The sequence below is a fragment of the Paenibacillus cookii genome, from assembly GCF_018333375.1.
Taxonomy (GTDB): domain Bacteria; phylum Bacillota; class Bacilli; order Paenibacillales; family Paenibacillaceae; genus Paenibacillus_AQ; species Paenibacillus_AQ cookii.
Genome location: NZ_BORW01000015.1, coordinates 1 through 57,671 on the forward strand (window position 1 = coordinate 1; position 57,671 = coordinate 57,671).

Genomic DNA, 57,671 nt, shown 5'->3' on the forward strand with positions numbered 1-57,671 from the left:
AATTGAGCCTGAACATCTCAATTTTATCGGGATGGTCTTGTTGGTCAAACCCTCGTTCCCTCCACCCGCATAGCGGGTGGTTTTTTGTTTCGCACGCTTCGCGAGCTCAACTGGCTAAAGCCTAAAAAAAAAGAACGGGCTTCCTCGCCCGCTCTCCCAAGCTCCTCACTCCCAATAAAATGGCCCCTTATTCCGAAGCCGCGCCAAACCTTCCACGTAAAAATAGTCGCCGTAGATCAGCGGCACGCCGATGTTTTGCCCCTGCGGCAGGTTGCCCGTGCCATGCAGAATCAGCCCTTCTTCCTCCGGATCGTCCCATGTGCCGTAATTCCGGTAGAGCGACTCCAGCATCCGGATCGCCGGCTTCCGGTAGACGGGCGCCTCCGTCTCCCCCGACAGCCCGGCGAGCAGCAGCATCCCGCTGGCCGCGCAGGCACCGGCGGAAGAATCCCTTGGCGCCTCTTCTTCAGCAGGCGCGCGGAAATCCCAGTGCGGCACGTGGTCCTCCGGCAGCCTGGCCAGGAAAAACTGCGCCGCCTTCTGGGCCGCGTGCAGGTAAGCGGTCTTGCCGGTATGATGATAAGCTAACGCCAAACCGTAAATCGCCCAGGCGTTGCCGCGGGACCAGGCGGAATCGGCGTCGTACCCCTGCCCGCCGACGCCTTCGACGAATGCCCCCGTATCCGGGTCGAACCGCACGATGTGATAGATGGAGCCGTCCGGCCGGATAAAATGCTCCAGCACCGTATCCATGTGCGCCTCGGCAATATGCTTGTAACGCGGATCTCCCGTCACATGGGAAGCCCAGAACAGCAGCGGCATATTCATCGCGCAGTCGATGATCGCCCATCCCCGGTTGTCCTCGCCCTCGAACCATGGATTCCATGCCCGGATAAACCGGCCTTTCAGGTTAAAGCGCGCCGCCAGGTAATTGGCCGCTTTCAGCGCGCGGATTTTGGAGATTTCCTTGCCTGTCAGCTTATGCGACGCTACGCTCGTCAGCGTCCACATAAAGCCGAGATCGTGGTCGAGCCTCGCAAATCCGTCCAGCACTTCGTCCAGCCGATCCTCGCACGTCTCGCAAATTTCCTTGAATTTGGCGTCTCCGCAGTCGTTATACATCAGCCATAGGAGGCCCGGCCAGAACCCGGCCGTCCACCAATAGGGCTGCTCCCGGGTGTATTTGCCCCCATGGCTTGCATGCGGAAATGCCGCCCCGATCCGGCTTGCGTTCAACCGCGTTTTGTCCAACGCTTTAGACCACGCTTCCTCCAGCCATTCCGGCCTACTCTCTGTCCCGACCATTCACTCATCTCCCATCTGTTGACTTGCAAATTGGTAAAAACCCATGCGGCTCATTCGAAACGAAAAGCGAATTCGAGCCGCTGGTTCATAGCCGGGCGCAGCACATGAAAATCGATGCCGTACCACCCCTCGTCCACCCCGAAATGGTTCGTAAAGCTGTGCTCCGTCATTTCCACCCGGTACAAATCCTGATCAAAATCGATCCTCAAGGAACGTCTGCCCGCTCCTATCAAAATGATGCTGCCGTCATCCTGAAACTGCGGCTTGATCTGCGTGACGAACCGTTCCGCGATCGACTCCGGCGGAAGCGTAAAACGGAACTCATCCACCAACTTCAGGGAAGGTAGTTCCCCCTTCTCCCACTCCAAATCACGATCGAGCGCCTCAAGCCCCTGGTCCGGGTAAGCCCCGGAAATGTCCAGCTTCAACCGGTCCCGCCTCGGGCCTGCCGCCGCTTCGAGCACGTCCGCCCGCCTTTCCGCGCCCGGCGCTTGACAGCTGCCGTTAACGATCGGGACCGAGTGTCCCTGGGAGCCATTGCAATCGTAGACGTAACGCTCATCGCCGAAGTAACCCTTGCGGTATTCCCCGGCGCCGAGATCGCATAAAAAAACCGTTTCCTCCGCGACCAGCATGAAATGCCCGAGGTCGTTATGGTTATGCGGCTCGTCGTTGCAGCCGCCTTTGGCCGCAAAACCAAACACGCCTCCCCCGCTGCGATGCCTGGCCACGAGCCACTTCGCATCCGGCAAATAGGTGCTTCCGCTCTCCCAGTCATCCGCGTCCGTGCCGCCCCGCGTCCACAGCAGATTGCGCAGGGCCGGCGCCCAGCGGCTGCAATGGTCTTCCGTATACGGCGCCCGAAGCCGCGCCGGGGGCGGCGTCACGCCGGGAAACCGTTCCGCCAGCTTGTGGGACAGACCCAGATGTACATGGTTGCGCGGATGGGAATCGGAAAAGTTGGCGACTTGATCTCCGCACAGAAAGCATTTCTGCTGGAAGGCCGCGATTTGCGCCACTTTTTCGCGCCGGAACCAGTCCAGCCGGCCCTTGCTTCTTGTTAGCAGCAAATCCGAATAATACACGAAATAACCGAATCCGTAGCGCCAATACCCGATCCCTTCCAGACATGCTCCATCCTCGCCGAAGCCGGACAAATAATGCTCCATGCTTTGCTCCGTCCGGGCCAAAATATCCGCAAGCCTCCGGGCGTCTTCTTCCAGCAGCAGCGCCGCCGCCCCCACGGAACCCGCGCATACCGCCGACCAATTATGGGTCGCGGTTTCCCAGGCATAAGGGCCATGCGCAAGAAAAGGCGTCAGCACCCGCCGCTTGACCTCGCTCCGGATTCGATCCGACATGAGCGGCGGAAGCTGCGGCCTCAGCAGAACGGAAATTTCGGCAAGCGCAAACCCGGTTTCGGCCGCAAACAGGTCGATTTCGTTATCCGCGAGGCGGTCGGGCAGGTGGGCCGGAACACACCAGCTGTACTCATCGCATATCGCCCACAAAATATCCAGCAGCGGATCGAGATATTTCTCCGGCGACCGGAGCGACAGCAGCGCAAACGTGTTTAACCTCCGGCGCCGTTCGAAATAGGCCTGCTCGTACTCCCGTCTCGATCCCGTCTTGGCGTACACCTGGAACAGCGCGTACGTCAATTCCGGCGTCGGCACCTCCAGCAGCCGCTCCCCTTCCGCCGCGATTTCTCCCCATTCCTCCTGCAGCCAGCCGGCTTCGGAAAGGTATTGCTTTACGCCACCGGCGTTCCTATTCCCGGTGTACAGCCGTTCATCGACAGGCTCCATATTTTTCACGATTTCCAGCAAATGCGTCACTTTCGTCCCCTCCCTTTTCATCCCCGGTATCCCACCGGCGTCTGACCCGTGTGCAGTTTGAACGTTTTAATGAAATAACTTTGATTGTCATATCCGAGCTGCTCGCAAATGTCCCCGACGCTGAACCGGGTTCCGTCCAGCAGCTCCTTGGCCCGCTCCATTTTTTGCTTCGTCACGTATTCGATGAAGGTCAATCCGGTTTCCTTTTTGAATAACCGGCTGAAATAGCTCGGATTCAAATGCAAATGCGCGGCCACCTCCTCCAGCGTAATGCGGCTGCCAAGCCTCAGCGCCACGTAGTTGCACGCCTCGGTGACCTCCGGGCGGACGGAAGCGGCCTGAGCGCGGGCAAGGGACTCCAAATGCGCGATAACCCAGCCGCGAAGGTCGTGCAAGGAGTCGAGATCGGCGGCTTCCTTATGCAGCATGTCGGCCGAATTGGAGGGCGTCAGGCGGGGGAGCGCATGCAGCTTCAGCTTGACGTCCAGCAGCAGCTTCAGCGTCCAGTCCTTGACGGTTTCGGCAGGGTATTTGCCCCGTCGTATGAACTCCATCCACCCGTCTACCAGCTTCCGAAGCTGCGTTTCGTCCTTTCGCAAAAGCGCGTCCCTAAGCTCCGAGCAGGCCTGGTCATAATAATGGAACAAGTTGCTTTCATATGATTTCGGGGCAGGACGGGCCTTCGCCTTTTTCGCGATTTCACCCCGCTTCAGGTAAAAACGTTGTTCCCGGCCCTCAAGCAGCTCATTCAGTTCCTGTTTCAGTTCCGCCGGTCCCCGGCTGCCGCTGCCGCAAATAAAAGACATGGGAATCTTCAAAACGCGCATGGCCGTGTCCCGAATCATCCGCACGCAAGCCGCAGCTTCGTCATGGATGTTCACCTTCAGGCTGGCCCGGTAGGAAAACAGCAGCAGCGACGTACGCACATCGTAGCCGACATGCAGACCGGGAAGAGGGCTCTCGCGCAGCACTTCGTTCAAGACGTTGCCGACCGCAAAATGAAGGGTTTGATCCGAGGCAAACCGGTATTTCACCTGCCGGTAATCCTCCACGAAGCCGATGACGGGCAAACACCACGTACCCTCCTTCAACAGGCCGTACTCCTCCGCTTCTTTGCGCCACCGGTCCGGAGCCAGCAGCGGCTGGTGGATGAAGTTTTTGAACCACTGCTCCTTGCGGAGCTCCCGGGTTCCATCCATGAGGTGCTTCATCCGGGAATGTTCCCAGCCCGCCCGTCGTTCGCCATCCATCATCTGCTTGAACCGGGACAGCAGCCGCGCCAGCTCCTGCGGGTCCAAAGCATCTTTGATCAAATAATCCTGTACGTTAAGGCGCATCGCCTGCTGCGCATATTGAAACTCGCTGTGGCAGGAAAGAATCACGACCTTCACGTCCGGTTTGACCGCCTTGATCTTGCGATAAGCTCAATCCCGTTCATCCGGGGCATGCCGATATCGGTAATCAGCACGTCCGGCGGCTGCTTCCGCGCCTCTTCCCATGCATCTTCCCCGTTTTCATGGGTACCCGGCGGCTTAAAGCCGAGTCCGCCCCAGTCGATGATCTCCGACAGCAGCTCGATGACGGGATAATCGTCATCCACCAGCATCGCCTGATACATCCCGTAGTCCCTCCCTTAGCGGTATATGCATTTCAATCACGGTGCCTGCGCCGCGGCAGCTGAACACGTCCGCCCGGAAAGCTTCCCCGAATAGAAGCCGCATCCGCTCGGCCACGTTTTCAAGGCCGATGCCGGAAAAATTCCCGCCAGCGGTTTCCCGTCCGGCCGCCTCCCCGTTCCGCAGCTTGCCCAGGACGCGAAGCCGTTCTGCTTCCGCCATGCCCTGTCCGTTGTCCTCGATCGACAACCTGACGAATCCTGCTTCGACCTTGGCCCGGATCCGGATTTCCCCGTCCCTTTTCTTCAGACCGTGAATGATCGCATTTTCCACGATCGGCTGCAGCACGAATCGGGGAACCCCAATATAAAAAGCTTCGGGAGCGATGTCCGTCACCAGCGCCACTTCCGCCTTCTGCCTCATGTTCATGAGCCCCACGTAATGGGAGACCAGATCGATCTCCTCGTGCAGGGAAATTTCGTCCTCGTGGCGGCTGATCGTCATCCGGAGCAGGATGGACAACGACCCGATCATCTGCGCGCTATCCGGGTCGCCGCGGCGCATCACCTTCATTCGAATGGAATTAAGCACATTGAACAAAAAATGCGGATGGATCTGGGCCTGAAGCATGTTCAGCTCCGCCCGCCTTTTCCGCGCCTGCGTCTCCGATATTTCGCTGATCATGTCCTGCACGCGGTCCAGCATCTGGTCGAACAGGAGCCCAAGGCGCCCGATTTCATCGTTGCCGCGCACGCCGGAGCGCACGAGCAGGTTGCCCCGCTGAACCGCCGACGTGACCTTGCCCAGGCGAACGAGCGGTTTGGTAAACGCCCGGATGAGCGCAATGAACAGCAGCGCAAACAAAACAAACAAAATGAGCTGAAAGATAAATACGCGGTTAAAAATGGAGCTGATGTTGACGATCGCATCCTGGTAAGGCTGCACGAGCACCAGCCGCCAGCCCGTAAACAGCACGTCATGCTGGGAGACCAGATGCTTTTGGCCGCCGATCGTCCGGATCGACGTCGATGTCCGGGCGCCGTCCGCATCGGCGTACGGGAAAACGGTCCCCACTTGCTTCGGATCGGCGCTGGAGATGACGACGCCTTTTTCGTCCAGAAGCAGCACCTTCTGATCGGCGGACAAATCCCCGTAAATTTGATGCAGCTGATCCTCCATCATCGTCACTACGACATACCCGTAAATGCCCGTGCCGTCAAGCCGCAGCGTGCGGGCCACGGAAATCTGGTAGGGATGGTCGAACTTGTCGTAGTTATACGCGGTAGGCTCCGGCCCGATCCAGTAGGACTCTACGCCGTTCAGTTCTTTTAAATGCTCGAACCATGGCGTTTTTAGCAGGTTTAACGGATTGTAATCGCTTACCGAATAATTCATGAAATAAGACCCGTTCGACAGCAGGACGGTTACGTAGCTTTTTTCGCCGGCGGCCGTCAAACTGTCGAGCTGTTCGAGCACCCGGTTCCACTCCGTAAACTTGTCGTATTCGGACCCTTCGTCGTTCCCGGAAGCGACCAGCTTGAAATACGATCTTAAGCCGGAATTGATTTGAATGTAATTGGCGATGTTCAGCATGCTCTTCAGGCGGTTGCTCACGGAGCCGTGCACCAGCATCAGCGAATCCTCCACGTTGGCGATGGCCTGCTTCTTAACGGCTTGCTGCGTCAGCGAATTGTACACGATCAGCGTCAGCGACGCCGGGACGAGAACGCAAACCACCATGGCGAGCATCAGCTTGCGGCGGATCGACGTCGGCGCAAGCCCGCGGAAGCGTTTGATCATGGCACTCCCCCCAAATATGCAAAAAGCGGGGGCGGGAAACGCCCCCTTTTCGGGATATTATATCTTATTTTTTGTTGGCGTCGATGATTTTTTGAACCCGTTCCTGCGCGCTTTTGACGGTGGCATCGATGTCCTGTTTGCCGAGAATCAGCTTCTCGTATTCTTCGTTGATCGCCTTATACACCTCGCTCTGGTAGGTTGCCGGAGGGATGATGGCCGAAGCTTTGGACGCGATCAGCGTATCCACCAGCGCCTTTTTGTCCACCTTTTCCGGATTTTTCGTGCCGGACAGGATCGTGTCGATGATGCCCGCCACCTGGTCATTCGTCACCTTGCTCCATGCCGGAATGTTTTTCCCCTGCACGATTTGGCCTTCCGTCGTGTACCAGCGGACGAATTGGTAGGCCTCCTCTTTATGCTTCGATTTGGCCGCCACCGCGACATAGTCCGTCGTGACGGGGGTCAGCCCTTTTTCATCCCCGGGGTTGTTTTTCGGGAACGGCGCCACGGTGACGTTGAAGTTGAGAGGAACCTTTTCGGTGCCGCCAAGCTCCGTGTTCATCCAGCTTCCAATTAGCAGCATGCTGGCCGATTGGTTGAAAAACTGCGTCCGGTACGCCAGCTTCTGCGAGATCATGTCGGTGTAAGGCACCGAGGACTGATCTTCTTTTTCCATTTTGACGCGCAGCTCCAGCGTTGCCCGGAAATTCGGGTCATCCAGGTTCGAGGTGCCGTCGGCTTTCAGAAACTCGGAGTTTTGCGGCTGGTTTTCCATTTTGAGCTTCAAAAATTCCATCCAGCCCCCGCCCTGCGGACCGTGGAAATACGTGCCGTAGCGCTTTTGGGCGCCTTCGCCTTTGGTCAGCTTTTTGGCATAATCAGCAAAATCGTCCCAGGTCCAATCGGTCGGAACCGCAAGCCCGGCTTCCTCCAAATGGTCTTTGTTCAGGATCACGTACCATGGGTTGAATTTCCCCGGCAGCGCGTACACTTTATCGCCCAAATGGGTGTCGACCTTATAGTCTTCCTCCACCTTAAACCCGTCTTTGGCAATGTAGCCGTCCAGCGGTTCGGCCATGCCAAGCGCCACGCGCTGGGCGTAACCGGCAGCGTCGCTGAACATGAGGATGTCCATCCGGGCCGAAGAGGCGGCTTCCAGGTCCAGCTTTTTCATCGCTTCCTGCGTGTCGCCTTTTTCGCTCAGCTGCACCAGCTCGATGGTCACGCCCGGGTTCTTTTCTTCGTAGGCCTGCAGCGTCTTGTTCCAGTTGTAGGCTTCTTCAGTACCGTACGTATAAAGCCTCAGGTTCACTTTGTCGGTCCCTTCCGCTTCCTCCCCCGCCGCCTGCCCGTTCGGCTCGGCTCCGTTCTCCGCGGTTTTCGCGCCTCCTCCGCAGCCCGCAAGCAGTCCTAGCAGCAGCATGCCGGAAATGGCTCCAGCCCACACTTTTTTTCTCATTCCGGATAACCCTCCTTTATCAGTGCAACGCTTTCATATAACTTTATTATAGAATCCGGTCCGGGCAAGCGATGGAACTATATTGACCGGTTTTTCAACTATTTTGACTTTCCGTCCTTGCGCGGACTATCCCTTGACGCCGCCCATGGCGATGCCGGCAATGACGTTTTTCTGGCCGATGATAAATACGATGAGCAAAGGAAGGATGGCCGACACCGCCGCCGCCATGATCAGGGAATAAAATTCGCCGCTCAGGGACGTGAACTTCTGCATCGCCAGCGGCAGGGTGAACAGCTTGTCGGTCCGCAGGAAAATGAGCGGATTCTGGTAATCGTTCCAGGTCCAGATAAACCGCAAAATCGCGTAGGTGGCCACCGCCGGCTTCACGAGCGGAAGCGCGATCGACCGGAAAATGCGTCCGTGCCCGGCGCCGTCCATTTTGGCCGATTCGATGTAATCCTGATGAATTCCCATAAAAAACTGGCGCAGCATAAAGGTGCCCAGCACGCTGAAGCTGCCGAGGATGATCATGCCGAAATGGCTGTCGAACAGCCCGATGTTGCGGTATAAAATAAACTGCGGAATGAGGATTGCCTGCCCCGGAATCATGTAGGTGACCAGCACGATCATAAACAGCCACGAACTGGCCGCGAATTTGATCTTGGAAAAGCCGTAGGCGGCCAAGGCCGACACCGTGCATGAGGTTAACGTGGTAAGCACGCTGATTTTAATGGAATTCCAGTAATAGAGGTAAAACGGATAACCCCCGAACCAGACTTCCTTGTAATTGGCGACGGCGTTCCATTTTTTCGGAATCCATTGAATCGGATACGTAAAAACGTCGGTTTCCATTTTGAAGGAAGTGACAAGCATCCAGACGAACGGCAGCAGGAACAGGATGCTCCCCGCAAACATAAACAGGGTGACGACGGTTCGGCTCCACCGAAACTCGCGAGACGTTGGCATATGTCCACTCCTTTCCTAGTAGTTGACCCATTTTTTCTGGGCGGCCCATTGGCCGAGCGTAATCAGCATGACCAGGACAAACAACACGCCGGCGATGGACGATGCATAACCGACCTTAAGGTTCACGAAGGCGGTATCGTACAAATACCACACCAGCATCGAAGTCGACCCGATCGGCCCGCCTTGCGTCATGACCGCGATGATATCGAATACTTTGAAGGTCGAAATGATGCCCGTGACCAGCAGAAAAAACGAAGTCGGGGAAAGGAGCGGAAACGTGATTCTCCGGAATTTCGTCCAGCCGTTCGCGCCGTCGATGTCCGCGGCTTCGTACAAATCCTTCGGGATCGACTGCAGCCCGGCGATGTAGACGATCATATTGAACCCGATCGAGATCCACACCGAAATCATCATGATCGAGATGAGGGCGTAGTTCGGGTCGGCGATCCACTGCGGCGGATTGGCGATGCCGATCGATTTCAGCAGCTCGTTGATCGGTCCGTAGGAAGGCTGGAACAGCACCTGCCATACGACCGCGACCGCGACGGTCATTGAAATGTAGGGAACAAAATAAGCGACCTTAAAATATCCCTTAAAATACACATAGCGGTCGATGAGGATGGCCAGCACCATGGAAATCAGCATGTAAACGGGCACTGTCAGCAAAAAAACGATGTTGTTCAGCAGCGATTTGCGGAACATCTCGTCCTGCCATAACGTTCGGAAGTTATCCAGGCCGACCCACTTGATCCCGTCCCATCCCTGCACGAAGTTCCAATCGGCAAAGCCGAGCAGCAGCGTCGCGATAATCGGAATCAGCACCATGACGGTTACGCCGATCAGCATCGGGCTGACGAACAAAAACCCGGATATCGTTTCGCTCCGCCGCAGCGTCCGTAACCTGCGCTCCCGGACGGATAAAGGCTTGTTGGCCCCGGGCATCTCCCTCGTTGGTTCCAATGCGTAACACCTCGACTTCCTGATAGATTCAAGTTTTCCTGTAAATTAAGTATAAAAAAAACACCGCCAGCGCTTTGACGGTATTTTGATCAGATTCGCTCCGATTTTGACTTTTCGCATGGAACAGTGTCATGACCTCTGCAACGAAACGAAGGGAGGTTTGGTCTCCGCCGAGTATCCTGTTGCCGATCCGTCGGTCCAACGGCACGATATCCGCCATATTTCGCCATGCCTACCGGGAAAAAGGGTCTATCCGCTATCATGATCCATAGTTCTAGCGAATTAGACTTTTTTCTTGACTATTAAATCGAGCGGACTTAATATAATGGTAGATTATAGATTTATTTTCCATCCTAAAAATGATAAAGGCAAACCTATTGAAAAATGGGGACGCAAAGCTACAGGGGCTAACGCGATTTTTCGCCATGCCAGCCAGTTGCCGACATAAGACTGCGTTATTTATGATGCATAGCCCTTCTTATTTCGGTAAGAAGGGCTTTTTGGCGCTTGATGGCGCCCTGCGGTTACAAAGTTCGACTCCGTTATTGACAAAGGCAAACCCATTGAAAAATGGGGGCGCAAAGCTATAGGAGCTAACGCGATTGCATGATCGTCGCCACGCTAGCCAGCTACCAATTTGAAAGCCTCGCTCCTTTCCGGAAGCAGGCTTTGGAGGAATGATCGGGATGAAATGGACAAAGCAAATACTCGCTCTGCTTATTGTTTTCACGTTGGTCGGCGCGTTTCCGAAAACCGAGGCCCATGCGCGAGAATCGGTCATCCAGCAGTTAGTGGTCTTGCCGACGGGCAGTTATAACGCAAAAGAAGCCAAGGCCATGATGGGCCGCCTGGAGAGAATTCCCGCCCCCGTCCTTGAAGCTTTGCACGATAAAGGGGTCAAAGTCATTTTAACGAACGACGCCATCACAAACGTACCCGAGCTCAGCTATTTGAAAGGGAAAACCCCAAGAGGCTGGGAAGGAACGGGATTAACTTGGGATGACGTGCCCGGCGTCAGCGAGAAAAACGTCGTCGTCCGGATCGGCTACAGCAAAAAAGGCGAAGGCCATAATTCGTTTAATCTCGAAATCCATGAAACCATGCATGCCGTGGACCGTTTCGTGTTCGGCAATGCCAGCCAAAGCGCGGAATTCCAACGCATCTTTAACCAGGAAGCCGCTGCCGAATTCGGCAACGACGGCTACTTTTCGGCTTATACCGAAGAATACTTTGCGGAAGCGGCCAGCTTGTACGTATACAACGAAAACACGCGCAGCGAACTCAAAGCGAACGCCCCGTTAACGTATCAATATTTGGACAAATTGTTTAACCAATAAAAAGAAAGACCCCTCAGGCGAGGGGTCTTTCTCAGAGTGTCGAGAAAGTCCAACGGACTTTTCGACACTCTATTTTTTATATGGGGAATCATATCTTTTAAAATAAAAATCGATTTAAAGCGCTCTGAGAACCCTACTTCAGTGACCGACGAGGCAATTTTAAACCCCCTGCAAAAAAACAGGGGGTTTCTCGACAGCCTGAGAAAGACCCCTCAGGCGAGGGGTCTTTCTCGTTGGATCTAACTTAAGGATATACGCGATCCGGCTTAACTTGTTCCCAAGTTTCAGCTCCATCGGCATTTCTGCTGTAATCATGGTTGTTCGTCGCTTCGAGCACGTCGGCGTAATACCACTTGTTCAGCGTATTATCCGGCCATGCTTTTGCATCCTTATGAATGCCTTCTACTTTGACCTTGCGGTTCAATACGCTGTTGATGAACGCCATCGCTTCCGCACGGGTAATGTATTGATTCGGCTTAAACGTGCCGTCCGGATAACCCTTGATCCAACCTTTGTTGGCGGCAGATACGATATACTTTTCGGCCCAATGGCCTTTGATATCCGAGATCATCGTATTTTCCTGCTGATCCAAATCGTCGAATCTGGAGGCAATTGCCGCAAACTCGGCTCTCGTGATTGAACGGCCCGGTTTGAAGGTTCCGTCCGGATAGCCGGTAATGATGCCTGCATTTTCCATCGTAGCGATGTTTTTGCTGGACCAACGCGTAGCAGCCACGTCTTTGTAAGAGCTGGTGCTCTTCATGTAATCGCTGCGCGTTGCGTCATCCATCAGTCGGTAGAAAATGGCCGCAACCTCTTCGCGGCTGATGTTGTTTTCCGGTTTGACCATGCCGTCCGGATACCCGTTGATGTAGTTGAAATGGTTGGCCGTATCCAGCTTCGGAGGCGCAGGCGGCAACGGCGGCACAACAGGCGGTGCCGGTGGCAGCGGCGTTACGCTGCCGGAATTGCCCGAAGACGATCCCGGATTGCTTGGACTCGGATCGATAGGCGGCGTTACCGGAGGAGCATTTTTCGTGTAGTAGAAAATGTACTCCTGTCCGTTTTGATCCTCAAACTGATAGACGACGGAAGACTTCACAGGCGTATAGCCGGTTACAGGAACAGCCGTCAAGGTCACGGAGCTGCCGGCTTTGCCTTTCAGAACGGTCGAAGCTGCCAGTTCGGCGCCTGTTCCTTGTTCCAGATACTTCACGGTGACTTCTTGGTCTTTTTCAACCGGTGCCGTATCCGGGATAAAATAAACGATCAATTCCTGAAGCGCTTCTCCGGTGAACCGGTAAGGATACTCGGCTTGCTCCGGTTTGTAAACCGCTCCGCTGACCGTGATCGGATCCGGTTTGATCGTGATGGCTTCGTCAGGTTTTCCTGAATACGTCTTTTGCCCCAATTCCTCATTCGTTAACTTGTTCAGGAATCTGACCAGAAGCTGCACAATCGTCTCGTCTTGGCCCTTTTTGTAATATACGGTATATTCCTGCTCCGGAGCGTCGGTAATGAGATACTCATGGTTGATTTCCAAAGGCGAATATACGGCGTCTAGAACGGTGATCGGCTTTTCGCTCCACCGCAGCGTTTCTCCAACCTTGCCGGTCAGCGTCGTTGTTTCTGCGATCCGATCGTTCGTCTCTTGATCGACATGGTGGATAGATACGGTGCGTTCCTCAGGTTCAGAAACTTGTTTCTTGTAATAGAAAACATATTCCTGGTTGCTTTCAGGCGATACCGGATATGAAATCTCAGGTATTGCCGGGACATAACCTTCGATGTTCGGAGCTTTGAGCAGCACTTCCTTGCCTACTTCGCCTTGCAAGCTGGCAGGTTCCAGCAGCTGCTGATTCGTTCCTTCTTCAAGGTATTTCACAATAATCGTGCGCATTTCAGGTGCCGGTTTGTCGGCCGTGTAGTAGATCACGACTTCTTGTTTTTCGTCGGCAGTGAATTTGTACGCAACTTCCGATTTCACTGGCGTGTAGCCATCAATCGATGGTGCAGTCAGCTTGATCTCCTGATCCGTTACGCCGTCCTGCGTTGTTGCGTCTTTAATTTCCTGCTTCGAATCTTGGTCCACATAGCGGATCGTCACCGTTTGCTTATCGGCCGTGTAGTACACGGTATGCTTCTGGTCTTTTTCCCCTGTGAACGTATACGTCTCGGTGTCTGTTACCGGCGTGTAGCCCGGAATTTTTTCCGCTACGTTAACTTCCTCGCCTTTATGGCCTTTGTGGGTCGTCGGCTGAACCAGCTCTTTGTCCGTGCCTTCTACCCGATGTTGTACTGTGACTTGTTGTTCGTTTGCTTTATAGAAAATAACAACTTCTTGTTTTTCGTCGGCAGTGAATTTGTACGCAACTTCCGATTTCACTGGCGTGTAGCCATCAATCGATGGTGCAGTCAGCTTGATCTCCTGATCCGTTACGCCGTCCTGCGTTGTTGCGTCTTTAATTTCCTGCTTCGAATCTTGGTCCACATAACGGATCGTCACCGTTTGCTTATCGGCCGTGTAGTACACGGTATGCTTCTGGTCTTTTTCCCCTGTGAACGTATACGTCTCGGTGTCTGTTACCGGCGTGTAGCCCGGAATTTTTTCCGCTACGTTAACTTCCTCGCCTTTATGGCCTTTGTGGGTCGTCGGCTGAACCAGCTCTTTGTCCGTGCCTTCTACCCGATGTTGTACTGTGACTTGTTGTTCGTTTGCTTTATAGAAAATAACAACTTCTTGTTTTTCGTCGGCAGTGAATTTGTACGCGACTTCCGATTTCACTGGCGTGTAGCCATCAATCGATGGTGCAGTCAGCTTGATCTCCTGATCGGTTACGCCTTCCTGCGTTGTTGCGTCTTTAATTTCCTGCTTCGAATCTTGGTCCACATAGCGGATCGTCACCGTTTGCTTATCGGCCGTGTAGTGGAATGCGTACTCTTGGCCGTCTTTGCCCGTAAAGGTATACTTGTCGCTTGCCTTTTCAGGGGTATAGCCAGGGATTTTCTTCGCTTCAAGTTCAATCTGCTTGCCCTTGAGTCCTTTTACGACGGCCGGCTCAGCCAGCGCTTTATTCGTTCCTTTGTCCAAATACTTGACCGTTACGTGCTGCTCTACCGCTTCCATGAATCCGAACCACACCGTCGGAGTCGGCTCGCTCATGGTCAGTTTTACGTTGGTCGGGTCGATACCGACTTCAAGTTGATACCCATCAATGGTTGGGGCACTCACGGCATATGTTTGGTCGATGTCCAGCGAGTCTTTTCCATCCTGCTTGAACTTCTGATTGTACAGCTGCTCCGCAAGCTCGGGCTTATCGACAACAACGCCCTCCGCATTAACCGGCTGACCGTCCGCATTTACACGGTAGCCTTTGACGGTGATGGAGCCTTTGCCGAAGCTTACTTGGGGAACCTCGAAGTTTTTGGTTACGTCTTTCCCATGGATGTCGGTATAATCGATGGTTGTTGTTCCATTCGTTGGGTAAAGCTGATTTGGATCAGGATTTTTCGATTGATCCATTTCGACGATGTAAGTCAAGGTCGCCGGGGAACCTTCCATGATGTTGCCGACGTTCCATGTAAAGGTTTCGGTCTTTTTGTCCAAGGTAATGGTTCCTTGCGAAACGGTCGGTTCGCCGACCAGATTAAACATGTCGCCCATAGGGTCGGTCACAATAGCGTCCTGGGCAGCGTAAGCAATTTGGCTGGACAGTTCGGAGAAGACCTTGCCCAAATCCGCGCTGTTGGACGAATAATAGCCTTTGTTTTGAACATGATTCAGCACGTATTTGGCATCTTTATCATTCCCGACTTCAAGGCCGATCGAATACATGCCGATGCCGCCGTCCCAAGCGAGTTTTGCTTCGGACAATGCTGCAATGCCGTTGTCTTCTACATCTTTGCGGTCAACGGTATATGCCTGAGTCCATCCTAAGTAATAGCTCGATCCGCTTCCAAGCACCTTACCGTTATAGTTAAAATCATTCAAGGTATAGTCGTACTTGTTTTGCGGCCAATTGTAAGCTGCGGCATGCGACGCCTTGTAGCTGTATGTCGGGGCGCCGTCGCTCAACAACACGATGATCTTGTTTTGCGCCTGGCTTCCGGTCAGCATCGTGCGGGCTTTATTCAGCCCGGCTTGAATGTTGGTGCCTTCGTTGCTTACGGTAATGCCTTTGATCTTGTTTTTTAGGCTGTCCTTCTGGCTAAATCCCAGGAAGGAAGATTTTTCGTCAGCCGTCTTATCGAAAGTCACAACTGCGATTCTCGTCGTCGAATCTTTGATCAACAGGTTATCGACGAACTTAGTCGCTGCCTCTTTGGCGTTGACCATCCGGTTCGAATTTCTCATGCTTCCGGACCGGTCGATCACCAGCACGACATCCGATGACGATTGAATGTTTTTGCCTTCGACGGTCAACGTAACTTTCCATTGGCCTTTTCCCGCGGGTTCGGCTTTTTTGTTCAGATTGATCGCTCCCGGATTCGGCCAGATCAGCTCATTCGATGCTGCCGATGCCGAGTTTAGGAACAGGTTGCCCGGGATCAGTCCCGTCAACACCGACAAAACCAACAGCCATGATGCTACAAGTTTTAAACCTCGTTTCATCTCGTCCTCCTTATTCCTTTGAATTGTTCCCGAAAAGCAAAAAGCCCGGCTGCATTAACGAATTGTTAATTGCAGCCGGACGATCATAAGTCATAAGGACTCTTAGACTCCAAGGCTTTGCGACCTAATCTTTCGACTAGTGTGCCAAATATCAGATTGTCGTTATTGCAGCAATGCCTAACGCGAAAATCCATTGCATTGATCTTTCGAATGTTAGGCCGTGGGAACCATTGACAAATATAAACCAAAATAAAATTGGCTGTCAATAGCCATCATGTGAAATCTTTGGAATTTTCTTTAAACGTGATCCAGATCCCCGTCTTATCGTCCGATGATTTGAAACGCGGGTAGCGGATGCACTCCGGATCGTCTTGTTCCAGGGCCAGCAGCCACTTGGCGTAGCTTTCCAAGCCTTCCGCAGCGACCTGGCGCAGCAGCTTCTCTTCCGGATTTCCGGTTTCGTCATCCTGAAGCGGCCAAGGTTCCGGGTAAAAAAGCCCGTCCGTCACGAGCAGCAGTCCCGCCAAGCCGATCCGGTTAATTTTGCCGTATTCCAAAAAATTTTCCGCTTCCGGCAATCCGTTGATCACGGAGTAACCTTCAAAAGTGTTCATTTTCTCTTTATTTTGAAGCAGCCGGGGTTTGACCCTTTCCCACAATTCGGCTTTCGTATGTATGCCCTCTTCGATGCCCTGCTTCCAAACCGCCAGGGACGCTTCCCCGATCTGAGCGACCTGATCCCGCGTGAGTGTCCGAATCGAACCGTCCCGGTACAAGGCGATCACCATGCAATCCCCCGCCTGAACGTATTCGATGTGATGTTCATGAATGCGGATGGCAGCCATGGCGGCCGTCCACAGTTCGCTTTTGCGATCCGTCCGGATGCCGCTTGCCCGCATTTCCTCGCCCAACTTGAGGTTGGCTTCTTTGGCAAACGTCTCGAGATTGCGGGTTTCGTCTGCGGGGAGCTGCTCGAAATGCCGTTTGATCAGCTGCGAAGCCAGTCTGCCCCCGGTTTCGCCATGCGGTCCCCGGTAAGGGATCAGCGACGTCGCCCCGTCGATAACGCCAAAAATCCGTGCGTCCGGATGCCATATGACGGCGTCTTCATTCCACTCTCCTACGCCTTGAATCGAAATATGATGAATGTCCATGAGGTTTCCCCTCCGTAGTCGTTTGTTTATTGGCCGGCTTGCTGCAGCGACTCGAACAACTTTTTCGTTTGCTGCGAATCTTTTTCGTTATAGTAAATCGTAACACCTTCAAGCTTGATTCGGATATACGGCGGATTATTTTTGAAAACGTACAGCCGCGCTTTGCCCGCTTCCTTCAGCCGGAAGTGTCCCCTGGCATACTGATTCGTCGCTTCGCCATTCGTTTTGGTGGCGCCGGGAATCGCGTCTACCAGCGTTAACTCCTTAATATCCGCAAGGCTGAAATCAAAGGAGTACATCGGGTAATGAATTTCTACCTTGTCATCCTGCGTTACGGCTAGCGACGGGGAAGTGAGCTCGGACCGGATCAGCATAAACGAAACGCCGACGACCACCGCGGTGATAAGCCCAAAAGATCCCCACTTGATGATTTTGCCTGGCACAGTCGCCGTATTGACGGTTCCTCCCATTCCGATCCGTTTGGGAACAAAAACGCTTTTGTCATGGGGATTGTGGTACGTAAAGCCGTTCACCCAGTATTCGTCATCGTCGGTATATACCGTTTTGCCGTCATGTTCCAGCATGTCCCGCTCCAGCGCTTGGATTTTGCGGTATACGGCATAGATCGCGCCGACAGGAATCGCGGCAAAAAGCACGATGATCGCCAGCCATGCGCCTTCCATATTTCCGGTTTCGTTGTTCACCAGCATAAAAATCAGGAAAACATGGACATTCTCCGCAACCGCCATCCACAGCCACAGATAGGATAAAGCCCGGCGTTTGGCCTGATTGAGCACGAGATTAATCTCGGTATTCATGCTGTACACTTTCGCTCTCGTTTTGCGCATGTATAGCGACACCAAAAAGAACAGCGCAGTAAGAAATATGCCGCATGCCGTCACACCATACGATTGGTCATCTTGTCTAAAGGACCACCACAGCAAGCCGACCGACATGGCAAAAGGAAAGATAAAAAGCCATAACGGCGCCGAACGGGCGTTTTTGTGCTGAGCTACCCGCAGGTCGGTGAGAACGACTCGCTTATCTCCCACAAACCATTCGTGCTCCCGTTTTAAAGCTAGCGTACGGGCGAAGGCCTTCCGGAATGGCATGGCCATCACAACCGATAACACGGCCGACCATACGAAAAAATAAATAACCTGAAAAGCCGACAAGTCGTGCAGGAACAGCATCGGGACCAGAGCGCCGCCCATCCATAGGCTTGCATAAAGAAACTGCTTGTTAAAGCTGGCCTGAACTTGTTTCAGCTCCTCGTGCCCCGCGGCCGCTTCCGGCAGTTTGACGGCAAAGAGCATGCCGTTTTTGTAGGCGGCTTGCGGTTTGTACATGCCGAGGATGACGGAGTAGCAAATGACGGATATCAGCATTAGAATGATCGTTAACATGAGGACCTCCTCATTCTGCAGGGTGAGGTTTCAGCGGATTGTACGTCATTTTGGAAAAAATCTGCGAACACAAGGTTTGGAACCGGGATTCGTTGATACCCTGGATCGCTGCCTGCGCGATGATCAACTGCAGCTTTTCCTCCAGTTCCGGGGACGGCTCCGGATCGCCTGGCATTTGCGGATTAACTTTGGCGCCGTGACGCCGGTCAATCACGATATATCCCTCCTGCTTCAGCAGCGAATAGGTTTTATTGACCGTCATCGTGTTGATGCCGAGCTCTTCGGCGAGCTGCCGGACCGTCGGCAGTTTCTCCTGCGGTTCCAGTTCTCCGGTAGCAATGCCGATCACGATCTGATTGCGCAGCTGCTCATAAAGCGGGGTGTCGCTATCCAATTGCAAGGAAATGACCATACGTTCTTCACTCCTTCATTCGCTTTTATGTATTATCCATTGTAATACAAATAATACTTAAAATCGAGATTAATATGTCCCCTTTGCCAAAAAAAAGACACCGACATCAAGATGTCAGTGCCTTTTCAACGCTTCTCCCATCTCCCTCGGAATCATGTTTTGACGCCGGAAAATCGACAGCAGCAGCCCTGCAGCGGCAAAATCGAAGACTTGCATCATATTGCTGTACCCTATGAAAGGCAGCACCTCGCCGACAATCGGGACGATGCCGAAAGACATGAGAATCGGCCAGAACATCCGGATGGCGAAGAGGCTCATGAATCCGACGACGATTCTTCTTGCATATTCGTCATGGATGCGGTCCCTCATTTTCCAGACCCGGACCATAAACCAGAACGCCAGCCCAGCGATGAGGATGCCGAATCCCCAGCCGAAACAATAAATCAGATACGGAAACAAAGAGTCCGCGTACGCATAAGGAAGCGTATCCAACCGCGCGGCAAATCCATGCCCGAACCAGCCCGCCGAAAGAATCGCCGCCTTGGTTTGAAGCAACTGATGGCTGCCCTCCCCCGCCGGATATAAAAACGCATGAAGACGATGGTATAACTGGCTGGCTTGGGCAAGGGCGAAAATGTATAAAGACAGCAGCGGAAGGGCCAGCAACAAAAATTGGGCGCCGCTCTTTTTCGTTTTCCAAGTCAGCAAGAAGAAAGCAGCGAGATAGATTAGGCCGTAAAACCAGGAAGACCCTAAGGAAAACAATACAACGGGAAGCGCTCCCCTGCCGACCAGCTGAACAAGATGCTCCGCTCCGCGCCAATCCTTAGCCGGCTTCATGCCTGCCAGCCCCAAGACGAGGATCGGAAGCGAAACGGCCATGATATTGACGCCAAACGGTCCAAACGCGAGAAACACCTTCCTTCCGTTGAGGTCGATCCCTACAAAAAGGGTAAGCAACATCAGAAGTAACATGCCGTAAAACAGCACGGCCGAATGCTTTTGTATTTTGCGGTAATCGATAAAGTAGAACACCATCAGGAAGGCCATGCCCATAAGAGTAAACAGCACTTTATTTTCGACAAGCCTCGTGCCGAATTTCGGGTACATTCCCGATTGCTGGGCGGCAAACACTCCGAAAATGCCCAAAAGCGCCATCGCCGCTATAATAACAAACATCTTCCATTCCACGGCAGGCTTATGAGCCTGGTGTAGGTTGCGCCCAATCGCATCCGGGTCTCCCATCTGGCGGACCGCCTCCGCGGCAGCCTCTTCCTCGGGCATCCCTTCCTCAAGCAAAAGCTCCATTCGTTCTGCCACGTGGGATATAAGCTCCTCGCGGATATCCGCATGCAGCTCCCTGGCGCGAACGTGTCTGCATACCCGGTTCAAAAATGCGGCAACGGCCGCACATTGTTCAAGCTGGTTCACGATGTTCCCTCCCCAATAACCCGATCCACCGCGGTCCGGAATTGGACCCACTCTTGCGTCTTTTCTTTCAGTTGGCCTCTGCCCCGGTCGGTAATGCGGTAATACTTGCGTTTGCGCCCGTCGTGCGTGCTCCAATAGGCATCCAGCCAACCTTCGGCCTCCAGGGAATGCAGGATGGGGTATAACGTTCCTTCCTTCATTGAAAATACCCCCTCCGAGCTTCGCTCGATCTCTTTGATCAGTTCGTAACCGTACATCTCCTTCTTGTTCAACAACGTGAGCACTAAAATAGCGGTGCTGCCTTTCAGCAGCTCTTTATTGACTGCCATCCGACGATCTCCTTATACCTAGATTTACGATATATCGAATTACTATGTATATGAGTATATGTAAATAAACCATGAAATGCAAGAAGGATTCCTAAATAGACAACCTTTAATTACGCCCCCCCTTATATATATAAAGGAAGGTTTTCGAAAATTGTATAGGTTTTGTATAGGTCCGGTTGTTAACCTATTTTTGAGGCATATTGTAGAAATTTAAACGTGACATGATCGATAAATAACCAGCGCTGCAAAAAACAACCATTGACCGGATTTTCGGCAATGGTTGTTTTAATATCAGCATGTTTCAGAGCCGCCGATCCCGCCGATCAGACCAAGTTCAGAAAATATTCAGACGGTTCTTGTATAATTCATTTGTTTACTCACTCTTGCTTGAATATATGCTCGTACGATAATGGCAAACCCGATTGAAAAACGGGGACGCAAAGCTACAGGGGCTAACGGTTTTGCCATAGCAGCAAATGCCAATGCCAGCCAGCTGCCGAATACGACGGGAATCTCCGTCCTATTTAGCATGCCTGCTGCTTGACGGAGGTTTTTTCTTTTTCCTGCATAACCGCAAGGAAGGCAATACGAATAAAGGTGGAATCAATCAGGATGAGGGCTTTACTAGTCGACGATGAGCCATTAGCTCTGGAATATCTTAAAAAGAAACTTGAATACGATATCGGTGGCGTTAACGTCGTGGGCTTATGTTCGAATCCTTATCAGGTGGTTGGGGTTGCGGTCAAACAGCGGCCCGACGTCGTGTTTCTCGACATCCATATGCCTGAAATGAACGGACTTGAGCTCGGCGAACAATTGCAGGCTGCCGTTCCGCACACTGAAATCGTCTTCGTGACGGGCTACGACCAATATGCCGTACGCGCCTTTGAGCTTTATGCGCTGGACTATATTATGAAACCCGTGCGCTTGGACCGCTTGCGCCTGACGGTTCAGCGTTTGCGCGAAAGGCTTCAGGAAGACCCCGAAGCGTCCGGCAAAGCGAAAACGCCGCTTTTCCTGTGCTTCAATCAGCTTCGGGTCCAGCTTCCCGGAATGGAGCCGCAAACGTTGAAATGGCGCACGAACAAAGCGCAGGAGCTGTTCGCTTATTTGCTTCACCACCGCGAGCGTACGGTCGATCGCGGCACGTTAATCGAGCTTTTATGGCCCGATTTTGATGTGTCCCGGGCGACCCAGCAGCTGTACACGACCATCTATCATATCCGCCAAACCCTGTCCAAGGCCGGCCTGACGATGATCCGCATCATCAAAGGAGAACTTGAAGCCGGATACCGGCTCACCATCGGGGGAGCCCGGGTCGACGTCGAGGAATGGGAGCAGCGGCTTAAGCGGTTAGAAGCTATAGACCTCACGAACGCGGAGGAATACGAGCAGGTCCTCGATCAGTTCGAAGGGAATTATCTGGGGGAATACGAGTACCTGTGGGCCGAATACGAACGGGAACGAATCCGGCTCTTGTGGCTGCAGCACGCGGAAAACCTGGCCCGGTTTTATATGGACCGCGGGAAAAGGAAAGCAGCGATTGACGTGAATCTGCGCATTCAGCGGCAGCTGCCCGACCGGGAAGAAACGTATCTGACCCTAATGACGCTTTACGACAGCCTCGGCGACGCAAGCAGCGTCGAAGAGCAGTACTGGCTCCTTGCCACCAGAATGCGGGAGCTGGAGCTTGCTTTTCCCCCGAGAATCTTGGCGTGGTATGAGCAATGGAAACAGCAAACGCGCTGATTGCAGCAATCCCCCGAACGTAACGTTCGGGGGCGGATGTCAAGCTGTTCTTCGTTTACAGCCGCGGATCGATCTCCCGTTCCTGGCCGACTTCGAACAGCAGATTGGCGGCGATTTCCTGATAGGCCTGATGCTGAGGGGAAATCTCCCCGAATTTGACTTCAAGCATCCGCACGCCAAGCTGATGTTCGTTCAAGGATGTCCGCAGCTTGCGCATAATGCTTTTTTGCTTCATCAGCTTGCGGTATTTGTGCGGGAACCGGTAATCGTAGCCGTATACGATCGTCAAATAGTCGGGATTGCGCACCTTCATGTAGGGCACCGTCCGGCCATTCCACGTCTCCGGCTTGATGACGACTCCTTCCATATGCTTTTCCGTGGTCAGCTTGCCGAAAAAGCTTTCGGCCCGGGCGTCGCTATCCGGATCGGACAAATCCAGCGTGATCGCTTCATCCTCCGAAAGGAAACGGTACATCTCCGAGGTGCTCCATGCCGGAAATTGCTCCCGTCCATCGTCGTATACGATTTTCAGCACGGCAAACGGCTTATACTCCATTTCCGCATCTTCCGCATACAGCTCCAGCTGCTTCTTATAGACTTCGTACGCCCGGTCATGTTCGGCAAGCGGCACGCTGCTCTCCCGGACGTCATGCAGGTGCTTATAGGTTTGATACACGCTGGCGCCGTATTTTTCGCTTAAGACGCTTTTGGCGGTACGGTATTGGTCTTGCTCGAACCCGCTGGTGTCGTATTGTTCCATCAGCTGTTGCAAAGCAGGCTCGAATCCGTTATGCCGCAAAAACGCCAGCTCCGTTTCCAGCGCTTTTTCGATCGGCTTGAACTGGCGTTCGATCAGCCCTTCTCCGAGCGCCTTCCACGGCAGCAATTCCCCGTCGAGCAGCAGCATGGAGATCCCGTGTTGCTTCATGTATCCGCCGAACCGGTCCAGAAGTTTCCGATAAATCTCCGTCAAGTCCGCCTGCTTCACCTTATAGCCGTTCCGGCTGACGGCAAAACATTGCTCCGGTTCCTGATGCAAATAGACGTTGCAGCGGGAGCCCATATATTTCGGCTGCAAAACGACCTGCCGGACGCCGTGCCCGCGGAAATAATCCAGTCCTTTTTTCAGCGACTCCAGCTCGTTTCTTTCCGGGTCCTTGTCCGCGGGGGACATCGTGCCGGAAATATAATTGATGTGATGACGCGAGCAGTAATGCAGCCGGCGCATTTCGTCCTCTCCCAAATCCTGCACCGAAACCTTGCGCTCTTCCCGGAACAATACCGGCAGTTCTTCCGCCGTCGCGGCCGTGCGCGATGAATGCGACTTCATGAACGGCTTGAACGTGATCATGACAGACGTCAGTCCATTTCCATGGACGGCCCCGGTATCGATATGGATTTTGTTTCGGATGCGGAAAGCGCGCTTCGCGGCGATATGGCCGAAAATATGGTACGGATGGTTCCCGACCGCTTCCTCCTGCAAAAACGACAACTGCCCTTCCAGCGGCGCTTCGCGGTCGATCCGCAGGTTGCGCTGATGGCGGACGGCGTTTGCGTCCAGCTTGCCGATATATTTCTTTTTGCACGGGGCATGGGTCACGTAATAGGATGGGCCGTTCACGCCAAGATAACGGTAAAACGGCTTCGCCTTCGATACCAGGCACTCGAATTTGTCCCAAAGTTCCGGATCGGCCTGCAGCGTCCCGGCGGAATCGAAATACGTGCGAAGCAGCTCTGGATCCGCGCCGCTGATTTCGCCTTGCACATATTTGTGCACGAAATTTTCGTGATTCCCCATCACAAACAGGAAATGCTCGCGGTTAGCATGCAAAAACTCCACGATTTCTTTCGTTTTTGTCCCTTTGTCGATCCAGTCGCCGGCCAGGATGATTTTCGCGTCCCGCACCCGGTCTCCGGCGATCAGCTTGCCTGCCTCGATCCGGTACCCGTAGCTCAGCAGCAACCCTTGCAGTTCATCCACGCGTTCATGGACGTCGCCGACGATGATATACTGCCGGTTTTGCGGCAGCACCGTGTCCAGATAGGCGTCAAGATCCTCGATGACCACGCTGTACTCCGGATTCCGTACACCCGCCTCCGGCCGGTAAAAATCCTTCGCGCGCACTTTATGGATTTGGTCGTACCCCTCGCGGGCAAGCGCTCCGAGCACCTCCTTTTTCAGGCGGTTGATATGGTTCGTGATGAGCCGCTTCGAACGTTCCGAGGCGTAATAATCCTCCCGTTTCCGGTAATCGAACACGATGACTTCCAGATGGTAATGGTTGCGGCGGGCAATATCCTTGACCTTGGCGCGGAAATCCTCGGCCAGCCCGGTCGTATCGACGACGACGAACTCCGCGTTGACGGGAAACGTCGTCACCATGTTCAGAGTCTCGAACAACAGGTGGAATGCCTGCTCGCTAGCCTCCAGCATCACCTGGTCGTATTTATCGTAGTCATGCCCGAGCACCTCCTGACGGATTTGGTCGGAAGACAGGTATTGAATATTCGCTTTGATGTTTTTATCCGCGTCTTCAAACCGCAGTCCCGGCATGAGCACTTCCTTGGCAAAGGTCGTTTTGCCGCATTCCGTCGAACCGACGAGCATGAAGATCGTATGCATTTTCGTCCGGATTTCCATGATCGATTAAACCTCCTTTTTCTTCAGGATGGCCCCCTGCGTCGTGCGGATGCCGTCCACCTCGTCCCCGATGTCCACGAATTCGCATGAAAGGCCCGCGTCCCGGATCGCGTCCAGCAGCCATAGCCGGAACGCCTCCCGTCCCATCTCCCATTTGTGGTCGTCGTGGCGGAAACCCGCAAGTCCGTAAAACCGGTTAAAGTCCTTGTTCGGCGTCGTGATCACAAAATGGCCGAAATCGACCTCTCGCCCAATCTGGCGGATCAGCTCCGCGGCCTCCCCTTCGCTCATGTGCTCGATCACTTCGGTCAAAATGACGTCCACCCGCTCGCCGCTGTATTCCGCGAGGAAATGGCCGATCGATCCAAAAGCCGCAATGTTGGCGACCTGCTTCGATTCCGCTCTGCGCGTCATTTTGTAAAGCGCCTCTTCGTCGACGTCGACCGCATAATACGTGCCGTCGATTTTGCCGGCGAACGGAAGAGCGTAAAACCCTTCGCCACAGCCCACATCCAGAATGGATTTGTCGAAAGGCAGCACGCCCCCGATGAAATTCCGCCGCTGCAGCGCCGTCCCCCCGTACGCAAATTGAATGCTGTAGCGGTCCGTTTTTTCGAGCTCTGCTTTGTATCGGCCGAACCGTTCCTTGGACGACAAAAAGTTGCGAACGAACAGGCTCCGGATATAAAACGGCGCGTCGATGACGTGCATGCTCCGGATGTACTTCTCCAGCACCTTTTCCGAAATATCGATGTATTCGTTGCCGAACATGGACAGGAACAAACACAATACGCTGACCACATGCAGAAGCTGATACAGGCTTTTTTGCGTCGTGACGGTTAACGAATAGCTTTTATGCGCCAGATGGACGGTCGTAAACGTAAATTCCGGAAGATGTTTCGCAAAAAAATCGATATAGCGGGTCAACTCGATATGGATCATCGGAATGTAAAAGGTATGTTCATAGCCTTCCGCATCCCGTTCGTCTTGCGTTTTCAGCGGGGCCGAAAAAAATTCCCCGATCGCGTTCAGCGGAAATAAAGGCGTATGATATCGCGAAACGTTAAGATATTCGAAGGTTTCCTGCTGGTGCTGTTTATAGGAAATTTCATTGTCCGCGTCCTTGAAATAAACGTTATATGTGTTTTCGTCGGTATACCAGCCGTACGCGATTCCCTGACGGATGCTCCGCAGCATCATGCCGGAACCCGGATTTTTTTTGATGAGATACGAAAATTGCGGGTTGGTCGATTTCACTTGAACGATTGCCATCGGTAACTCCCTCCTGTGCTGTTATCATCGCGTATTTCCGGCCGCGCGAACATGGCGGAAGTATTACGACAGGAAAAAAGTTTGGCATTTTCCCCATCTCCATCCACTGATACAATGAAAGGAGCATTTTTTACGGAAGAAGGGAAAAACGGATGGCCAAAGAAAGCTTCGACAAAGAGATCCAGTTTCTGCGCATGCTCGTGCTGACGAGCGGGGCTTACAACAGGCAGCAGTTTGCCAAACGGCTCGGCATCTCCGTCAACACCTTCGACAAAACGCTCCGCCGATTAAAAGACATCGTGCACGCCACGTACCAACAGCTGCCGGAGGAGCAGGGCAAAGAATTCGCCGAAGCGATCCGGTACCGGTACGACGATTCGGCCGACCCGATGCTGCTGTTCCTGTTCCGGGCCAAGTCGCTTAAAGAGTCCGAAAGCCGGCGGTTGTCGCTCGTGCTCGCGGCGCTGAACGGCCGGTCGATGACTGCGTCGGAGCTGCTCGACTGCTGCATGGCCGATCTCCCCGCGGACCTCTCGTTGCCGGACGAAAAAACGTTACGCAAAGACTTGAAATACCTGGAGGAAGTCGGCGTCATTCGAAGGGAAAACGGGGCAAGGCCTTATATATACCGCATCCGGAACGAGCTGATCCATGAGCTGACGGATGAGGAGCTTCTCGATCTATACGATTTCGTGGACGTGATGGCCAATACCCAAATCCCATCCGTACAAGGATATCTGCTGCGCGACGGGCTCAAAAAACATCTCGTACGCAGCGGCGCGGAAAAAGAGGCGGTCGAACCCTTTTTGTACAAATACCACTACCATTCGCGAATCCTGGACGAAGCCCATTTGTTCGCCATTCTGGATGCGATCCGGGGCCGGCGCAAAATGAAGTTTTTGTACTTCTCGCCCAAATCGGACAAAAGCTACGCCTCGCAAAACACGAACCCGCTGTTCGAGCGCGAATCCCAGGGGAAACTTGAAACGACGCTGCCGCTGAAGGTGGTGTATGACCACCAATACGGAAGATGGTATGTGCTTGGTTACGGACGGGAAGGCATCCGGAAATACCGGATGGAGGGCATGACGCAGGTCGAAACCGGGGAGCCCGCGGCGCAGGCTTGGTTCGAGGAAAAGCAGGCGGAGCTGATGGACCGGATTCGTTACAGCTGGCTGATCGACACGGGGCGGCCGGTGACGGTGCGGGCCAGATTTTTTAGTCCCGGCGGGTCGGAGCCGAATTTCATTAAAGAACGCGTGCTCTTGCAGGGGCAGTGGGGAGAAATCGTCGAGGAAAGCGAAGACTCTTTCATCTATGAGATCACGGTGAACGGCACGCAGGAAATCAAACCTTGGCTGCGGAGCTTCGGGTCGAGCTGCGAGGTGCTGGAGCCTGTGCAGCTGCGCCGGGAGTTGATCGCGGAATGGAAGGAGATTCGGGCCTACTATGAATCCGTTTGAAAAAATTTTCAATTACCAGATCATTTCGCGCCTGGACGATGCCGGGACGTTCATGGCAACCGCCCACGAGCGGGCCTGGCTCAAAACGGCGCTGGCGCATCCCGCGGCAGCCCAAGCGTTTACGGCCGGAACGTTGGCCAAACTGGAATCAATGCTGGACCCGGATGATTCCTTCGATCCCCATCCTCATCTGATCGAAAAAGCCCGCAGCCGGGAAAAGCAGGTATACCATCCCCTGCTGGGAAAAATCCGCCGCCTGATCCTGAACCGCCATGGCATTCGGCTGTCGTACAGGGTCCGGGGCGACCGGATCTTTTCCGATCAATTGGGCGTGCCCTACAAGCTGGAGTATTCGATGGTCAAACGGGAATGGTATTTGCTGTGGCACCGCGTGCGGCATCACGCGCTCATGAAAACGAAACTGGACAAAATCCTGTTCATCGCCGAAGCGGACCTCTCGCACGAACGGGTCGATCGGATGCTGGAACGGACCCGCCTCACCCTTGAGTCGCGCAAAACGAAGGTCCTTATCGAAATCCTTCCTATGTATAACCGCGAACTGTCCCGCATTCTATACGCATTTTCCTGTTTCGAGAAGGAAGTCGCCTATGACGCGGACCGGAATCTATATACCGTCAAGGTATGCCTCCTGGGGGAAGAAATCGAATATCTGCTTTCCAAGCTGCGTTTTTTGGGAAAACGGGTCAGAGTTTTGGAAGGTGATTACGTCAAAAAGCGGATGGTGGAAGCTTCGACGAAGGCGCTGGAGCGGTACGGGGTGTTGGAGGCGGATGAGGAGGTTTGAAGAGAAGCGCCGGGAGCCTCAAGGAGAAGATGCAGGTTTATTCGCAGCAAAATGCGGATCGAACTTGCTTTTCTTTCGTGTTATATCCCCCTCACCTCAAATCGGTTGATCCAGCACCGGACAAATGATAGAATTGAAGTATAAAGAAACAAATTGCCGACATATAATAAAAAGAGCCTTTGCCGCGGGAACGGCAAAGGCTCGAAGGACAGAAAGGCTGTGGAACCCCACGGCGCGCTAAGTTAAATTAGCTTAACGAAGACCCACCGAAGGCGCTCAACCTTTAGCGGTGGGTTTTCGCTTGTTTAGCTTCCGTTTGATCCATCGATAGAGCTTCCGAATACTAAACACTAGGCTTAGTAGGGTAGCGATCCATTTTAGGATATCCAGCAGCGCCACAAGTGCGGCCATGGCAACACCTCCTTTCGGAGTGTGCTGCGCCGTGGCCGCTCCACCGCTTTAAGTCCTTGGTCTATTATATCATGAGAAACTTGGAAAATTGGGCGTAATTACGAGAATGCAGGCAAACTCATTCCTCCGATTTACCAGGACGAGAGCTCCGTCCTTTTCCAGCTGTCTTTGGCAACGCAAACGTACACATACTGCTCGTCCCAAGCCATTTGCCCCTGGCTGCAAGGCTCGCTGGACGATGCAGGCGTATACTTTTCGCGAATGCGGATCTTGTCCCCGTTCACATCGAGCTTTGTATCGGGGCTGTCCGTACCGATTCCGATGTTGCCGCTGCTGCGCTGCAAGGTGAGCGCGGCATCAAACGCTTCGCCGTCATCGCCGTAACGGACGAACTGCAGATCGGAGCCGGCGTTATCCCCCGCTTCCTGCGAAGCGTCCGCACGGACGGCCCATCTTGGCGTCGTCTCGTTATCGTTGCCGGCCACGCTGAACTGAAGGTCACGGTTCGACCCGGTTTCTCCTGCCACCCTCAAAATGCCGTTCATCACATTAAAGTTGGACGAATGGGTGCGGATTTCGCTGACGTCGGTGTCGTAAGGGATTTCCAATCGGGTGAACAGCTGATTCGCATAGGGTCCCGTTGGCGACATTGTCGTCTCAAACGACATATGCTTATGATCGTGCTGCTCCGGGTTGTTTGCTTTATCGTGGGAAATGATCGCCGTCTTGTCAATGCCGTTCTCATCGGCCCAGGCGATCGCCGGCTTAGCCCGGTCCGCCGTCCATTGCAGCCGGATCAGGTCGGACTGATGGCCCTCCTTTGCGATCCATCTCTCGTCGGTGGACAGAAGCAGCCGTTCATTGTGCGGGATACGAATTTCGCTGCCGTTCTGCCCGGATTGCCCAAGCGTCACTGCTTTGTCCGATTCCTGGTTCGAAAAACCGGTGCCCAACAAACAAATGCCTCCCAACATCACCGCTGCCATCATGGCCTTTGACAATTTCATGTTTTCCCTCCGTTTTCCGTCATGTTCTGATGCTTAGTCGTTTTAACGAAAAAAGACTTGGCCTGATCGTATATAAACATCGCCCGGCGCACAACCCATTTCGCGGAATGTCCCGGAAAAACGATTCTTTTCGCCTAGCGTTTTGCCGCAATGGCCGCCGCAGCGGTTCCTACCAAAGTTGTGCCGTACTTTTGGCCCCCTGCTATTCGAAAAGACGCCGAACATATATTTTCGAGCACCGATGCGCGATGCTTTCTTTTTTGGCGATTTTCAGATAACCTCTTATTATCGAGAAATGATATCGTCTTCCCCATAAGGAGGTCACCCGCCTTGAAAATCAGCGAACTTGCAAGCTTGAGCCAAGTCAGCATACGGTCGATTCGGCATTATGAAAATCAAGGCCTGCTAGAGGCCCGGAGGTTGGAGAACGGCTACAGGGACTTCAGCGAATCGGCCGTAGAACGGGTCAAGGCCATTCGGCTGTATTTGCGTTTAGGACTCACGACCGAAGAAATCGGGACATTGTTTAAGACGGAAGTAGCCGAGCCCGACGAATACGAATATTGCGAGGAAATGTTGGCGACCTATCACGAGAAGCTCCGCAACGTAAACGGTCAAATCGAAGCTCTGCAGCAATGGAAGGGGCTTTTGGAAAAACAAATCGCAAATACGGTGCGCCGAAAAAAATAACCTTTTCAGGACGTCCAAGGATCGTGATTTCGATTGCGCTCCGAAGGCGTCTTTTTGCTATTTTGGGCGTTGACTTTACCACTAGCGTCACCCTTTATGATGGATGTAATTTCATTCCGAAAGGGGTTTTGACGTTGGAAACTGGACATCACAAAGGGGTAACCGTCATCGGACTGGGGCCGATGGGTCAAGCGATGGCGGGGACGTTTCTAAAACAAGGCTACGAGGTAACCGTGTGGAACCGGACCTTAAGCAAAGCAGACGAATTAGCTGCTCAAGGCGCACTTAAGGCACTTACGGTCGAGGAGGCGCTGGCCGCGAACCCGCTGGCCATCCTCAGCCTGACCGATTATGACGCCATGTATGCCATCCTGGAGTCGGCGCAAGGGAGCTTGCACGGCAAAGTCATCGTAAACTTGAGCTCGGACACCCCGGCAAAAGCGAGACAAGCGGCAGCATGGCTGGCGGGTTATGGGGCCGTGCTCCTCGCCGGCGGCGTGCAGGTTCCGCCTTCCGGAATCGGCAACCCGGGCTCATCTGCCTTCTACAGCGGCCCAATAAGCGTTTTCGAGGCTCATAAAGAAACGTTAACCGTGCTGACAAGCACCGATTACCGCGGCGAAGATCCCGGACTTGCCATGCTGTATTACCAATTGCAGATGGTTATCTTTTGGACGTCGATGCTCAGCTACCTGCAGGCGGTTGCCCTCGCCAATGCGCATGGAATCACCGCGGAGCAGTACTTGGCTTACGCCAAAGAGAATATATTGTCTTTGCCTAACTTCATTGAATTCTACACGCCGCGGCTGAACGCCGGAGAACATCCCGGGGACGTGGACCGGCTGGCCATGGGGACGGCAAGCGTCGAACACGTCGTGCACACGTTCGAAGACGCGGGACTCGATCCTTCCTTGCCGGCGGCCGTACTGGGCCTCTTCCGTCGCGGCATGGAAAAAGGGCATGCTTCCGACAGCTTCACAAGTTTGATCGAAATCATGAAACAGCCGAATGCATAACATTCGGGGAAGCTCCTGACCTTGGGTCTGGGGCTTCTTTTGTGCTCAAGGATGTTCCCTTGTTTCTCCATATTGTTCTACAATTAAGCGTGCTGTTTCTTCAGCTTCATCTTCAAGAAACGGTTTATCATGAATCCATTGTTGGTAGTGGGTTAACTCATGGGCAAATGAATGAAGATAAGCAGCTAAGGCATCATCCCTACCGACTTCTGAATCTAATTCCTCAAAGTCTCCAGTTGCAATGCGTATATATGGTTCATCATTTTTATTATACGGCGCAAAGAATGATGCTGAAACTTTCTCTTTTAGCACAGTCATTATATAGTAGTCTTTTCTTAGATAGACAACAACTCTAATTGGAAATTCCATATTGCCCCTAATCCAGCTTGCAAACTCCAAGCATGCTCTTCTAACCTCAGGATGAACACCCGGAAGGCTTCTTACTCTTAATCCAGTTCTTGTTTGCGTAATTTTCATATAATTTCATACACTCACTTTTTAATATTATCGCTCTTCTCGAAAATATTGTTCCTTTTAGAAACGATTCTATAAGAACCTTACCTTATGAACCAAATGTTCTTTGCCATTCCACTCTACAATAAGTTGTTCAACGCCTGAAATGGAGGTATCCGGTTTGTTCATTTGTTCTTGAATCCACTGTTTGATATTAAGTAGTATTTGGCTGTTAACGATGCCGTCTAGTAGTAGCGTATCTCTCATTTTTATTTAGATTGCGATAATAGTGGAATTTCATCATAATCACTCCTGGGCATCAGTGACCGGCGTTTCCCTGCCGTTTGGTAGATATTGGGTTCGTTCGACGATAGCAGAATAAATATATACTAATTTTCACAAAAAACTAGTTGTAAAATATAACTGTAATCCTGCTCGAGGTACCATACGGAAGGCAAACGTGAAATAACGCCCTAAAGTCAAAAGAACCAGCCAACCGGGCCGGTTCTATCTATTCCTCTCTGAGTCATTCCGACAGCATGATGAGTTTTTTCTTACACTAAACGTCTCTCTTACGGCTCAGGGTTATCAAACCAGTGGTTCAAGATTCCGGCGGAAGGCTTTCAACGGCCGTAAAAAACACGTCCAGCAATTCTTTGCCGAACTCGGTTTTGACGTAAGCGGATATGCGGTCCAGCTCCTCTCTGCTGCCGTACTCCAAACATGGACGCCCTTCGCACCACAACACCCTGCACGCAAAAGCCTCGCTTACGCGCTCGATCATATAATCCTGCTCACATCCGGCTGACATCGGTTTTCCCCCTCTCCCGTAACTATACTCCATTTCTTCCGGACCAAGCTTCTCCCCTTATTATTCAAAATCTACTTTCCCGCCCCCTATGACATACTTCACAAGATGTTAGAGAAAACGCGCGCCTGATCAAGCTTTCACGCCCCAATCTATGAATTTGAATTCGGCTCCTGCGGTTGGTAGAATGTACCTTTAAAGACTAATTTCGATAAAGGAGCGGAAATAATGACGACCCAACGGCAAGCAGCCATGCAGTCCATGATCGACTGGTTGGCGGATGAACGCGAACTAGGACGGGAGCCTAGCAAAATCGAACTTGCGGGAGAATTTGATTTGCACGGTATGCGCTATTACATATTCAAGTATAAAAAGACCCTGCTCGGAAAATGGCTGCTCGGCGTGTGCGGCGGCTATGAACATGACTTGGATACCGAACATTGCGGCCATGTGTTCAGCGAAATGGAGCCCTATGATCCTGCCACGGCCCAACAGGAGGCCATCGTCATGGTAGAAATGATCCGCGAGTTCTGGATGAAGCAGGCGGCGGCGCTCGAGGCGGAGCAAAACGAAGAACCTCAGGGAGCAACTCAAAATGACAATGGGGGTCTGTTTAACGGGTTCGTGCTGCTGGATTCCCCGGAATGCGACATGGAGCAGATCAAAAGGAATCTATGGGAGGATTGGAATATCTCCTGCTCGCAAGAAAGCGAGGAACGCTCCAAGGAAGAAAAGGAAGGCATTCTCGTCTTCGAAACGGAAGGCTTCACCGTGGCGCTAAGCTTTGTCAATGCTCCCGTCCCGGATGAAGAAGCCGAACGCAACGCTGAGTGGAACTACCTCTGGAAAGACGCCGTGGAAAAAACGAAAACCCATGTGGCTCAAATCATCCTGGCCGTATTTACCCGCTCCGGTTCCCCGCTCGACAGCGGCAAGCTATACGCGAAGCTGGCTTCCAGCTGCCTGAAGCTCCCGAACGCGGTCGGGTTGTATTCCTCCGGCACCGTCTTTCACCCCGGGCTGTTCGTGGATTTTGCGGAATTGATGAAAACGGACGATGACATGTTCCCGCTGCTGAACCTGGTGCATTTTGGCCTTGTCCGTTCGGAGAATGGCATCAGCGGCTACACCTTGGGATTGAAATCCTTCGGCAAGGACGAAATCGAGGTGCTGGACACCCAAGCCTCCCCCTCCGACCTGCGCGATTTCCTGATCGACATCAGCGGTTATGTCATCGAACACAACGTGACTTTGAAAGACGGGGAAACGATCGGCTTCAGCGCCGAACAGAAGCTGCCGATCAACCGTTCGGAGGGCGTATACGTCGAAGGCGACAGCCTTAAAATCAAATTTTGAACGAACTCCGCTAAAACCAAGACAGCGCACCCTGCTTACAGGCTGCGCTGTTTGCGGTTTGCCGGGGCGGTATTAACGGCCTACCAACTTCCACCCCGCTTGATCTCTTCAATAATGGCGCGTATGCCTTCGTCGATCCGCTCCGGGAGGGCCCGGGAGATACTGATCCGGATAAATTTTTCGCGCTCCCGGAAATCCGACAGGTAATGCCTTTTGCCGGACACGACCCGAATGCCCCGCTCCTCAAGCCGCGCAATGAGGCGTTCCAAATTGACCGTAGGCTGCACCTTCAGCTGGATATAAATCCCTGAATTGACGTTGGAAGCTTCGACGAGCCCCTCCCGGTTATGCCTTCGAATGGCTTCGTTCACGGCCCGGATCCGCGCGGCGTACTGGCTGCAAATGTGACGCTTGTGGCGCTCATACATGCCGTTTTTGATATAAATTTCTAGCGCCGCTTGGGAAAGCAGCGAAGTGTCCGGATACCTTTTGTACCGGTGAAATGTTTCCACAAGATGCAGAGGCAAGACGGCAGCCCCCAAGCGAAGGCCGGGAAAAATGATTTTCGAAAAACTCTTCAAATAAATGGCATGCCCTCTCCGGCTGTAGGCAAAAATCGGATCAAAACAGCGCTCCTCCCCGAGGTCCGCCATATAATCGTCTTCCACGACGTAAACATCGTATTTGTCCGCCAGCCTGGCGATCGCTTCCCGCTCCCGAACCGTATACGACGTGCCCAACGGGTTGTGGTACCGGGACATGGTGTAAAAAAATTTGATCCCTCCGCTTTGAAACGTCTCCTCCAATTCCGCGAGATCGATGCCGTCTGCAGTACGAGCAATTCCCCGGACCGGCAGGCCTTCCGTTTCAAGAAAACGCAAATAGATGTCATAACTCGGCTGCTCCACCAAAATAACCTCTTTTCCGTTCGGAAACGGCATTCTCGCAAGCATTTCCAGCGTCTGCTGGACGCCGGAGGCAATAAAAATCTGTTCGGCTTTGGCAAACACCTGATCATCGGCCAAATGGTTCACCAGCGTACGGCGAAGACTCTCCATCCCTTGGTGGCTGCCATAGGTAAACAGATCATGTTTGTATGTATCAATCGCCTTGTTCAGGCAATGCTGGAAATCCAGGTACGGGAACAAGTCGATATCCGGCAATGCCGAGGCCAAATCCAGGACGCCGTCGTCCCGACCGTCCCCTTCTTTCGCCGGTTTGTCCACGACATAGAATCCGCTTTGCGGGGCGGCGTAAATGGCGTGGCGTTTTTCAAGCTCGGCGTAGGCGCGGGTCACCGTACTGACGCTGCACCCGTAATGCGCGGCCGCGGCACGGACGGAAGCGAGCTTTTGGCCGGGAGCAAACTGCCCCAGCTCGATTTTCTCTTCGATATCCGCCAAAATGGCAGCATATTTTTTCACGATCCATTCCTCCATTTCAGCATAGGGCATGCTGTGATACATAGTATACCTGAATTTTGAACTGTACCGATACAGTTGTTTTAAAACGGCATGGTGGGTTCGCCTGATTTATCGTACTTTTGAGATACCGGGTGTTGTATCAATGAATGGAACGATAAAAGGAGCTGACTCTATGAATATAAACGCATATTTGGAACGATTGGGCATCGACGGTCCCCGCCAGGCATCCTTGGATTTTCTCCGGCGGCTTCAGCACGGCCATGTCACGCGCATTCCGTTCGAGAATTTGGATATCGTCGGCGGGGTCCCGCTTTCCCTGGAAGCCGACAAGCAGTTCGACAAAATCGTGTCGCGCAAAAGGGGCGGCGTCTGTTACGAGTTAAACGGCTTGTTTCATTCGCTGCTCCGGGAGCTCGGTTTCAGCGTGTCGCTGACCGCCGCTACCGTCAAAACGGAGGAAGGATGGTTTGTGACAGGCTCCCATGCCATCAACATGGTACGGGTCGACGGCTCCGATTATTTGGTCGACGTCGGATTCGGCGGAAGAACTCCAAGACAGCCGGTGCCGCTGACCGGCGAGGAGGTGCATGATGCGGACGGAGGCTCCTACCGGCTTCGCCTCTGGAGCGACCGGGAGGGTACGGTTGTCCTTGAGAGACGTGAAGGATCGGAATGGGATACGTTATATCAATTCGATCCGGCCGCAGCGAAACAACTGACCGATTTTTACGATGTATTCATCATGACCCAATACGGCGAGGAGTCCAGGTTCAACAAAGTGCCGGTGGCGATGATCCTGACCGAGCAAGGGCGCGTCACGCTGCATGATCATTCGTTGACGGTCGTTCAAAACGAACTGAAAACCAAAGAATCGATCAGGCCCGGAGACTTCGAAAGGGTTCTGGCCGATACATTTAACATCCGTCTCCCGTCCGGCAAGTGAAGCCATCAATGAACCAAAAAACTTCGGCATATCCCGCTTTCGCGCATCATCCTCCCATTTCCAGCGAATACTAACGGCGAAATGACCAATTTTTCGTTAGGAGATCGGGAACGATGAACAGTCATGATAAGCCAAAGCATAAATGGCCGCTGATCGGCAAACGCTCGGGGCCCAAGCTGCACAAAGACGACATTACGATCGTCGATGCACAAATGGCGAAAAAGGCCGTGATTGCCACGGCTCTCGGGAACGCGATGGAGTGGTTCGATTTCGGGATCTATTCTTATCTTGCGGTCGTCATCGGGAAAGTGTTTTTTCCGGAAATGAGCGGTTCGGTGCAGCTCGTCTATACGTTCGCCACTTTTTCCATCGCGTTTATCGTGAGACCTTTCGGCGGATTGTTTTTCGGGCGTCTCGGGGACCGTTGGGGCCGTAAAAAAGTGCTTACCATCACGCTTTTGATGATGGCCATCTCGACGCTTTGCATCGGCCTCATCCCGAGTTATGCTTCCATCGGAACGACGGCTTCGGTGCTGCTTTTGCTTGCACGGCTGGTACAGGGATTCTCCACCGGAGGGGAATACTCGGGGGCAATGACCTTTATCGCCGAATCGACGCCCGACAAAAAAAGAGGCTTTTTATCCAGCGGACTGGAAGTGGGCACCTTGATCGGTTATATTGCCGGCTCGGGTTTGGTCACGCTGCTGACCTATCTCCTCGGTTCCGAGCAAATGCTTGCTTGGGGCTGGAGGATTCCGTTTTTCATCGCGGCGCCGATCGGCTTGGTCGGACTGTATCTCCGCGGCCATTTGGAGGAAACGCCGGCTTTTGAAGCAATGGAGCAGGCCAAGGATGAGGATAAACCGAAAACGCCGCTCAGGGAACTGTTCTCGAGGCATTGGAAAGTCATCCTGATTTGTACCGTGCTCGTCTTTTTCTTTAACGTCGTCGATTACATGGTGCTTTCTTATATGCCGTCACACCTGACCGCCGTACTGGGTTACGGGGAAGCGGAAGGGCTGCTCCTGATCCTGATCGTCATGTTCATCATGATTCCGATCGTGCTGGCCATGGGTTATTTCAGCGACCGGATCGGCAACAAAAGGATCATGCAGATCGGCCTGGCCGGCCTGCTCGTCCTGTCCCTCCCGGCTTTCATGTGGATCAGCAGCGGCAAGCTCGGGCTCGTATTCCTCGGATTGCTGATCCTAGCGGTATTCCTGACCTGCTTCGAAGGGACGATGCCTTCCGTGCTGCCCGCGCTGTTTTTTACCGATGTCCGGTACGGCCTGCTGGCGATCACGTACAATATCTCGGCGTCCCTGTTCGGCGGCACAACCCCCCTTGTGATGGCCTGGCTGATCAATTTGACCCAAAACAATCTCGTTCCGGCTTATTTTTTGATCGCCACATCGATCATCGGACTGGTCGTCGTCACGTTTTGGTTTACCGACACTTCGGGCAAATCGCTGCGCGGCTCCCCGCCGGCCGTCGAGGAGAAACATGAAATCAAGGAGCTGCTGAAGGAACCGGAAGAAGCGCTGTGGTGGCATGAAGAGCACGCGATGATCCATGAATCGGGGACGGATTCGGAGCAGAGGAGATAGACAACAGGAAACAGGAGAGTATTTTAAATCGTCGCCTGTAGGCTCATTGTTCAAATGGACATGGAAATAGGTTAGGAAGCACCCTCAAGCAGAGTGCCTGTCTGCGTGAGGGCTTTTTCATTGATCCGTGGGCAGCATTATCCTTGGGCTGCGGTGCCGCGGATCTGACTCCACATCGTAACCATATCGATACAGCCGCGATGTTCGGCAATCCGCCCATCCGACACGCGTCACATCGATCTGACGGCCTGTCGGCGCTGTGCCAAAAAACATATCCTCATCCGTGTCTTTTCGGTCATTCGAACGAGGACCTTGTCGCCTTGGGCGACCATTTCCTCCACCATGTAGCGTTTATCCGGGAAAGCACCAAGGATTTTCATCGCAAACTGCTTCAATCCCTCCCTGGATTGGTAGCTGAGTTCACGATAATCGTCCGACAAAAACCGGTCCACGCTTTCCATGTCGCTCCGATTCCAAAAGGATTCAATGAATTCGCTGACGAGAGCCGCATTTTTATGCTCTAGTGTTTGCATGTAAACATCTCCTCTATCCTGTTTTCACGAAAGACACAGGCTCGGCAAAATGGAGCAAGCACAAAAAAACCACAACCTTCGTGAACTGCATTCATATAGAAGAAAACACCTTTCGCGCAGAAAAGTGTTTTCTTCATATCAGATATAACGATTATACCTTACGTTTTATCCAAATGATCAATCCTGTGAACAGAATGATTATTCCGAGGAACCCTAGGTTGTAAACGTTTGTTGCCGTGTTAGGCAGCTTGTTGCCAAACTGTTCGCCAGTTTGGTCCGCTGGCGAAGGGGCCTTCATACGCCATCACCCCGGAAAAGACAACGCATTTTCGGCATACGGATCAAATTTGTTAATCGACATCGTCAATCCGTTATAAAAGGTATACACATCTCCCGTATACTTATCGACCCAAAAATCATACATCACAGGGATGACGTAATACCTGTCGTTCTCCGATTCGACTTTCAAATGTGTAATGACATCCCTCAAAATGGCCTTGTCATCTTCCCTACCCGGTTTCTCGTTCGCGGCAAGCGGAACCAATGGGCCGAATTTTGATTCATACGCGGTAACCAATTCCTTTTTGGCTTTGTCGATGGCAGCCTCTTTGGAAAGGATCTTGGCATCGCTTGGATACCGGCTGATCATTACATGCGGCAGTCTGGGAACCATATGCGGCTGCGAGAGGTCTTTTCCATTAAAATAATCCACTTTGGCGCGCAAAGCTTCGGCCACAAATCTCGCAGGCACGTAGGTGCTACGGTGTATGATTTTTGGCGCGACAGTCATTTCGACTTTTTTGCCGTTTACCTTGGCATGCGTGGAGTGCATGAATAATTCGACCGTTTGGCCGCCATCGGCAATCGTGACTTTTTGGGCTTTGGAATCCCACTTGATTTGGGCCCCCAAATGTTCGGCCACAATTCGAACCGGCAGCAGCGTTCTGTTATTTTCCGTCACCACATTCGCATTTTTGATAATGGAGCCGTTGATAAATAATCCTATAAAATCTTTGCCGATGGACTCTTGGCCCGAATCACCATAGCGGATATAAAATTCGGCATCGACTCCTTTTTCATACGGATAAATGGAGATTCCAGCGACATTCGCCCGAGGCACGGCCCCCTCAGCCGATGCATACGCAGAACAAGCCGACCATAACACGGACGATAACAGCATGGATAGAACCAAACGTTTGAGCACCACCATCGCACCTCTTTTTCCTATTTTTAGATGAAATGACTCCCCGCATCGTCATGACTAAAAATGAACTGCCCTGATTGATAAGCTCCTAATGGAAAGTCTTCATCTAAGAGACGGTTTAGCACCCGTTTGGGTTACGAATGGAAGTGCGTAGGACTGTACCAAATTTCATGGATCCGGTCGGATGGTCAGAGCCGCTGCTTGTGCGCCATACGCCAAGCGTCGAGCTGCTTTTGCACTTCGGCATGAACCTCGTCCAGACCCGCCTGCTTCAGTTCCTGGTTGAACTTCGGCAGTTCGGTATCGACATCCACGCTGCCTGTCATCAGGCTCGGGTAATATTTTTGCCATACCATCTCGATGTTCTGCATCTGGATCGGCATCATGGATAGATCGGGCGTAAAACCCAGCATGCTGGATTTTACGACTCTGGCGTTGGAGGAACGGAACTGATCCCATTTATTCAGAGGGTCCGGAAAGTCGCCGCCCATCGTCTTCAAAATGAACCAGTTGCCCTGGGTATACGTGACCCCCGTGTAACCGGGCGTTTCATCCGGAATGGGATTCCCGTTATCATCCTTCGGATGAATAGGCACGACTTGGCCGTTCTCGTCCAAGCTGTAATGCACGCCCTCTATCCCATAATTGAACAAATTGCGCACTTCCGGGTCGGTATTTAGTAAATTCAAAAATTTAATGGACTCTACGGGGTGCTTGGTTTCTGCGCTGACCGCCATAATGCCGCCCCGCAAAGATTCCGTCGTGACAAGCTCCGGCGTTACTGCGTTCGCCACCACTTTGTAGCCGCGGTCCTTGCTCCAGCTGTTTACCGCAAGAGGGCCGCCGTCGGAGGCTTTCCAGAACAACTTCGAACCTCTCTTCAGCTTTTGATTCTCCCGTAAAGCAGCGTCTTCGTTGATGTAGCCGGCCTTATAATAACGCCGCAGCGTATTCAGCACTTGCCGTGCTTCTTTCGTTTCGAATATATTCACCACGGGAGCGTTTGGATCTAAGGACTTCACCATCAAAGGGAGCTTCTTGTCTATGACGTATTCGTAACCGTCCAAGGCAAAGAAGTTCTGCGAGTCCTTGTCCAGCTCCATGGGCAAATAATCCGGTTCCTTTTGTTTGATCATCCGCAGCAAAGGTTCAAGCGATTCCAACGTGTTGTATTTTGTAATATCGATGTCGTACTTCTTCACCAGTTCATCCGGATACGTCCACTGTTGGCGCACCGCGAGCTCTTTATTGGTAGGGATGCCGTAAATGCCGCCGTCGTCCATGCGCACCCCCTGCCAAAAAACGGGATCGATGACCTCGTACATTTCCTTGCCTACGGTAGAGAGATAGTCATCCAGCCGCAGCCATGCGCCACGCTTGGCATAACCCGTGAAGTCCTGCGCAAAAGCGACATCGAAAGGAGTTCCCGCCGAAATCATCGTGTTCAACCGGTCTTCATACTCTTGCCAGCCTACCTTGACGTAGGTGATCGTAACGCCGATCTTTTTGGCCAGGATCTCATTGATTTTGTCGTTCACCAGCTTCAAATCCTTATCCGGCTCGCCGATCGTGTAGTAGATGAGATTCACCATGGCGCCGCCGGGCTTCCCCTCATCTTCGCTCGAAGAAGAGGAACACCCCGTCCCCGACAGCGCCAACATGACGGTTAAGGCAACATATAGGATGATACGACCCCAAAAAGTGGGTTGCTGCATACAAAGGCCTCCCTTTTCGCGTTAAACCTGGCTCTTTTTTCTCATTTCCGAAGGCGACTTGCCGAAATAACTTTGAAAATGGGTGTAAAAATAATTCAGATTCGGGTATCCCACGGAAAGCGCGATGCTGGAAATTTTCTCGCTGGTCGTTAAAATGAGTTCCCGCGCGTGAAGCATTCGATAGGCCATCAAATATTCCGAAAACTTCATATGCGCTTCCTTCAAAAACAGCTGTCCAAGGTACGTACTGTTCATCCGAAAACGCTCCGCCACCGATTTCAGGGTGATGTTCTGGGCATATTCGGCCTTCACCATCATCAAGATGCGGTTGGTCAGCTTCGATAATTGATCGTACGGAATTCCCAAAATCGGATCGGTGTTCGGATCTTCGCCGCTTGCGCCGTCCAGGGTGCCGTGCAAATCTTCCACGATGATTTTTTCGATCACCTGCTGCAGCTTGGAACGTTCGACGGGCTTGAGCAAATAATCCTTCACCCCGCAGCGGATCGCCTCCCGGGCGTATTCGAATTCGCTATAGCCGCTCATGATAATATATTGGGTGGGAAGGCGCATCTCTTTAAGCTTGCCGATGATTTCATAGCCGCGCTCCGTCCCTATGCACACATCAAAAATGGCGATATCCGGCAGCAGCTCTACCGCCTTGGACAATGCGCCCTCTCCGGTTTCGCTCGTCTCGATCCGGTGAAAACCGTAGCTTTCCCAATCCAGACTCCGCTTCATGCCCTCCAGAATCTGCGGTTCATCATCCACGATAAGAAGTTTGTACATGCCTGATCACTCCTTTGCGATCGTTACGGTAATCTTGACGCCTGCCTCCTCGTTGTTATCGACCTCCATGGAAAAGCCCTCTCCATAGAAAAAGTGCAGCCGGGTATACACGTTGCGCAGGCCAATGCTCTTGACAGGAGCATCATCACGGCTTGAAAGATTCCGCTTCACTTCGTCCAAACGTTCCCTGGAGATTCCTTTTCCGTTGTCGACAAATTCGAGCACGAAGCGCCGATCCGTTTCCCAGCCGTTGACGACCAGTAAATTAAATTCGTTGCCCGGATCGAAGCCATGAACGAAAAAATTCTCCGCCAGAGGCTGCATCCAAAATTTCACGGTAGACACGTTCCAAAGCGCCTCATCCACATTCAGCTGATAATAAAACCGCCCCGGGTACTTCAACTCCATGATTTTCAAATACTTTTGCAAAAGCTCCAGCTCGCTGCCGATGGATATGATATTTTCTTTCTTCACGATATCCCGGTATAAAGCGCCTAAGGTCGCGATGGCATCGGCGGTGTCGACGTCGCGGTTCACCAAAGCGGTAGAGCGAATGGCCTCTAACGTGTTGTACAGGAAGTGGGGATTAATCTGATGTTGAAGCGCCTTCATTTCGGTCTCCTGCTGTTTGAGCTTCAGCAAATATTCGGTGCGGATATGTTTATCAAGCTGAAGAACCATGTCATCCAGTTCCCGGGCAATCATGCCGTATTCGTTCCGCCTGTAACGGGCCGGAGAATTCGACGTAAAGTCCGCGGTTTTCACGCGTTTGATGGAATAGATGATGCGCTGAAGGAATCGCGCGTCGTCACGCAGATTGTAAACAATAATAAGCAATACGCTGATCATCGCCAGCAATATGATGAATAACACCGCCGCAATAATGCCGGTATTTTGACGCATAAGCATCGGCAGGTCGACAAGAACGACGAAGCGGAAATCAAATTTGGTGGAAGAAAAGGTCATAAAATACGTGCTATTCAACCCGCCTAATGAAAGATAGCCGCTGTTTCGTCCATCCTCCGCCGCTCGAAGGACCCGTTCCCCGGCATGGCGGTTCCCGCCTAAGATCATGTACACCTCGCCGGAAGCGCTTACGGCTGCAGCCGTGTCCAATTTGTAGCTGTTTATTTTTTTGAACAGCTGCTCGCTGCTGATCAAGAAACGGAACTCCCCGATCTGGCGGGAAATCTGGTTCGGGTCGGATAACTTTTTGCGGTATACGAATCCCTTTTGGATCGTCTCGCGAAAGGTTTCATCCGTGTTCGGCAGGCGGAATGCGAAGCTGTCATTGCCGCTGCTGTCAAAGCGAACCGCATTGCCCCGCGACGCGGTATGGAGGCTGATTTGCGTAATGTCTCCCTGCCCGGAGCTGTACAAAAAAGCTTTCATGTCGTCGGGAAAGGAGACGAGCGGTTCGTTAAAGTGGCTGTTTTTCAGCCTGTTCGTCAGATACCCCTCCGCGCTGTTGCCCAAAAAGTACCTGGCATCGGTCATCAGCCGATTGTTGGAGTATATTCGCTGCATGTATGCCTCGATGCGGTCCGCATCATACTGAAGCTCGTTTTCGATGCGGGCAAAGGCGCTGACAGCCTCGGTTCGGGCGTTTTCGATCCATTGATACAGCAGTATCGCACAAGTCAGAATGCCAAGCGCCAACCCTAAAGTCACCACAAATACCGTATACGCAATGAATTTGCCGCGGTATATCTTAATCTGCAGAAAAGAACCCATGCGACGCCTCCTTTGCATCAGGTTTTAACGGAGGATTTTGCAAAATCCTGAACGGTGAGCACTCCATTTCACGTAAAGCAATTTCATTATATCTTGTTTTCCTGGATCAGGAGGATGCAAAATTCGATCCGTTTCGACATTGGGATTCTGGCAAATAAGAAAGCCCGAACGGGCAAATGATCCTTCCGTTCGGGCTTCCAAGTCGGGCGTTGGCTTTGTATGACTCACTTAAAGAAAGCATCAATTTGCTCTTGGGCGGCTTTCATGAGGGTATCCATGCCTGCGGCTTTCAGTTCGGACACGATCTTCGGAACCATTTTCTCCGGATCGGATGCGCCCGTGAGCAATTCATAACGGTATTTGTCCCATACCGCCTTGGTATTCGCCACCTCTGTAGAGAGATTGGTAATATCCATGGAGAAACCCAGCAGCGAAGACGCAAACGCTTGTTCATTCAGCTTTTTAACCTGTTCCCATTGGTCTTTAGGCGCATCCTTCTGCGTTGCCATGTTGAAGAATGTACCTTGCGTGTAGGCAGCGAGCGGCCATGTATCTGTCGTGCGCTCGATAACTTTCTCGCCATCCACTTTCTTGTAATCCACGCCCTCTTCGCCAAAAGCGAGCATGTTGCGCAGCTTCGGATCGGTATTGACCAACTCCAAATATTTCAGAGCTTCTTTTTTATATTTCGAGTTGGCGGAAATAGCGTTCAAAGAACCTTGGATCGTCGTTGTCGTGTAGATCGGTCCGTAATTCTGTACCATATCGTACTTTTCAACGCCATTGTTCACTTGCCAGCTCACTTCTGCACCAGGGAAACCTTGAGCGCTCATGAATGGTTTGCCTTTATCCGGTTCAGGCTTGGTTGGCGCGTCCGGATTGATAATGCCGTCTTGATACCATTGATGCAGCATTTTCAAATTCTCCATCACGTCCGGCTGTTCGAGAACAGATACGACCTTACGCGAAGCATCGTCCGCCTTTACGCCGATCGGAGCGAGTCCAAGGGCCATATCGTCGTATTCGTTAAAGAATCCGTTTAAGCCTTCGCTTTGCGTCATCGGCAGCGGATAGAAGCTTTTGCCTTCTCCTGCTTTCATGTCATGGAACGGCTTGTCAAGGTCCTTCAGCGTTTTCATGTTTGGCACGTCAATGCCGTATTTCTCAACATACTTATGATCGAATACCCAATACTGGGTTAGGGACGAGTCCTTGTACGTCGGTACGGAGTAAATTTTGCCGCCGACTTTTGAGCCGTCCCATACCTTTTCGGGAATCAGCTTATACAGATCCGGCGTTTCGCTTTGCACGAGATCCGTGAGGTCGGCAAAGGCGCCCATCGCAACTTGCTGATTGTACTTGGAACCGTTCGTGAACATGATATCGAAAGGTTCGCCCGTATTTACGATCGTGTTGATCTTCGTATCCCATTCGCCCCAGCTGGCCACTTTGATATCCACTTTGACGCCGATTTTTTCGGCTGTGTATTCATTCATCGCTGCGACAGCCTTGTCAAAATTGTTCGGAACCTGGCCGCCGATCGTCCACCATACCAACGTAGGCACATCAGTGGAAGATGAAGAAGTTTTGGAAGCATCGGAAGCCTTCGGATCGGAAGCGGATGTATCCGACTTCGAGCCGCAAGCTGCGAGCGCCGACATCAGAAGCGTCAGAACGCAAGCGGTAGAAAGGAGCTTCAAAGGCTTTTTCATAGGTATTTCCCCCTTATAAATGTTGTTCTTGCGCCGTTTTGAAAATTTTTGTATACAAGTTGGTGATGATCAGAACGGCGATGTATAAAAGAAAACGTCTTTTCGACGGATTCTCTAAGCAGACGGACCGCTTTTAGCGGAACCTTTTCCCCAATGCTTAGCCTTCGGGCGACGTCTTATCCCTTGACGGCGCCGATCGTCAGGCCGGAAATGAAGTACCGCTGGAAGAACGGGTAAGCAAAAGCTACAGGGAGCACGATAATGATCGCCACCGCCATCCGCGCGGATTCTTTCGGCATCGTTGCCGCAAGCACCGCGTAGCTGACGCCCATACTGGCGGCATTTTTCGCGAGAGCATCCACGTTGCTCATCAAGTTGTTCAGCAGCGCCTGCAAGGAATACAGATCCTGGTTGTTGATGTACAGCATCGATTGGAACCAGTCATTCCAGTAAGCAAAGCACAGGAACAGTCCGATGGTCGCAATAACCGGCAAGGAAATCGGCAGAACGATCGAGAAGAAAATACGCAGCTGGCCCGCGCCGTCGATTTCCGCGGATTCGATCAGGCCGTCCGGAATCGTGCTCTTAAAGAACGTTTTGCAAATAATGACGTTGAAGGACGAAACCGCCAGCGGTAAAATCAGCGCCCAAACCGTATCCTTAAGTCCAAGCAAATTGGCGTTGATGTAATAGCTGGAAACCAAACCGCCATTGAAGATCATCGGAATAAATACGATCCAGGTCAGCAGCCCCTTGAGCTTATAATTCGGCCGGGAGATGACGTAGCCCATGGAGGCGGTCAGCAGCACGCCCAGTACCGTGCCCACAATCGTGACCAATACCGATATGCCGAGCGCACGCAGAATCATCGTCCCTTGCTGTGCTATATAACTGTAGGCATCGCCGGAAAACGCGGTTGGAATGATGTGATATCCCGTCTGACGGATGGAATCCTCGCTGGATAAGGATATGGAAAGCACAACCAGCATCGGCACCACGCACACTAACGCGAGCAAAATAAAGATGAGATTGAACACGATGTTGACGCCTTTGCTCGGGCGGTTGAATTTATCCAACCCGCTTTCATAAACCGTTCTTGCTGCCATAAAACGCACCCCCTACATCATCGCGCTATCCGGATCTATTCTGCGAACGATCCAGTTTGCCGTTAGAATCGTGATACAACCCAGCACGGATTGCACGAATGCGGCCGCGGAAGCCATGCCGACAGTGGCCGTTTTGAGTTGCTTATAAACCAATACATCAATGGTGGTGGTCACGTTAAACAAGGAATTCGAATCCCGCGGTACCTGGAAGAACAATCCGAAATCCGTGTAGAAGATGCGGCCCACGGCCAAGATAAACATCATGACGATCACCAGTTTCATCAACGGTAGGGTAATGAATCGCGTCTGCTGCCAGATGGAAGCGCCATCAATGACGGCCGCCTCATAGTAGGTTTTATCAATGCCGGTGATTGTCGCCAAGTAAACGACCAGGCCGTAACCTACGCTTTTCCAAACATGCATGAAGATCAAAAGGTAAGGCCAGTATTTCGACTCCATATACCAGTTGATCGGCTCGCCGCCCATACTAACCAGCATTTGATTGACAATCCCTTTGTCAAAGCTCAAAAATGCCCAGCCTACCGCCGAAACGACGACCCATGACAGAAAATAGGGCAAAAACATCATGGTTTGATACACTTTGCCCGCCCTCCGATTGTGCAGCATGCCGACCATCAGGGCTAAAGCAACGGGGATGACAATGCCAAGGACGATAAAAACGATGTTGTATCCCAGCGTATTTCGAATAATGATCCAGGCATCGTTGGATTTGAACAAAAATTCGAAGTTCTTGAACCCTGCCCATGGACTGTTAATGACGTTGCTTAGAAATCCGCCGCTTATTCTAAAGTTCTTAAAGGCGATGATGATGCCGAACATGGGTAAGAAGCAGAAAAGAATGTACCATATGGTCGTCGGCAGCGCCAAAAGCGTCAGCTCGGCATCTTGCTTGCGCCATCGCGTTCGTAAGCGCTTACCTTTCGTCTTAGTGCTCATGTCTGTCACCTCTTCCGTCATCCTATATTGCTTTGTTGTAAGTCAATTTTATAAGAAATAGAGCGCTTTCATCCAGATAACAAACATGATAAAGTAGTCAACAAACGTTAGGTTTTGCAAGGTTCATGGACAAAAAAAGACAACCACCATCGACCTGGAAATCGGTCGACAATGGTTGTCCCGCGGATATTGAATTATTTATCGATCAGGTCGGTCGCCTTCAGCATTCTTGCGATCAGCACCGTCACCTCTGCGCGCGTCATCGGTGCTTTCGGACTGAGAACCTCAGGTCCGTTCCATAATCGCCAGATCCGCCAAAGTGTTTAAGATCGTCTGGGTCCTACCTGTCCCAGGAGGGCCCTCGACAATACTGATGGCGCTTTTTAAAGCTTGGTCAAGCGCCGTTCTTTGACTCAAATTGTATCTGAATGAATAGGTTCGCTTGTAACAGGCATATCGCTCACTATAGGACGTTTCAAAAGATAGTGGCTTAAGTACACTGTCCGGATCTAATAGAAAAAAGGCTGCCCTCCGATTGATTCGGAAAGCGGCCTTTCTTAAAGACTACATATGATGTTAAAAAATCGTAGGCACCATGCCCCCGTCCATACGGATCGGAGAACCTTTGAATGCGGATGCATAGGGGCTGCAGACAAATGCAACGAGCCTGCCTATTTCAAAAGGCTTGATAAAACGCTGAATTTCGGATTGGGGCAGGTTTGCAGCCATAAATTTTTTCTCTTTTTCCGAAAATGACATATCATCAGGAAACATACTCTCAATGATCTGATATACGTTTTCAGAAAGCGTTGGTCCAGGCATAATCGTATTGGAGGTGACTTCCGTTCCTGCCGTAAGTTTAGATAAGCTTTTGGACAGCGATAGTAACATGGATTTGGTCACGGCATACTGAGGCATTTGCCCTGATGGCATCACGGCTTCTTCACTTGCAATAAAGATGATTCGTCCATCATTGTTATTCAACATTTTAGGCAAATAAAATTTAGATAATCCGTTCGCAGCCAGGACATTCGTTCGGAAGTATTTTTCCCATATTTCATCGTCAACGTCATCATAAGACATGATTTCATAAATCCCCATATTGTTCACCAGAATATCGACGTGGGGATATTTCTCGAGCAAAGCTTCTCTTTGCTGCAAATCCACAATATCGGCCGTTGCATTCTGAGGAAAGGTATCCGGGAACTCCGACTTCAATTCATTTACGGTTCGTTCTACCTCTTCATGCTTCCGTCCGTTAACGAGGACATTGACGCCTTCTCTTGCAAGTTCAATGGCAATGGCTTTCCCTATACCTTTCGTCGATCCGGTTACCAAAGCCGTTTTGTTCTTTAATCCCATATCCATAACTTAGGTGTCTCCTTTGTTGTCATTCGCAGCAAGCTGATTAGAAATTATTCTTGGAACATCCTTGTGCTCCGGATAGGGATTATGTTACTTTGTCTGGACCGCCTGGTAACTAGCGTGAAACGCCGAATTTCTTGTTTAACCCGCCAAATATAATGAAGCCCGGAAAATGCCAGCCATGTTAGGAGCGAGTTAGGCCGGGATTTTATGACGTTGGATTTGCCCTTAAATATTCGGAACGCCAATTGGAAGGAGTATCGCCTTCCCAAAGGCGAAAGGCGCGGTAAAACGAGTTCTGGTCTTCATATCCAATTAAATAAGCCACTTCTTTGATATTAAGCTTGGGTTCTGCCAAGTATTCCCGAGCCTGTTCATGCCGAACCTGTGTCAGCAACCGCTTGAAAGTTGTACCTTCGTCAGTAAGACGGCGCTGCAAGGTACGCTCGCTCATGCAAAGCTCGTTCGCCACAGCCCGAATGTCCAGGCCCCCTCCGATTAAACTGCGCTTCAGGATCCGTCTGACGATCTCAGCGATTGAACGGTTGCGATCTTCCTCCAATGATTGGTCCAATACAGGAGTCAAGATCTCCAGCAACTCTTTATTATGCGAAATAAAGGGGCGATCCAGGTCTCTTCGATGCAGCGTCAATCGGTTAGCGGTTGTTCCCGTTCGGACCGAGCACCCGAAGTATGACTCAAGGGCCGTTACATCCCCCATCGGGTGAGAAAATTCTATGGACCGTGCAGTCAAAGGCAAACCGGTGCCCCGTCGACCAAGCTCCAGAAGAAGGGCAAGTGTAGCTCCAACCAACATGGGCGGTCCGGGTTGCTGTTGCTCTCTGTGCGTCCATTCCAATTCGATCGTACAGGCCTCGCCCTCTTCGGTTATACGCAAGCTTTCCGGAGGGCACAGTTGTTTGTACCTGGCCATTCGGTAAAGAGCGTCGCGATAATCATGCGCATGATAGGTCGCCAAGACGGGCGGCGGGTACTGTGCCGTTTCAAACACGGTTGCAAGTTTGATGATTCCAACGGCAATGTCACCAACGAGATCGGCGTAAGCTTGCCAGATTTTAAAATATTGGGCCGCGGTGACGGCAGCCGATTCTGTCATCATGCTCAGCGGCAGTTGCGCTTTGCTCGCTACTTCATGCGGGGCAATTCCTAATTGTTGTAGTCCCGCCCAAAATCCCGACGGGAATTTTATACGGTCAGATTTCATAACCTATGACTCCTTTAGATGCGAACCTAAAAAAAATAAAAGGTCAGCCAAGATACATCCTGACTGCCCTTTTATATAGTTTTTGACGACCATTGTGGTGTCACCGGCCCTCGCTTGATTCAGTGCTTCGTCTGATTAGGACTTGTATTTTCTAAAACAGGCAGCATTTTCTCGCTTTTCTCCATGAAGGAATGGCATTGGACACAAATCGGTTGAATCAAAAAAACAAAGTTATCCCTCATCCATCCGTTGCACTTTTCATTCGTGCATGACCATATCGTTGTCATTTCCTCTGGAAGTAGTTCCATCATCAGTCTTTTCCGTGAATCGTACAAGCAGCATCCCTCTTTCTCTTCTGGAATCATGAGCGAAAAAAAGGCCCCGACACGAAGTGCGGGACCTTCCAAACTACAGTTTTACAGTTTAACGACATTCTCAGCCTGCGGGCCGCGATTGCCTTGAACGACATTAAATTCGACTCTTTGACCTTCGTCCAAAGATTTGAAGCCGTCGCCAACGATGGCACTGAAGTGCACAAATACGTCGTCTCCGCCTTCAACCTCGATAAAACCAAATCCTTTGTCTGCATTAAACCATTTTACTGTTCCTTGTGTCATGGTCAATTACCTCCATCATTTTATTTTTACATGATCTTTGAATTTAAAAAAAAATCACATATTGTACAAGGCTACATAATCAAAATCTAACCCTCTACAATATGTGATCTCAGGTTCAAATTCTAATAAATCAACTATAACACACCTGGAGTTGATTTACAAGTTTGTTTTGAATTTGTTTCGATTTTATTGCCTTCGCCTCATTCTGAAGTACGACACCGCATAAACTTTCCTGTGTGATGCTTAAAGGCGAAAAACAGCGGCTTGGTAAATCCACGGTTCGCCAAGTAGTGGTCATAAAAAAAAGAGAGCTTCTAAAGCTCTCTATGGGCTGGCTGCATCATCCCTTGAGAGGGGTGATCCTCTTGGTACTCATAATATCGCGACTGAACGGACGCATGTATTTGTTCTTCCATTGGCGGCACTGACGGCTGCTGATATGGCTCATCCACATACATGATTCTGCGCTGAATTTGCATGAGCCCATTCACGACGCGCAGCGCGACCCAGAACAGGACAAGGCCAACGCCCACGTACAGCAGATATTGCTGATTATAAGTCCAATCGATATGAAAATAACTAAACAAGCTATTCTCTAGAATATCAAGCTGGATTTCATTCATCAGTATGATATGCACGACCGGAAGAGCAATCAATCCGAGTCCCAGCGAAATCACGGTAACCATAATAACAAAGAATACGATGCCAGTAACAAGTCTTAAGAATACGAGCAGCAGATTTCGAATGAATAGTCCACCCTCGAAACCTCGCACCATTCGCATAAACCAGTTCTGCCCAGTTTCAGGCTGTTGATGGTAGGAATACGAAACGGAAGGAGCAGGCAAACCTAAAATTTGTCTAATCATGCTTTGTTCAAAAAGCACAATCCCGTTCAACAGCTTTGCTACGCCAAAGAACAGCGGTATTCCGATAAATATGGGAGTTAATCCGATCGATAATGCTAGTCCTGTTATCGCTACTGCAAAATAAATAATCCCTAACGGAAGGGATAGCAATAAATAGAGGATCGTTGCGTAGGTTTTTGGATTAAAAAGGACCCATTTCACCTTACCTGCCCGTGCCGTGTTCGTCACTTCTGCGTTCAAATTCAAACACCCCTTTTGGCTTCCTGTATCACGTATCAGCGAGTTATTTAAATTCATTATAACCGCCTTGTTGGGCTGACATAACCGTCTTAGGGGGGGTCTGAACCTAGACTTAAGACTAGGAATCGGCCTGGCTCAGATGAACTTATTCACTGGACTATACGGGGGACCTTCATTAATGCTGATCCTTGAGGACTAAAACCGGGTATGATAGGATAAAAGTAGAAATAAGGACGGATGGCAGTCCGTCCTCAGCACAACCTCTTGAGTGGGGATTCCCTCCAGGGTAATGCTAGTCCAGAGAAGTAACCCCCGGTTTGCCAACCTTAAAGAGTGGGTTACTTCTTATTTCGGTCGATATAGGTCAGTAACGCAACGATAAACCCTGCGAATACGATCACATCGGAAAAAGAGAAGTTCATATGGACTCAGTAAAATCCTATTAAAATTGACCCGCTTTTTCAGAATTTCTCAGAGTTCTCCCTAATTCTCCCTAATCCAACCATCCCTTACTGCTTGCGATGTCTATTGCCTCGATCCGTGTATTTGCCCCGAGCTTCCCAATCGCCTCTGACATATAGTTCCGCACCGTTCCATAGGATAGAAACAGCTGTGCTCCAATATCTTGAAGAACTAAGCCTTGAGCAGCCAACTTCATGACTTCCCGCTCCCTGGGTGATAATGGACATGGATCATCCCATACCGCGAGCGACAATTCTGCATTGATGACACGTTTCCCGTCATAGACCCGACGAATCGCATCAGCCAGTTCATCGCTGCCCGTATCTTTAAGAAGATATCCATAAACTCCTGCCTGCATCGCCCGCTGGAAATATCCGGGACGCGCGAATGTCGTCAAGATGATGATACGACACTCGGACTTATTTTTTTGAACCCATTCCGCAATATCTAACCCCGTTTTCAGCGGCATCTCAATATCCAGAACAGCTACATCGGGTTCATACTGCTGAATCATGGACATCACTTCTTCCCCATTTTCGGCTTGACCGACGACTTCGATATCATCTTCTAGCGAGAGTAACGTCGCCAGCGCTCCCCTTAATAACTTTTGATCTTCTGCCAAAACAATACGAATCATCTAAGCGCTACCTACCTTTTCATTTCGTATTACCCTAGGTATATGTAAGGTGACCTCCGTCCCCTTGCCTGAAGATGAGGACAGCGACATACGCCCGTCGATCATAACCAACCGCTGCCGCAATCCGGCGAGGCCATTACTGCTCGTATTAAGTTGCTCCGGATCTGCCCCAATACCGTCATCACGTACAGATACACGAACTTCCCCTTCCTGAATGTCTAGATGAACGATGCATTTTGTTGCCCGGCTATGCCGAACCACATTCGTAATCGTCTCGCGGAAACACATCGCCAAAATCGTCTCCTGCAAGGGTGTCAACGGAAGCGGATTGTTCGCTAAAGCATCTTCCGTTCCTACATTCGAAGGTCTGGGATCTGAAATCGATTGATATTGAAATATTAGCGGTATGCCCGCAGCGGAACATAACGATACCGCATGCTTATATTCATCAGCGAGATATGTAACTTTCATCTCCGTAACCAATTCTCGCATTTGTTTTAAGGCCGCGCGTGCCGTTTCCCGTATTTCACGAGCCTCTTCGATCGCTCTCTCGGGATTACGATGGACCAATTTCTCAACGACCTCCCCTTTTAGTGCGATTAATGACAGCGTATGTCCCAATGTATCATGGAGTTCACGTGCGATCCGCTGGCGCTCCTCCTGCTGTGCCATTCGTTCTGCCGTTTCTGCCCGCAGCCGCGCAGACTTCTGTTGAAACCTGGTCGAAGTTCGAATAATATACGGCAGAATACAGATGCCAAACATAGGCACCAGCCCTATCCATACTAGGCTGCCCATCCGGTCCAAGTAAGGAACGGCGATAAATCCCATAGCTACCGTAAAAACGACCGTTATAGAGAGTAATATCGGCAGCTTTTGTTTGCTCAGCGGAGCAGCGATCATAAAACCCATAAACGTATACATAGGGTGAAATACAGCTGCTAAAATTAAAAGTATACCCACCTGAACGATCAATATTGGCATGGCCCACTTTGCATAAAAGTAAGATTGTCGAAACGATAGAACGAATAGGCCTAACAGAACAAAGCCAAACCACTGTAGACTTGATGGCTCATAAAGCAAAAAGTACATGGGTATCATTATATTTGTTAACAAAATATAAGGAGCGACTCCTTCCGATTTTGGAAAGAGGCGCCACTTTTCTCTATTCAATTAGACCGCATCCCGTCGATTATAGATATAGATTGATACTAGCATAAAGAAGAGACCGCATCCTGTCAAAATTATGAAATCGATACTTGCTGGATTTTTTCCGGCGATCATATTCCAAGCCCCATTGGCGTAACGGTGAGATGGAAGCCATTCCCCGACCGAGCCCATCCAACTTGGCAAAGTACTCAGCGGCATCCAAAGCCCCCCCATAATGGCAAGCCCCATCTGTAATACATTTCCGATGGCAACCGAGGTATTCGCATTTTTAAGCGTTCCTAACAAGGCACCAAGCGCCAGAAAAGATATGCTTCCAATCCATAACCATAATCCGCATGCAATCCATTGCCCGGCTGTCAATTGTATATCATGAATGAGGCCGGCAGATAAAAAGATAACAACAATGACGATCAAGTGAACAGCCATTTGCGATACAATTTTGCTGGCGATCCAGACTGCGGGAGATAGCGGAGTCAGCTTCACCAGACGCACCCACCCGTCTTGATGCTCGAACGATAGACGGATACCGAATTGGGATACGGCCGTACCAATCAAACTGAATGCCGTCATCGACATCAATGAAAAGACGCCCCAAGTTGTCGATTGAATCGATTGATCTACCCCATTCATACTCGCAAATAAGAAGTAAAAAGCAAGCGGCATCGCAATGGAGAAGAGTAAGAAAAATGGACTGCGGACAATTCGAATACTTTCTGCTTTGGTCTGGGCAACGAACATATGTAACATAGCTGTTTTCCTCCTGAAAATGTTTTTATCGTATCATCGTTGGTTTATGTGTACCGGTAAGACTTAGGAACGTATCTTCTAAGCTGGCGGATTGTATGTCAATATCTGAAATTCCCCATTCAGACTGCATCAGGGTAAATAACAATGCATCGGTCTCCCGGGCATACAGACGAATTCGCTCGCCGTTGCATTCCGCCTTTTCTACACCAGGTAATGTGAGCCATTCCTGCTGGGCTGGCGGGTTCGCCGCCCGAAACGAAACGGTTCTAAGCGCGGTTTGAGCCTTTAAACATTCTGGAGTCCCTTCCGCAATAACCTGTCCTCTGGCAATGACCGCGATGTGATCGGCGACAGCATCAGCTTCCTCTAAATGATGCGTAGTCAAAAGCACCGTACGTCCGTCACTTGCCAGCGCTTGGATGGTGTCCCAAAAGCGGCCCCGAGCCTCGATATCCATTCCGACCGTTGGTTCATCCAGCAGGAGAAGTTCCGGATTTCCCGCCAAACTCTGGGCGAAAGCTAATCTGCGGCGTTGTCCTCCGGACAGCGTAGATGCGCGCCGTTTCTGATCCGCGTGGAGACCCGAAATGTCTAACAATCGCTCGAGCGACATCGGATTACGATAATAACTGCGGAACAATTGAAGCACTTCTTTGACCGTAAGTCCATCTGCTGCTTTAACATCCTGCAAAAGCGCTCCAACGCGTTGGCGTAATTCTTTTGTTCCAGACGGCATCCCCCAGACCCTGACCTCTCCTGATGTTGGCTTGACCATTCCGAGGATCATGGATATGGTTGTTGTCTTGCCTGCCCCATTCGGTCCGAGCAATGCTGATATCTTGCCTTTCTCAAATGATAGATTCATATGATCAACGGCGCAGTAATCGCCGAATTTCTTCACTAGATTTATACATTCAATCGCCTTTGTCATTTTGTCCTAACCTCCGCTAATTTTTTCTTTCGTTCCTTGATGTCCTCATTATATTGAAAAAGCGCGGGAACCAATTAGTGTGGGTTGTCACAAGCCGGTTATGACAAATGTCAGAAAAAAGGCCGAAAACAAAAAAAGAAGGACCTCTAAAGGCCCTTCTTCTGCATAACGTTACATTTGATTGGGGTGTCTTGCTTTGCAAACTTATAGCTAAGGATTCTGCAGTTTTTAATTGAACATAGAAAAAACCACAACCTCTACGGTTGTGGTTTTTATGTATGGAGGCGAGGGGAGTCGAACCCCTGTCCGAAGACAACGCCACATAAGCTTCTACGGGTGTAGTGACAGTTTTGATGTCACCCGAAAGCATTGCGAAGCAATGCTAGCATCGTAAGCGATACTCGGACTCCCCGTCACCGGATTCCCTTCGGGTCAGCCTGTTTGTCTTCTTCAGCTAGCCGCAGGCGGAGACTAGACAGCGTATCCCACTAAAAGTGAGCCCTCATCCCGGCACATGGGCGATGCAGAGCGAGAGCACGTCTGCAGGTTATTAAGCTGCGAGAGCGTAGTTGTTTTGTTGTTTGCCAGTTATTATTGGCTTTAGCGTTGATGAAGCGGACGCGTCCCCACTACCCGCTACTCATGCTCGAACTGTCCCCGTCGAATCCAAGAACGCCCCCTTGTTATAAAGGGCTTCTCCGGATTAGATGAGCTGCTCTGCAGCACAAGAAGCAATCTAATTCCGCATCCTTTCCCTCCATAAAGAAAGGACGATCAGAAGCAATTCGTTGATTCTGCAAAAGATCGCGGCCTGCGCGTCTCTTACATCATTTATTATATCACACCATCCGGCCAAAATGACACAGATGATGCAAGGAAACGCAGGTGAAACTTGCTAAGATTTCGCGTAACCGGTTGTTAACGCGCAATTTTCTGCTTTTCGCGCAACGCACGCTGGATATCGCGCTGTGCATCGCGTTTGGCGGCGGATTCGCGTTTGTCGTATTGCTTCTTACCGCGGCCGAGGCCTAACAGCAGCTTGGCGTAGCCATTGCGAATGTAAATTTTGAGCGGAACGATCGTGTAGCCTTCCTGTTTCGTCTGACCCAGCAGCTTGTGGATCTGTTCCTTATGCAGCAGCAGCTTGCGCGCCCGCGTCGGGTCGGTCGGATTGTACCGGTTGCCCTGCTCGAACGGGCTGACGTGCATATTGTGAATATGAATTTCCCCATTGCGGATCGTCGCAAACGCATCGCCGATGTTCGCTTTCCCGTTCCGGATCGATTTGATCTCGGTCCCGGTCAGCACGATGCCGGCTTCGTACGTATCCTCGATGAAATAATCATGGGAAGCTTTCTTGTTCTGGGCCAGTACCTTCCCGTCACTCTTCT

General features: G+C 51.5%; 49 protein-coding genes, 1 other RNA gene and 4 riboswitches (1 of these 54 running past the window's edge). Of the genes, 9 read left to right on the plus strand and 41 right to left on the minus strand.

Going from position 1 to position 57,671, the window contains the following annotated elements:
• Positions 1 to 165: 165 nt before the first annotated feature.
• The 8 genes from KI367_RS14690 to KI367_RS14720 all read right to left on the minus strand — a co-directional run bounded on the left by KI367_RS14690 (position 166) and on the right by KI367_RS14720 (position 9,926).
• Positions 166 to 1,305: a glycoside hydrolase family 88 protein gene (locus KI367_RS14690; protein ID WP_212950546.1), complete on the minus strand. Its 1,140-nt coding sequence runs from the start codon at positions 1,303 to 1,305 to the stop codon at positions 166 to 168.
• A 50-nt stretch (positions 1,306 to 1,355) separates the two neighbouring features.
• Positions 1,356 to 3,143 (minus strand): hypothetical protein, encoded by a 1,788-nt coding sequence (locus KI367_RS14695; RefSeq protein WP_246536950.1) that lies wholly within the window; start codon positions 3,141 to 3,143, stop codon positions 1,356 to 1,358.
• Between the two features lie 17 nt (positions 3,144 to 3,160).
• Positions 3,161 to 4,534 carry a response regulator transcription factor gene (locus KI367_RS14700; protein ID WP_306433238.1) on the minus strand — a complete coding sequence of 458 codons (1,374 nt, stop codon included), beginning with the start codon at positions 4,532 to 4,534 and terminating at the stop codon, positions 3,161 to 3,163.
• A complete protein-coding gene (locus KI367_RS27510; RefSeq protein ID WP_306433239.1) occupies positions 4,531 to 4,761 on the minus strand; it encodes a response regulator in 231 nt (76 codons plus the stop codon). The genes KI367_RS14700 and KI367_RS27510 overlap by 4 nt, the downstream gene beginning before the upstream one ends.
• A complete protein-coding gene (locus KI367_RS14705) occupies positions 4,736 to 6,559 on the minus strand; it encodes a cache domain-containing sensor histidine kinase (protein WP_212950550.1) in 1,824 nt (607 codons plus the stop codon). The genes KI367_RS27510 and KI367_RS14705 overlap by 26 nt, the downstream gene beginning before the upstream one ends.
• Before the next feature lie 64 nt (positions 6,560 to 6,623).
• Entirely contained in the window at positions 6,624 to 8,018 is a 1,395-nt protein-coding gene (locus KI367_RS14710) for an ABC transporter substrate-binding protein (RefSeq protein ID WP_212950552.1), read from the minus strand.
• Positions 8,019 to 8,144: 126 nt separating this feature from the next.
• Positions 8,145 to 8,984 carry a carbohydrate ABC transporter permease gene (locus KI367_RS14715; protein WP_036711138.1) on the minus strand — a complete coding sequence of 280 codons (840 nt, stop codon included), beginning with the start codon at positions 8,982 to 8,984 and terminating at the stop codon, positions 8,145 to 8,147.
• 15 nt (positions 8,985 to 8,999) lie between these two features.
• A complete protein-coding gene (locus KI367_RS14720; RefSeq protein ID WP_036711136.1) occupies positions 9,000 to 9,926 on the minus strand; it encodes a carbohydrate ABC transporter permease in 927 nt (308 codons plus the stop codon).
• Positions 9,927 to 10,301: 375 nt separating this feature from the next.
• Positions 10,302 to 10,388, plus strand: a riboswitch (cyclic di-GMP riboswitch).
• A gap of 99 nt (positions 10,389 to 10,487) precedes the next feature.
• Positions 10,488 to 10,581, plus strand: a riboswitch (cyclic di-GMP riboswitch).
• Between the two features lie 49 nt (positions 10,582 to 10,630).
• Between KI367_RS14720 and KI367_RS14725 the strand changes: the two genes are divergently transcribed.
• Complete coding sequence (locus tag KI367_RS14725; RefSeq protein WP_036711162.1) at positions 10,631 to 11,281, plus strand: anthrax toxin lethal factor-related metalloendopeptidase; 651 nt, start codon at positions 10,631 to 10,633, stop codon at positions 11,279 to 11,281.
• A gap of 244 nt (positions 11,282 to 11,525) precedes the next feature.
• Here the strand turns inward: KI367_RS14725 and KI367_RS14730 are convergent, their stop codons facing one another.
• From KI367_RS14730 to KI367_RS14755, 6 genes are all read right to left on the minus strand, one after another.
• Entirely contained in the window at positions 11,526 to 15,893 is a 4,368-nt protein-coding gene (locus KI367_RS14730; RefSeq protein ID WP_212950554.1) for a MucBP domain-containing protein, read from the minus strand.
• Positions 15,894 to 15,960: 67 nt separating this feature from the next.
• Positions 15,961 to 16,049: riboswitch (cyclic di-GMP riboswitch) on the minus strand.
• A gap of 116 nt (positions 16,050 to 16,165) precedes the next feature.
• Entirely contained in the window at positions 16,166 to 17,047 is an 882-nt protein-coding gene (locus KI367_RS14735; RefSeq protein ID WP_212950555.1) for a protein phosphatase 2C domain-containing protein, read from the minus strand.
• 26 nt (positions 17,048 to 17,073) lie between these two features.
• Positions 17,074 to 18,453, minus strand: coding sequence for a DUF5808 domain-containing protein (locus KI367_RS14740; protein ID WP_212950557.1), 1,380 nt, complete (start codon positions 18,451 to 18,453; stop codon positions 17,074 to 17,076).
• A 10-nt stretch (positions 18,454 to 18,463) separates the two neighbouring features.
• On the minus strand, positions 18,464 to 18,865 hold the full coding sequence (locus KI367_RS14745) for a GntR family transcriptional regulator (RefSeq protein ID WP_212950559.1): 402 nt from the start codon (positions 18,863 to 18,865) through the stop codon (positions 18,464 to 18,466).
• A gap of 114 nt (positions 18,866 to 18,979) precedes the next feature.
• A complete protein-coding gene (locus KI367_RS14750; RefSeq protein WP_212950560.1) occupies positions 18,980 to 20,296 on the minus strand; it encodes an FtsW/RodA/SpoVE family cell cycle protein in 1,317 nt (438 codons plus the stop codon).
• Positions 20,293 to 20,625 (minus strand): PadR family transcriptional regulator, encoded by a 333-nt coding sequence (locus KI367_RS14755; protein WP_212950562.1) that lies wholly within the window; start codon positions 20,623 to 20,625, stop codon positions 20,293 to 20,295. Before KI367_RS14755 ends, KI367_RS14750 begins: the two co-directional genes overlap by 4 nt.
• Before the next feature lie 401 nt (positions 20,626 to 21,026).
• Positions 21,027 to 21,126: riboswitch (cyclic di-GMP riboswitch) on the plus strand.
• Between the two features lie 111 nt (positions 21,127 to 21,237).
• On the opposite strand from KI367_RS14755, the gene KI367_RS14760 reads away from it, so the two are divergent.
• Complete coding sequence (locus tag KI367_RS14760) at positions 21,238 to 22,374, plus strand: response regulator (protein ID WP_212950564.1); 1,137 nt, start codon at positions 21,238 to 21,240, stop codon at positions 22,372 to 22,374.
• Between the two features lie 55 nt (positions 22,375 to 22,429).
• Here the strand turns inward: KI367_RS14760 and KI367_RS14765 are convergent, their stop codons facing one another.
• Positions 22,430 to 25,015 carry a metallophosphoesterase gene (locus KI367_RS14765; protein WP_212950566.1) on the minus strand — a complete coding sequence of 862 codons (2,586 nt, stop codon included), beginning with the start codon at positions 25,013 to 25,015 and terminating at the stop codon, positions 22,430 to 22,432.
• Positions 25,016 to 25,021: 6 nt separating this feature from the next.
• The gene (locus tag KI367_RS14770) at positions 25,022 to 26,287 is read right to left on the minus strand and encodes a methyltransferase domain-containing protein (protein WP_212950568.1); all 1,266 of its coding nucleotides are present in this window, start codon (positions 26,285 to 26,287) and stop codon (positions 25,022 to 25,024) included.
• A 152-nt stretch (positions 26,288 to 26,439) separates the two neighbouring features.
• Here KI367_RS14770 and KI367_RS14775 point away from each other — a divergent pair, with 152 nt between their 5' ends.
• Together KI367_RS14775 and KI367_RS14780 are read left to right on the plus strand one after the other, a co-directional pair.
• Positions 26,440 to 27,750: a helix-turn-helix transcriptional regulator gene (locus KI367_RS14775; protein ID WP_212950570.1), complete on the plus strand. Its 1,311-nt coding sequence runs from the start codon at positions 26,440 to 26,442 to the stop codon at positions 27,748 to 27,750.
• On the plus strand, positions 27,737 to 28,555 hold the full coding sequence (locus KI367_RS14780; protein ID WP_212950571.1) for a WYL domain-containing protein: 819 nt from the start codon (positions 27,737 to 27,739) through the stop codon (positions 28,553 to 28,555). The genes KI367_RS14775 and KI367_RS14780 overlap by 14 nt, the downstream gene beginning before the upstream one ends.
• Before the next feature lie 542 nt (positions 28,556 to 29,097).
• On the opposite strand, the gene KI367_RS14785 is transcribed toward KI367_RS14780, so the two are convergent.
• Positions 29,098 to 29,973 carry a hypothetical protein gene (locus KI367_RS14785; RefSeq protein ID WP_212950573.1) on the minus strand — a complete coding sequence of 292 codons (876 nt, stop codon included), beginning with the start codon at positions 29,971 to 29,973 and terminating at the stop codon, positions 29,098 to 29,100.
• Between the two features lie 330 nt (positions 29,974 to 30,303).
• On the opposite strand from KI367_RS14785, the gene KI367_RS14790 reads away from it, so the two are divergent.
• A complete protein-coding gene (locus tag KI367_RS14790) occupies positions 30,304 to 30,663 on the plus strand; it encodes a MerR family transcriptional regulator (RefSeq protein WP_212950575.1) in 360 nt (119 codons plus the stop codon).
• A 128-nt stretch (positions 30,664 to 30,791) separates the two neighbouring features.
• A complete protein-coding gene (locus tag KI367_RS14795; RefSeq protein WP_444544268.1) occupies positions 30,792 to 31,679 on the plus strand; it encodes an NAD(P)-dependent oxidoreductase in 888 nt (295 codons plus the stop codon).
• Positions 31,680 to 31,724: 45 nt separating this feature from the next.
• Here KI367_RS14795 and KI367_RS14800 read toward each other — a convergent pair whose 3' ends face one another.
• On the minus strand, positions 31,725 to 32,156 hold the full coding sequence (locus KI367_RS14800) for a hypothetical protein (protein ID WP_212950579.1): 432 nt from the start codon (positions 32,154 to 32,156) through the stop codon (positions 31,725 to 31,727).
• Between the two features lie 577 nt (positions 32,157 to 32,733).
• Positions 32,734 to 32,943 (minus strand): hypothetical protein, encoded by a 210-nt coding sequence (locus KI367_RS14805; RefSeq protein ID WP_212950581.1) that lies wholly within the window; start codon positions 32,941 to 32,943, stop codon positions 32,734 to 32,736.
• Positions 32,944 to 33,168: 225 nt separating this feature from the next.
• Here KI367_RS14805 and KI367_RS14810 point away from each other — a divergent pair, with 225 nt between their 5' ends.
• Positions 33,169 to 34,296 carry a DUF4261 domain-containing protein gene (locus KI367_RS14810; RefSeq protein WP_212950582.1) on the plus strand — a complete coding sequence of 376 codons (1,128 nt, stop codon included), beginning with the start codon at positions 33,169 to 33,171 and terminating at the stop codon, positions 34,294 to 34,296.
• Positions 34,297 to 34,376: 80 nt separating this feature from the next.
• Here the strand turns inward: KI367_RS14810 and KI367_RS14815 are convergent, their stop codons facing one another.
• Positions 34,377 to 35,720 (minus strand): aminotransferase-like domain-containing protein, encoded by a 1,344-nt coding sequence (locus KI367_RS14815; protein ID WP_212950584.1) that lies wholly within the window; start codon positions 35,718 to 35,720, stop codon positions 34,377 to 34,379.
• A gap of 172 nt (positions 35,721 to 35,892) precedes the next feature.
• Between KI367_RS14815 and KI367_RS14820 the strand changes: the two genes are divergently transcribed.
• On the plus strand, positions 35,893 to 36,663 hold the full coding sequence (locus KI367_RS14820; RefSeq protein WP_212950586.1) for an arylamine N-acetyltransferase family protein: 771 nt from the start codon (positions 35,893 to 35,895) through the stop codon (positions 36,661 to 36,663).
• A 113-nt stretch (positions 36,664 to 36,776) separates the two neighbouring features.
• Positions 36,777 to 38,270 (plus strand): MFS transporter, encoded by a 1,494-nt coding sequence (locus KI367_RS14825; RefSeq protein WP_246536951.1) that lies wholly within the window; start codon positions 36,777 to 36,779, stop codon positions 38,268 to 38,270.
• Positions 38,271 to 38,500: 230 nt separating this feature from the next.
• Here the strand turns inward: KI367_RS14825 and KI367_RS14830 are convergent, their stop codons facing one another.
• The 21 genes from KI367_RS14830 to smpB form a co-directional block, all read right to left on the minus strand.
• On the minus strand, positions 38,501 to 38,803 hold the full coding sequence (locus KI367_RS14830; RefSeq protein WP_246536952.1) for an ester cyclase: 303 nt from the start codon (positions 38,801 to 38,803) through the stop codon (positions 38,501 to 38,503).
• Between the two features lie 151 nt (positions 38,804 to 38,954).
• Positions 38,955 to 39,101, minus strand: coding sequence for an LPxTATN C-terminal sorting signal domain (locus tag KI367_RS27610; RefSeq protein ID WP_212950587.1), 147 nt, complete (start codon positions 39,099 to 39,101; stop codon positions 38,955 to 38,957).
• A gap of 6 nt (positions 39,102 to 39,107) precedes the next feature.
• Positions 39,108 to 40,007 (minus strand): copper amine oxidase N-terminal domain-containing protein, encoded by a 900-nt coding sequence (locus tag KI367_RS14840; protein WP_212950589.1) that lies wholly within the window; start codon positions 40,005 to 40,007, stop codon positions 39,108 to 39,110.
• A gap of 188 nt (positions 40,008 to 40,195) precedes the next feature.
• A complete protein-coding gene (locus KI367_RS14845; RefSeq protein WP_212950591.1) occupies positions 40,196 to 41,722 on the minus strand; it encodes an ABC transporter substrate-binding protein in 1,527 nt (508 codons plus the stop codon).
• 21 nt (positions 41,723 to 41,743) lie between these two features.
• Positions 41,744 to 42,511, minus strand: coding sequence for a response regulator transcription factor (locus KI367_RS14850; RefSeq protein ID WP_212950593.1), 768 nt, complete (start codon positions 42,509 to 42,511; stop codon positions 41,744 to 41,746).
• Positions 42,512 to 42,517: 6 nt separating this feature from the next.
• On the minus strand, positions 42,518 to 44,245 hold the full coding sequence (locus KI367_RS14855) for a sensor histidine kinase (RefSeq protein ID WP_212950594.1): 1,728 nt from the start codon (positions 44,243 to 44,245) through the stop codon (positions 42,518 to 42,520).
• A gap of 224 nt (positions 44,246 to 44,469) precedes the next feature.
• The gene (locus tag KI367_RS14860; protein WP_212950596.1) at positions 44,470 to 45,957 is read right to left on the minus strand and encodes an ABC transporter substrate-binding protein; all 1,488 of its coding nucleotides are present in this window, start codon (positions 45,955 to 45,957) and stop codon (positions 44,470 to 44,472) included.
• A 176-nt stretch (positions 45,958 to 46,133) separates the two neighbouring features.
• Positions 46,134 to 47,063 carry a carbohydrate ABC transporter permease gene (locus tag KI367_RS14865; RefSeq protein ID WP_036711069.1) on the minus strand — a complete coding sequence of 310 codons (930 nt, stop codon included), beginning with the start codon at positions 47,061 to 47,063 and terminating at the stop codon, positions 46,134 to 46,136.
• Between the two features lie 12 nt (positions 47,064 to 47,075).
• Positions 47,076 to 48,020, minus strand: a complete 945-nt coding sequence (locus KI367_RS14870; RefSeq protein WP_212950598.1) for an ABC transporter permease — start codon at positions 48,018 to 48,020, stop codon at positions 47,076 to 47,078.
• Positions 48,021 to 48,305: 285 nt separating this feature from the next.
• The gene (locus KI367_RS27615) at positions 48,306 to 48,437 is read right to left on the minus strand and encodes an AAA domain-containing protein (RefSeq protein ID WP_212950600.1); all 132 of its coding nucleotides are present in this window, start codon (positions 48,435 to 48,437) and stop codon (positions 48,306 to 48,308) included.
• A gap of 159 nt (positions 48,438 to 48,596) precedes the next feature.
• Positions 48,597 to 49,388, minus strand: coding sequence for an SDR family NAD(P)-dependent oxidoreductase (locus tag KI367_RS14880; protein WP_212950602.1), 792 nt, complete (start codon positions 49,386 to 49,388; stop codon positions 48,597 to 48,599).
• 205 nt (positions 49,389 to 49,593) lie between these two features.
• Complete coding sequence (locus tag KI367_RS14885; protein ID WP_212950604.1) at positions 49,594 to 50,610, minus strand: AraC family transcriptional regulator; 1,017 nt, start codon at positions 50,608 to 50,610, stop codon at positions 49,594 to 49,596.
• Positions 50,611 to 50,729: 119 nt separating this feature from the next.
• Positions 50,730 to 50,975 carry a cold-shock protein gene (locus KI367_RS14890; RefSeq protein WP_373316234.1) on the minus strand — a complete coding sequence of 82 codons (246 nt, stop codon included), beginning with the start codon at positions 50,973 to 50,975 and terminating at the stop codon, positions 50,730 to 50,732.
• A gap of 51 nt (positions 50,976 to 51,026) precedes the next feature.
• A complete protein-coding gene (locus tag KI367_RS14895) occupies positions 51,027 to 51,227 on the minus strand; it encodes a cold-shock protein (RefSeq protein WP_036711062.1) in 201 nt (66 codons plus the stop codon).
• A 314-nt stretch (positions 51,228 to 51,541) separates the two neighbouring features.
• Positions 51,542 to 52,339, minus strand: coding sequence for a sensor domain-containing protein (locus KI367_RS14900; protein ID WP_246536957.1), 798 nt, complete (start codon positions 52,337 to 52,339; stop codon positions 51,542 to 51,544).
• A gap of 487 nt (positions 52,340 to 52,826) precedes the next feature.
• Positions 52,827 to 53,432, minus strand: a complete 606-nt coding sequence (locus KI367_RS14905) for a response regulator transcription factor (RefSeq protein ID WP_212950608.1) — start codon at positions 53,430 to 53,432, stop codon at positions 52,827 to 52,829.
• Positions 53,433 to 54,605, minus strand: a complete 1,173-nt coding sequence (locus tag KI367_RS14910) for a sensor histidine kinase (RefSeq protein WP_212950609.1) — start codon at positions 54,603 to 54,605, stop codon at positions 53,433 to 53,435.
• The gene (locus KI367_RS14915; RefSeq protein WP_212950611.1) at positions 54,606 to 55,349 is read right to left on the minus strand and encodes an ABC transporter permease; all 744 of its coding nucleotides are present in this window, start codon (positions 55,347 to 55,349) and stop codon (positions 54,606 to 54,608) included.
• A gap of 25 nt (positions 55,350 to 55,374) precedes the next feature.
• A complete protein-coding gene (locus tag KI367_RS14920) occupies positions 55,375 to 56,280 on the minus strand; it encodes an ABC transporter ATP-binding protein (RefSeq protein WP_212950613.1) in 906 nt (301 codons plus the stop codon).
• Positions 56,281 to 56,556: 276 nt separating this feature from the next.
• Positions 56,557 to 56,960, minus strand: a transfer-messenger RNA (tmRNA) gene (gene ssrA / locus KI367_RS14925).
• A 238-nt stretch (positions 56,961 to 57,198) separates the two neighbouring features.
• A protein-coding gene (smpB, locus tag KI367_RS14930) for an SsrA-binding protein SmpB (protein ID WP_036711047.1) crosses the window boundary here: on the minus strand, positions 57,199 to 57,671 show its 3' portion. Its footprint extends 10 nt past the window's final position; only the last 473 of its 483 coding nucleotides appear in the window; the start codon falls outside the window, past its right edge — the gene reads right to left on this strand; the stop codon is at positions 57,199 to 57,201.

Bases quoted from the DNA above. Each gene is read 5' to 3' on its own strand.
- KI367_RS14715 (WP_036711138.1), bottom strand. From the start codon at position 8,984: ATGCCAACGTCTCGCGAGTTTCGGTGGAGCCGAACCGTCGTCACCCTG.
- KI367_RS14770 (WP_212950568.1), bottom strand. From the start codon at position 26,287: ATGGCAATCGTTCAAGTGAAATCGACCAACCCGCAATTTTCGTATCTC.
- KI367_RS14785 (WP_212950573.1), bottom strand. From the start codon at position 29,973: ATGAAATTGTCAAAGGCCATGATGGCAGCGGTGATGTTGGGAGGCATT.
- KI367_RS14775 (WP_212950570.1), top strand. From the start codon at position 26,440: ATGGCCAAAGAAAGCTTCGACAAAGAGATCCAGTTTCTGCGCATGCTC.
- KI367_RS27610 (WP_212950587.1), bottom strand. From the start codon at position 39,101: ATGAAGGCCCCTTCGCCAGCGGACCAAACTGGCGAACAGTTTGGCAAC.
- KI367_RS14845 (WP_212950591.1), bottom strand. From the start codon at position 41,722: ATGCAGCAACCCACTTTTTGGGGTCGTATCATCCTATATGTTGCCTTA.
- KI367_RS14880 (WP_212950602.1), bottom strand. From the start codon at position 49,388: ATGGATATGGGATTAAAGAACAAAACGGCTTTGGTAACCGGATCGACG.
- KI367_RS14735 (WP_212950555.1), bottom strand. From the start codon at position 17,047: ATGGACATTCATCATATTTCGATTCAAGGCGTAGGAGAGTGGAATGAA.
- KI367_RS14865 (WP_036711069.1), bottom strand. From the start codon at position 47,063: ATGGCAGCAAGAACGGTTTATGAAAGCGGGTTGGATAAATTCAACCGC.
- KI367_RS14805 (WP_212950581.1), bottom strand. From the start codon at position 32,943: ATGTCAGCCGGATGTGAGCAGGATTATATGATCGAGCGCGTAAGCGAG.
- KI367_RS14780 (WP_212950571.1), top strand. From the start codon at position 27,737: ATGAATCCGTTTGAAAAAATTTTCAATTACCAGATCATTTCGCGCCTG.
- KI367_RS14765 (WP_212950566.1), bottom strand. From the start codon at position 25,015: ATGGAAATCCGGACGAAAATGCATACGATCTTCATGCTCGTCGGTTCG.
- KI367_RS14705 (WP_212950550.1), bottom strand. From the start codon at position 6,559: ATGATCAAACGCTTCCGCGGGCTTGCGCCGACGTCGATCCGCCGCAAG.
- KI367_RS14920 (WP_212950613.1), bottom strand. From the start codon at position 56,280: ATGACAAAGGCGATTGAATGTATAAATCTAGTGAAGAAATTCGGCGAT.
- KI367_RS14720 (WP_036711136.1), bottom strand. From the start codon at position 9,926: ATGCCCGGGGCCAACAAGCCTTTATCCGTCCGGGAGCGCAGGTTACGG.
- KI367_RS14825 (WP_246536951.1), top strand. From the start codon at position 36,777: ATGAACAGTCATGATAAGCCAAAGCATAAATGGCCGCTGATCGGCAAA.
- KI367_RS14810 (WP_212950582.1), top strand. From the start codon at position 33,169: ATGACGACCCAACGGCAAGCAGCCATGCAGTCCATGATCGACTGGTTG.
- KI367_RS14885 (WP_212950604.1), bottom strand. From the start codon at position 50,610: ATGAAATCTGACCGTATAAAATTCCCGTCGGGATTTTGGGCGGGACTA.
- KI367_RS14820 (WP_212950586.1), top strand. From the start codon at position 35,893: ATGAATATAAACGCATATTTGGAACGATTGGGCATCGACGGTCCCCGC.
- KI367_RS14760 (WP_212950564.1), top strand. From the start codon at position 21,238: ATGAGGGCTTTACTAGTCGACGATGAGCCATTAGCTCTGGAATATCTT.
- KI367_RS14800 (WP_212950579.1), bottom strand. From the start codon at position 32,156: ATGAAAATTACGCAAACAAGAACTGGATTAAGAGTAAGAAGCCTTCCG.
- KI367_RS14870 (WP_212950598.1), bottom strand. From the start codon at position 48,020: ATGAGCACTAAGACGAAAGGTAAGCGCTTACGAACGCGATGGCGCAAG.
- KI367_RS14895 (WP_036711062.1), bottom strand. From the start codon at position 51,227: ATGACACAAGGAACAGTAAAATGGTTTAATGCAGACAAAGGATTTGGT.
- KI367_RS14855 (WP_212950594.1), bottom strand. From the start codon at position 44,245: ATGGGTTCTTTTCTGCAGATTAAGATATACCGCGGCAAATTCATTGCG.
- KI367_RS14740 (WP_212950557.1), bottom strand. From the start codon at position 18,453: ATGTTAACGATCATTCTAATGCTGATATCCGTCATTTGCTACTCCGTC.
- KI367_RS14890 (WP_373316234.1), bottom strand. From the start codon at position 50,975: ATGATTCCAGAAGAGAAAGAGGGATGCTGCTTGTACGATTCACGGAAA.
- KI367_RS14690 (WP_212950546.1), bottom strand. From the start codon at position 1,305: ATGGTCGGGACAGAGAGTAGGCCGGAATGGCTGGAGGAAGCGTGGTCT.
- KI367_RS14860 (WP_212950596.1), bottom strand. From the start codon at position 45,957: ATGAAAAAGCCTTTGAAGCTCCTTTCTACCGCTTGCGTTCTGACGCTT.
- KI367_RS14905 (WP_212950608.1), bottom strand. From the start codon at position 53,432: ATGATTCGTATTGTTTTGGCAGAAGATCAAAAGTTATTAAGGGGAGCG.
- KI367_RS14730 (WP_212950554.1), bottom strand. From the start codon at position 15,893: ATGAAACGAGGTTTAAAACTTGTAGCATCATGGCTGTTGGTTTTGTCG.
- KI367_RS14755 (WP_212950562.1), bottom strand. From the start codon at position 20,625: ATGGCAGTCAATAAAGAGCTGCTGAAAGGCAGCACCGCTATTTTAGTG.
- KI367_RS14830 (WP_246536952.1), bottom strand. From the start codon at position 38,803: ATGCAAACACTAGAGCATAAAAATGCGGCTCTCGTCAGCGAATTCATT.
- KI367_RS14710 (WP_212950552.1), bottom strand. From the start codon at position 8,018: ATGAGAAAAAAAGTGTGGGCTGGAGCCATTTCCGGCATGCTGCTGCTA.
- KI367_RS27510 (WP_306433239.1), bottom strand. From the start codon at position 4,761: ATGTATCAGGCGATGCTGGTGGATGACGATTATCCCGTCATCGAGCTG.
- KI367_RS14725 (WP_036711162.1), top strand. From the start codon at position 10,631: ATGAAATGGACAAAGCAAATACTCGCTCTGCTTATTGTTTTCACGTTG.
- KI367_RS14850 (WP_212950593.1), bottom strand. From the start codon at position 42,511: ATGTACAAACTTCTTATCGTGGATGATGAACCGCAGATTCTGGAGGGC.
- KI367_RS14915 (WP_212950611.1), bottom strand. From the start codon at position 55,349: ATGTTACATATGTTCGTTGCCCAGACCAAAGCAGAAAGTATTCGAATT.
- KI367_RS14745 (WP_212950559.1), bottom strand. From the start codon at position 18,865: ATGGTCATTTCCTTGCAATTGGATAGCGACACCCCGCTTTATGAGCAG.